Origin of the sequence: Streptomyces sp. NPDC021115, from assembly GCF_044333065.1 — a bacterium.
GTDB lineage: Bacteria > Actinomycetota > Actinomycetes > Streptomycetales > Streptomycetaceae > Streptomyces.
In genome coordinates this window covers 725,237-782,548 of the sequence record NZ_JBIRQF010000001.1, presented here as the reverse complement: position 1 = coordinate 782,548, position 57,312 = coordinate 725,237, and the positions used below count along the sequence as shown (strand labels likewise).

At 70.7% G+C, this 57,312-nt stretch carries 49 protein-coding genes (2 of these 49 only partly in view); 25 read left to right on the top strand and 24 right to left on the bottom strand.

All coding sequences use genetic code 11. The features are described from left to right. Positions 1–366, bottom strand: partial view of a peroxiredoxin gene (locus ACH4TL_RS03535; RefSeq protein ID WP_398312812.1) — the 5' portion only. The gene continues 189 nt to the left of window position 1, outside the view; the window shows 366 of its 555 coding nt (coding positions 1–366); it begins with the start codon at positions 364–366; its stop codon lies off the left edge, out of view. A 136-nt stretch (positions 367–502) separates the two neighbouring features. Here ACH4TL_RS03535 and ACH4TL_RS03530 point away from each other — a divergent pair, with 136 nt between their 5' ends. After that, positions 503–1,459 (top strand): hydrogen peroxide-inducible genes activator, encoded by a 957-nt coding sequence (locus tag ACH4TL_RS03530; RefSeq protein WP_398312815.1) that lies wholly within the window; start codon positions 503–505, stop codon positions 1,457–1,459. A gap of 88 nt (positions 1,460–1,547) precedes the next feature. Here the strand turns inward: ACH4TL_RS03530 and ACH4TL_RS03525 are convergent, their stop codons facing one another. From ACH4TL_RS03525 to ACH4TL_RS03505, 5 genes are all read right to left on the bottom strand, one after another. After that, positions 1,548–4,037, bottom strand: a complete 2,490-nt coding sequence (locus tag ACH4TL_RS03525) for an FtsX-like permease family protein (RefSeq protein WP_398312818.1) — start codon at positions 4,035–4,037, stop codon at positions 1,548–1,550. After that, a complete protein-coding gene (locus ACH4TL_RS03520; RefSeq protein WP_398312821.1) occupies positions 4,034–4,720 on the bottom strand; it encodes an ABC transporter ATP-binding protein in 687 nt (228 codons plus the stop codon). Before ACH4TL_RS03520 ends, ACH4TL_RS03525 begins: the two co-directional genes overlap by 4 nt. Next, positions 4,717–5,241: a PadR family transcriptional regulator gene (locus tag ACH4TL_RS03515; protein WP_039937797.1), complete on the bottom strand. Its 525-nt coding sequence runs from the start codon at positions 5,239–5,241 to the stop codon at positions 4,717–4,719. The genes ACH4TL_RS03520 and ACH4TL_RS03515 overlap by 4 nt, the downstream gene beginning before the upstream one ends. Before the next feature lie 86 nt (positions 5,242–5,327). Then, positions 5,328–5,603 carry a hypothetical protein gene (locus tag ACH4TL_RS03510; RefSeq protein ID WP_398312824.1) on the bottom strand — a complete coding sequence of 92 codons (276 nt, stop codon included), beginning with the start codon at positions 5,601–5,603 and terminating at the stop codon, positions 5,328–5,330. After that, a complete protein-coding gene (locus ACH4TL_RS03505) occupies positions 5,600–6,553 on the bottom strand; it encodes an SPFH domain-containing protein (RefSeq protein ID WP_398312827.1) in 954 nt (317 codons plus the stop codon). Before ACH4TL_RS03505 ends, ACH4TL_RS03510 begins: the two co-directional genes overlap by 4 nt. 218 nt (positions 6,554–6,771) lie before the next feature. On the opposite strand from ACH4TL_RS03505, the gene ACH4TL_RS03500 reads away from it, so the two are divergent. Next, positions 6,772–9,027: a transglycosylase domain-containing protein gene (locus ACH4TL_RS03500; protein ID WP_398312830.1), complete on the top strand. Its 2,256-nt coding sequence runs from the start codon at positions 6,772–6,774 to the stop codon at positions 9,025–9,027. A gap of 69 nt (positions 9,028–9,096) precedes the next feature. Here the strand turns inward: ACH4TL_RS03500 and ACH4TL_RS03495 are convergent, their stop codons facing one another. The 6 genes from ACH4TL_RS03495 to ACH4TL_RS03470 form a co-directional block, all read right to left on the bottom strand. Further along, entirely contained in the window at positions 9,097–11,445 is a 2,349-nt protein-coding gene (locus ACH4TL_RS03495) for a SpoIIE family protein phosphatase (RefSeq protein WP_398312833.1), read from the bottom strand. A gap of 60 nt (positions 11,446–11,505) precedes the next feature. Then, entirely contained in the window at positions 11,506–12,225 is a 720-nt protein-coding gene (locus ACH4TL_RS03490) for a methyltransferase domain-containing protein (RefSeq protein ID WP_398312836.1), read from the bottom strand. A gap of 134 nt (positions 12,226–12,359) precedes the next feature. Beyond that, a complete protein-coding gene (locus ACH4TL_RS03485; protein ID WP_398312839.1) occupies positions 12,360–13,070 on the bottom strand; it encodes a DUF402 domain-containing protein in 711 nt (236 codons plus the stop codon). 68 nt (positions 13,071–13,138) lie between these two features. Then, positions 13,139–14,530, bottom strand: coding sequence for a class II fumarate hydratase (locus tag ACH4TL_RS03480; RefSeq protein ID WP_398312842.1), 1,392 nt, complete (start codon positions 14,528–14,530; stop codon positions 13,139–13,141). A gap of 78 nt (positions 14,531–14,608) precedes the next feature. After that, a complete protein-coding gene (locus ACH4TL_RS03475) occupies positions 14,609–16,822 on the bottom strand; it encodes a bifunctional polysaccharide deacetylase/glycosyltransferase family 2 protein (protein ID WP_398312845.1) in 2,214 nt (737 codons plus the stop codon). Continuing rightward, positions 16,819–17,724, bottom strand: coding sequence for a hypothetical protein (locus ACH4TL_RS03470; RefSeq protein WP_398312848.1), 906 nt, complete (start codon positions 17,722–17,724; stop codon positions 16,819–16,821). Before ACH4TL_RS03470 ends, ACH4TL_RS03475 begins: the two co-directional genes overlap by 4 nt. A 178-nt stretch (positions 17,725–17,902) precedes the next feature. Here ACH4TL_RS03470 and ACH4TL_RS03465 point away from each other — a divergent pair, with 178 nt between their 5' ends. Then, positions 17,903–18,991, top strand: a complete 1,089-nt coding sequence (locus tag ACH4TL_RS03465; RefSeq protein WP_398312851.1) for a chitinase — start codon at positions 17,903–17,905, stop codon at positions 18,989–18,991. Positions 18,992–19,056: 65 nt separating this feature from the next. On the opposite strand, the gene ACH4TL_RS03460 is transcribed toward ACH4TL_RS03465, so the two are convergent. Beyond that, positions 19,057–20,742 carry a fumarate hydratase gene (locus tag ACH4TL_RS03460; RefSeq protein ID WP_398312854.1) on the bottom strand — a complete coding sequence of 562 codons (1,686 nt, stop codon included), beginning with the start codon at positions 20,740–20,742 and terminating at the stop codon, positions 19,057–19,059. A gap of 181 nt (positions 20,743–20,923) precedes the next feature. Between ACH4TL_RS03460 and ACH4TL_RS03455 the strand changes: the two genes are divergently transcribed. Both ACH4TL_RS03455 and ACH4TL_RS03450 read left to right on the top strand, forming a co-directional pair. Then, entirely contained in the window at positions 20,924–21,619 is a 696-nt protein-coding gene (locus tag ACH4TL_RS03455) for a DUF1707 domain-containing protein (RefSeq protein WP_398313694.1), read from the top strand. A 178-nt stretch (positions 21,620–21,797) separates the two neighbouring features. Then, complete coding sequence (locus ACH4TL_RS03450) at positions 21,798–22,154, top strand: WhiB family transcriptional regulator (protein WP_398294367.1); 357 nt, start codon at positions 21,798–21,800, stop codon at positions 22,152–22,154. 103 nt (positions 22,155–22,257) lie between these two features. Here the strand turns inward: ACH4TL_RS03450 and glpX are convergent, their stop codons facing one another. Then, positions 22,258–23,289: a class II fructose-bisphosphatase gene (gene glpX / locus ACH4TL_RS03445; RefSeq protein ID WP_361477787.1), complete on the bottom strand. Its 1,032-nt coding sequence runs from the start codon at positions 23,287–23,289 to the stop codon at positions 22,258–22,260. Between the two features lie 168 nt (positions 23,290–23,457). On the opposite strand from glpX, the gene ACH4TL_RS03440 reads away from it, so the two are divergent. Next, positions 23,458–24,012, top strand: coding sequence for a DUF4245 domain-containing protein (locus tag ACH4TL_RS03440; protein WP_398313696.1), 555 nt, complete (start codon positions 23,458–23,460; stop codon positions 24,010–24,012). A 75-nt stretch (positions 24,013–24,087) separates the two neighbouring features. Here the strand turns inward: ACH4TL_RS03440 and ACH4TL_RS03435 are convergent, their stop codons facing one another. The 3 genes from ACH4TL_RS03435 to xseA form a co-directional block, all read right to left on the bottom strand. Beyond that, positions 24,088–24,678, bottom strand: a complete 591-nt coding sequence (locus ACH4TL_RS03435) for a malonic semialdehyde reductase (RefSeq protein ID WP_398312858.1) — start codon at positions 24,676–24,678, stop codon at positions 24,088–24,090. 263 nt (positions 24,679–24,941) lie between these two features. Further along, on the bottom strand, positions 24,942–25,217 hold the full coding sequence (locus ACH4TL_RS03430) for an exodeoxyribonuclease VII small subunit (protein WP_398312861.1): 276 nt from the start codon (positions 25,215–25,217) through the stop codon (positions 24,942–24,944). A 10-nt stretch (positions 25,218–25,227) separates the two neighbouring features. After that, complete coding sequence (gene xseA / locus ACH4TL_RS03425; RefSeq protein WP_398312864.1) at positions 25,228–26,448, bottom strand: exodeoxyribonuclease VII large subunit; 1,221 nt, start codon at positions 26,446–26,448, stop codon at positions 25,228–25,230. A 53-nt stretch (positions 26,449–26,501) separates the two neighbouring features. Between xseA and ACH4TL_RS03420 the strand changes: the two genes are divergently transcribed. Both ACH4TL_RS03420 and ppgK read left to right on the top strand, forming a co-directional pair. Beyond that, on the top strand, positions 26,502–27,524 hold the full coding sequence (locus ACH4TL_RS03420) for a 4-hydroxy-3-methylbut-2-enyl diphosphate reductase (RefSeq protein ID WP_398312867.1): 1,023 nt from the start codon (positions 26,502–26,504) through the stop codon (positions 27,522–27,524). After that, positions 27,521–28,312, top strand: coding sequence for a polyphosphate--glucose phosphotransferase (gene ppgK, locus ACH4TL_RS03415; RefSeq protein WP_398312870.1), 792 nt, complete (start codon positions 27,521–27,523; stop codon positions 28,310–28,312). Before ACH4TL_RS03420 ends, ppgK begins: the two co-directional genes overlap by 4 nt. Here ppgK and ACH4TL_RS03410 read toward each other — a convergent pair. Next, on the bottom strand, positions 28,206–28,868 hold the full coding sequence (locus tag ACH4TL_RS03410) for a DUF6542 domain-containing protein (RefSeq protein WP_398312872.1): 663 nt from the start codon (positions 28,866–28,868) through the stop codon (positions 28,206–28,208). The two genes, ppgK and ACH4TL_RS03410, sit on opposite strands and share 107 nt — an antisense overlap. 221 nt (positions 28,869–29,089) lie before the next feature. Between ACH4TL_RS03410 and ychF the strand changes: the two genes are divergently transcribed. The 3 genes from ychF to ACH4TL_RS03395 all read left to right on the top strand — a co-directional run bounded on the left by ychF (position 29,090) and on the right by ACH4TL_RS03395 (position 31,736). Further along, complete coding sequence (gene ychF / locus ACH4TL_RS03405; protein WP_398312875.1) at positions 29,090–30,178, top strand: redox-regulated ATPase YchF; 1,089 nt, start codon at positions 29,090–29,092, stop codon at positions 30,176–30,178. 171 nt (positions 30,179–30,349) lie between these two features. Then, the gene (locus ACH4TL_RS03400; RefSeq protein ID WP_398425138.1) at positions 30,350–30,688 is read left to right on the top strand and encodes an MFS transporter; all 339 of its coding nucleotides are present in this window, start codon (positions 30,350–30,352) and stop codon (positions 30,686–30,688) included. A 10-nt stretch (positions 30,689–30,698) separates the two neighbouring features. Beyond that, on the top strand, positions 30,699–31,736 hold the full coding sequence (locus tag ACH4TL_RS03395; RefSeq protein ID WP_398312881.1) for an asparaginase: 1,038 nt from the start codon (positions 30,699–30,701) through the stop codon (positions 31,734–31,736). A gap of 3 nt (positions 31,737–31,739) precedes the next feature. Here ACH4TL_RS03395 and ACH4TL_RS03390 read toward each other — a convergent pair whose 3' ends face one another. Then, the gene (locus ACH4TL_RS03390) at positions 31,740–33,167 is read right to left on the bottom strand and encodes an arylsulfotransferase family protein (RefSeq protein ID WP_398312884.1); all 1,428 of its coding nucleotides are present in this window, start codon (positions 33,165–33,167) and stop codon (positions 31,740–31,742) included. Here ACH4TL_RS03390 and ACH4TL_RS03385 point away from each other — a divergent pair. Further along, complete coding sequence (locus tag ACH4TL_RS03385; RefSeq protein WP_398312887.1) at positions 33,166–33,297, top strand: hypothetical protein; 132 nt, start codon at positions 33,166–33,168, stop codon at positions 33,295–33,297. The two genes, ACH4TL_RS03390 and ACH4TL_RS03385, sit on opposite strands and share 2 nt — an antisense overlap. A gap of 429 nt (positions 33,298–33,726) precedes the next feature. On the opposite strand, the gene ACH4TL_RS03380 is transcribed toward ACH4TL_RS03385, so the two are convergent. Beyond that, a complete protein-coding gene (locus tag ACH4TL_RS03380; RefSeq protein ID WP_398312890.1) occupies positions 33,727–35,163 on the bottom strand; it encodes a M1 family metallopeptidase in 1,437 nt (478 codons plus the stop codon). Positions 35,164–35,346: 183 nt separating this feature from the next. Between ACH4TL_RS03380 and ACH4TL_RS03375 the strand changes: the two genes are divergently transcribed. From ACH4TL_RS03375 to ACH4TL_RS03345, 7 genes are all read left to right on the top strand, one after another. Next, positions 35,347–36,099, top strand: coding sequence for a GntR family transcriptional regulator (locus tag ACH4TL_RS03375; RefSeq protein ID WP_398312893.1), 753 nt, complete (start codon positions 35,347–35,349; stop codon positions 36,097–36,099). Between the two features lie 148 nt (positions 36,100–36,247). After that, positions 36,248–37,951 carry a purine-cytosine permease family protein gene (locus ACH4TL_RS03370; protein WP_398312896.1) on the top strand — a complete coding sequence of 568 codons (1,704 nt, stop codon included), beginning with the start codon at positions 36,248–36,250 and terminating at the stop codon, positions 37,949–37,951. A gap of 465 nt (positions 37,952–38,416) precedes the next feature. Continuing rightward, a complete protein-coding gene (locus tag ACH4TL_RS03365; RefSeq protein WP_398312899.1) occupies positions 38,417–40,069 on the top strand; it encodes an APC family permease in 1,653 nt (550 codons plus the stop codon). Between the two features lie 148 nt (positions 40,070–40,217). Continuing rightward, positions 40,218–40,403, top strand: a complete 186-nt coding sequence (locus ACH4TL_RS03360) for an SPOR domain-containing protein (protein ID WP_398312902.1) — start codon at positions 40,218–40,220, stop codon at positions 40,401–40,403. 141 nt (positions 40,404–40,544) lie between these two features. Next, complete coding sequence (locus ACH4TL_RS03355; RefSeq protein WP_398312905.1) at positions 40,545–40,964, top strand: (deoxy)nucleoside triphosphate pyrophosphohydrolase; 420 nt, start codon at positions 40,545–40,547, stop codon at positions 40,962–40,964. A 126-nt stretch (positions 40,965–41,090) separates the two neighbouring features. Then, a complete protein-coding gene (locus tag ACH4TL_RS03350) occupies positions 41,091–41,528 on the top strand; it encodes an ATP-binding protein (protein ID WP_398312908.1) in 438 nt (145 codons plus the stop codon). A 169-nt stretch (positions 41,529–41,697) separates the two neighbouring features. Next, on the top strand, positions 41,698–44,445 hold the full coding sequence (locus ACH4TL_RS03345; protein ID WP_398312911.1) for a SpoIIE family protein phosphatase: 2,748 nt from the start codon (positions 41,698–41,700) through the stop codon (positions 44,443–44,445). 39 nt (positions 44,446–44,484) lie between these two features. Here ACH4TL_RS03345 and ACH4TL_RS03340 read toward each other — a convergent pair whose 3' ends face one another. The 4 genes from ACH4TL_RS03340 to ACH4TL_RS03325 all read right to left on the bottom strand — a co-directional run bounded on the left by ACH4TL_RS03340 (position 44,485) and on the right by ACH4TL_RS03325 (position 48,481). Then, entirely contained in the window at positions 44,485–45,255 is a 771-nt protein-coding gene (locus ACH4TL_RS03340) for a succinate dehydrogenase/fumarate reductase iron-sulfur subunit (RefSeq protein WP_398312913.1), read from the bottom strand. After that, positions 45,252–47,249: a fumarate reductase/succinate dehydrogenase flavoprotein subunit gene (locus ACH4TL_RS03335; protein WP_398312916.1), complete on the bottom strand. Its 1,998-nt coding sequence runs from the start codon at positions 47,247–47,249 to the stop codon at positions 45,252–45,254. Before ACH4TL_RS03335 ends, ACH4TL_RS03340 begins: the two co-directional genes overlap by 4 nt. Before the next feature lie 17 nt (positions 47,250–47,266). Beyond that, positions 47,267–48,112, bottom strand: a complete 846-nt coding sequence (locus tag ACH4TL_RS03330) for a hypothetical protein (RefSeq protein WP_398312919.1) — start codon at positions 48,110–48,112, stop codon at positions 47,267–47,269. Positions 48,113–48,193: 81 nt separating this feature from the next. Further along, positions 48,194–48,481 (bottom strand): hypothetical protein, encoded by a 288-nt coding sequence (locus tag ACH4TL_RS03325; RefSeq protein WP_398294429.1) that lies wholly within the window; start codon positions 48,479–48,481, stop codon positions 48,194–48,196. A 297-nt stretch (positions 48,482–48,778) separates the two neighbouring features. Here ACH4TL_RS03325 and ACH4TL_RS03320 point away from each other — a divergent pair, with 297 nt between their 5' ends. From ACH4TL_RS03320 to ACH4TL_RS03295, 6 genes are all read left to right on the top strand, one after another. After that, on the top strand, positions 48,779–50,767 hold the full coding sequence (locus ACH4TL_RS03320) for an ABC transporter family substrate-binding protein (protein WP_398312922.1): 1,989 nt from the start codon (positions 48,779–48,781) through the stop codon (positions 50,765–50,767). Between the two features lie 173 nt (positions 50,768–50,940). Then, positions 50,941–52,806, top strand: a complete 1,866-nt coding sequence (gene typA, locus ACH4TL_RS03315; protein WP_398312925.1) for a translational GTPase TypA — start codon at positions 50,941–50,943, stop codon at positions 52,804–52,806. A gap of 580 nt (positions 52,807–53,386) precedes the next feature. Beyond that, positions 53,387–55,015, top strand: coding sequence for an ABC transporter substrate-binding protein (locus ACH4TL_RS03310; RefSeq protein WP_398312928.1), 1,629 nt, complete (start codon positions 53,387–53,389; stop codon positions 55,013–55,015). A gap of 90 nt (positions 55,016–55,105) precedes the next feature. Further along, positions 55,106–56,032, top strand: coding sequence for an ABC transporter permease (locus ACH4TL_RS03305; protein WP_398312931.1), 927 nt, complete (start codon positions 55,106–55,108; stop codon positions 56,030–56,032). Next, positions 56,025–56,969, top strand: coding sequence for an ABC transporter permease (locus ACH4TL_RS03300; protein ID WP_398312934.1), 945 nt, complete (start codon positions 56,025–56,027; stop codon positions 56,967–56,969). The genes ACH4TL_RS03305 and ACH4TL_RS03300 overlap by 8 nt, the downstream gene beginning before the upstream one ends. A gap of 11 nt (positions 56,970–56,980) precedes the next feature. Continuing rightward, positions 56,981–57,312: the 5' end (the start) of an ABC transporter ATP-binding protein gene (locus tag ACH4TL_RS03295; protein WP_398312937.1), read on the top strand. The gene runs 724 nt beyond the window's last position; the window shows 332 of its 1,056 coding nt (coding positions 1–332); the start codon lies at positions 56,981–56,983; its stop codon lies beyond the right edge, outside the window.

Sequence of the window (57,312 nt, the reverse complement as noted above, 5' to 3'; positions counted from 1 at the left end):
CTGGGCGAAGCCGTCCTCGCCCTCGATGCCCAGGTCGCGCATCAGCTCGTGCTTGGAGTCCGCCAGCATCGGGAAGGGCAGGTCACGCAGGTCGTCGTGGTCCTTGCGCCAGGCGTGGTGGACGAACTCGGAGTCGCCCGAGAAGCCCAGGATCTGGGCGTCACGGTCGGCGAACTCCTCGTTCAGCTTGCCGAAGGCCGCGATCTCGGTCGGGCACACGAAGGTGAAGTCCTTGGGCCATGCGAAAACGATCTTCCACTTGCCCTCGTAGGTCTTGTGGTTGATCTGCTCGAACTCCTGGCCCTTCTCCAGCGAGACACAGGCGGTCAGGTCGAACTCGGGGAACTTGTCACCGACAGTGAGCACGTTTCTCCTTGCAGCTTTCGCGTGGGAGGGACCCTTTGTGGGGGTTTCCCGGGGTTGGACGATCACCACCCTGGCACATCCGGCATTGATCAGTGAAATAGCTACACTCGCTGTGGTTGATTGGAGGTGGCTATCAGTGGCCGCGACAGCGACACCGGCAGGAAAGCCGCGGCAGCCGAGCTTGTCCCAGCTCAAGGCGTTCGCCGCGGTCGCCGAGCATCTGCATTTCCGGGATGCGGCGTCCGCCATCGGGATGAGCCAGCCCGCCCTCTCGGGAGCCGTGGCCGCCCTGGAGGACACGCTGGGAGTTCAGCTTCTTGAGCGTACGACGCGCAAGGTGCTGCTCAGCCCGGCGGGCGAGCGGCTGGCCGCGCGAGCACGCTCCGTGCTCGCGGAGGTCGGCGCGCTGCTGGAGGAGGCCGAGGCGGCGCGGGCGCCGTTCACCGGGGTGCTGCGGCTCGGGGTGATCCCGACCGTGGCGCCGTATCTGCTGCCGACCGTGCTGCGGCTGGTGCGCGAGCAGTATCCGCGGCTCGACCTCCAGGTGCACGAGGAGCAGACCGCGTCGCTACTGGACGGGCTCGCCCACGGGCGGCTCGACCTGCTGCTGCTCGCGGTCCCGCTCGGCGCCCCCGGGGTGGTCGAGCTGCCGCTGTTCGATGAGGACTTCGTGCTGGTCACACCGCGGGACCACTGGCTCGGCGGGCGTACGGACATACCCCGCGAGGCGCTGGGCGAGCTGGATCTGCTGCTGCTCGACGAAGGCCACTGCCTGCGCGACCAGGCCCTGGAGGTCTGCCGCGAGGCGGGCCGCACCGAGGGCGCCCCGGTGACCACGACCGCCGCCGGGCTCTCCACGCTGGTGCAACTCGTCGGCGGCGGCCTCGGGGTGACGCTGCTGCCGCGTACCGCGCTGCGCGTCGAGACCGGCCGCAACGACGGGTTGGCCACCGGCGACTTCGCCGACCCGGCCCCCACCCGCCGCATCGCCCTGGCCATGCGCGCCGGGGCCGCGCGGGCGGAGGAGTTCGAGGCCCTGGCCACCACGCTCCGCGAGGCGGCGCGGAAGCTGCCGGTGCGGGTGGTGCGCTGACGCGCCGCCGCGGCGGGGGTTCCCTCCCCGCCGCGACGGCGCGCTGTCCCGCGTAGGGGCCGTACGAGGCGTACGACCCGTAACGGAGCTACTCGGTGCGCAGGCCCTCCGGGCGCATCATGCGCCACAGCGGCGGGAGGCTGGCCAGGGTCACCAGCAGGATGACGCCCGCGCCGATGCCGGTCATCGCGGCGAGTCCGGCCCAGTCCACGACGATTGCCTGATCGACCATCTTCAGCAGCAGGACGCCCAGGCCCAGTCCGCCCGCGATCGACAGCGCGAGACCCAGCACCACCGGGACCGCGGTCTGCCACAGGACGGACCAGCTCAGCGTGGTGCGCCGGGTGCCGAAGGCGACCAGGACCGAGAGCAGCCGCTTGCGGTCCCGCAGTTGCTCCAGCGTCGTCACGATCATGCTGGCCCCGATGAGCAGCAGCGTCGCGGTGGCGCCGATGAACAGGACGTTGCGGATCGTCGCGAACTCGGACGACTGCGAGGTGCTGCGGAGCTGTACCACGTCCAGTGCCGGGCCGATTCCCGCGCTGGCGTTGCGCACGTACTCGGTGGCGTCCGGCACCTTCGGGTCCAGCCGGATCATCGCCTGGGCCTGCGCGTCCGGCAGGTCCGCGATGTCCAAGGCGCCGGGGGTGGCGAGGATGCCGCCGGCCGTGGCGCCGGTCGGATCCGTCCGGGGGTGCACCTTCTTGGCCGAACCGGGGATCGTCCACAGCTTCTTCTGGTCGGGCGAGGGCAGTCCGTCGTCGCGGAAGCTCAGATTGACCTGTGCGCCCGGCTTCACGAAGGCGTCCTCGGGGGCCACGTAACTGTCGTCGCCGTTGATGACGAACACGTCGCCGTCCCGGCAGCTGGTGATGCTGGCCACCTCGCGCAGCGCGGGGCAGTCGGCGACGGTGAGGGAGTCGGTCGGGATGTCGGCCGGGTCCTTCTTCTTGCTGCGCGCGTCGGAGACGTTGTCCAGGGTGATGCCGAGCACGCTCCGCACGCCCTTGGTCGCGCGGAGCCGCGCGAAGGCGTCGTTGGCCTGGGCGCCGTTGTCCACCTTGGCGTTCAGGATCAGCTCGGCGCGATTCGGGTCCTGGCCGGTCTCCTCGGTGTTCTGGGCCTCCACGCTCGCGAAGAGCATCTGGAGCGCGATGGCCCCGGCGACCGCCACCGTGATGCCGCTGACCGCGCGCGCCGCGGTACCGCTGCTGAGCTGGAGCCGGCGGGTGGCGAGCTGCCAGGGCACCGGGCCCTTGCCGAAGCGTTCCACCACGGCCTCGACCAGCCAGGGCAGCATCGCGGTGAGGCCGATGAGCAGCAGTACGGCACCGGCCGCGGCCTGGTACGTCTGGAGGTCGCCGCCCCTGCTGCCCGCTCCGAAGCCGCCCGCGAGCGGCGCCAGCAGCCCGACCCCGAGGACCGGCAGCGCCAGCCGCCACCACAGCCGCCGCCGCTTGGGGGTGGCGTTCCGTACGACGCCGAGCGGCTCGATGGCGATGGCGCGCAGGGCGACGAGCGTGACGGTGACGGCCGACGCGGGCACGATCAACGCGATCGCCAGCGCGAGCGGGAAGGTGGGCGTGATGTCGGAGGTGTAGAAGCTGAGGTCCCCCATCGACGCACCGCTGACGGATTCCCGCAGCAGCAGGAAGAGCGCGGCGCCGACCGCGAGTCCGAGGACCGAGCCGAAGAGCGACTCACCGGCGGCGATCCGCCGGGTCATATGGGTGTCGGCGCCGACCAGCCGCAGCGCGGCCAGCCGTCGGTCGCGCCGCTCGCCGCCGAAGCGGGCCGCGGTGGCGATGAAGATGAGCACCGGCAGCAGCAGCACCACACAGCCCACGACGACCAGCAGCACCAGCGCGGGGTCCAACTCGTCGCCGCTCTTGTCCTGGGCACCCCAGCGGTCGAGGCGGTAGTCGGAGATGACGTGGTCGAACTGCTTCTGGGTGATTCCCGCGTAGTAGCGGAGTTCGCCGGGCCCGGACAGCCCGTTGTCGCCGATCACACCGACGGTGCGGTACGGGAAGCGGTCCCGGAGCAGCTTGCCCCCGTCGGAGTCGAGCAGCTTCTTCAGCGCGGGCGAGACCCACATCTCACCTGCGGCCGGAACGCCGCTGATCCCCGGGGGATGGGGCGGGCGGTCGCCGTCGGGCGACATCACCATGCCCTGGATGTCCTCGTCGCGGAAGTCGGTGTTCGCCTGGGCGACGCGGACCGTGTCGGGTCCGGCCTTCGGCTCCTCCCCGAAGCCGAAGGCGGCCATGGCGTTGGTCCGCTCGTTGCGCGCGGAGTCCATGGTGGGCACGGAGGCGGCGAACAGCAGCAGCGTGACGCCGAGGCCGACGCCGACCGCCGTCATGATCGTCCGGGCCCAGCTCTCCCGTCCGCCGTTCACCGCGAACCGGGCGCCCATGGCGAGGTCAGCGGCCCACCGGGCGACGCTGACGCGCCGCGGCGGCTCGGGGGCGGACGGCCGGGGCGAGGGCGGTACGGCCGTCAGGGTCGCGCCGCCTTTGGCGCCGTCGCCGGTGTCGTCGTGCGGGCCGGTGGGGCCCTCGTGCGGGCCGCTCACCGGACGCCCGCCATGTCCCGCGCCTTGCCGTCGCGCACGACGACCTCGCGGTCGGAGTACGCGGCGACCCGCGCCTCATGGGTGACCAGGACGACGGCCGTACGGGTCTCCCGGGCCGCCTCGGTCAGCAGCTCCATCACCCGCTCGCCGTTGAGGGAGTCCAGCGCACCGGTCGGCTCGTCCGCGAACAGCACCCGCGGGCCGGTGACCAGCGAACGGGCGACCGCGACGCGCTGCCCCTGACCGCCGGAGACCTCGCCGGGCCGCTTGGCCGCCACATCGGCGACCTCCAGCCGGTCCATCCAGGACACCGCCCGGGCCTCGGCCTCCTTTCGCTTGACGCCGTTGAGCCGCAGCGGCAGCGCGACGTTCTCCACGCAGGTCAGCTCGGGGACGAGCTGGCCGAACTGGAAGACGAAGCCGAACTCCCCGCGGCGCAGCCTGCTGCGCTCGGCGTCCGACAGGGCGGACAGCTCGCGCCCGCTGTAGTGGACCGCGCCGGAGTCCGGCCGGACGATTCCGGCCAGGCAGTGCAGCAGGGTCGACTTGCCGGAGCCGGAGGGGCCCATGACGGCGACGACCTCGCCGGGGTGGATGGAGAAGTCCGCGCCGTCCAGCGCGGGCGTGGGGCCGTACGACTTGTGCAGGCCGTCGGCAATCAGCAGGGAACCGGCCGGAGTCATGAACGCACCGCCTTGGCGAGTGGGCTGAGGCGGGCCGCGGTGAGCTCAAGCCAGCGCAGATCGGCCTCGAGGTGGAAGAGGGCGTGGTCGCAGATGAGCTGGTCGCTGAGGTCGCCGCCGCGCTTGCGCTGGGTCAGCTCGCGCATCAGCCGCAGATGTTCCGCGCGCTGGACGTCGAGCAGATCGGCGGCGTCGCGCCCGGTGAGCAGGGCGAGGACGACCTTGGTGTAGAGGACCGACTGGAGGTAGGGCTCGGGCTTCTCGGGCTGAGCGAGCCACTGCTCCACATCGGTGATGCCCGCGTCGGTGATCGCGTAGCGCTTGCGCTCGGGACCGCCCGCGTGCTCGACGCCGTCGACCTCGACGAGGCCGTTCTTCAGGAGCCGGGACATGGTCGAGTAGACCTGCCCGTAGTGGAGCGGGCGGTCGTGCCCGAACTTCTCGTCGAAGGCGCGCTTGAGGTCGTAGCCGTGTCGTGGACCGGACTCCAGAAGTCCGAGCAGGGTGTGGCCGATTGACATGCGCAGCACTCTACACCACGCGTATACATGGCGTGTATAGCTGCGGTGCAGAGTGCGTTTTAGCTGGTCAGAGCCTTACGGTGCGGTCAGGTCCCCGATTCGCCGTCTTCGCTGCTGTCTTCGGCTGCCGCGCGCGGTGGGCGGCCGCGGCGCGGGATCGGCCGGGCCGCTCCGGGCAGTCGGCCCGCGTCCGCCAGCGCCTTGCGCAGCAGGAACTCGATCTGCGCGTTGGCGCTGCGCAGCTCCTCGCCCGCCCAGCGGGCGAGGGCGTCGTAGACCGCCGGGTCGAGCCGCAGCAGCGTCTGCTTGCGCTGCCGCCGCGGCTGCCGGCCGGCCGTTCCCTCTTCTTCTTGCTCCGTCACTGGTAGAGCGTGCCGGTGTTGAGGACGGGCTGCGGGGCGCGGTCCCCGCACAGCACCACCATCAGATTGCTGACCATCGCGGCCTTGCGCTCCTCGTCCAGCTCGACGATGTCCTCCTCGGTGATGCGGGCCAGCGCCGCCTCGACCATGCCGACCGCGCCGTCCACGATCTGCCGCCGCGCGGCGACCACGGCGCCCGCCTGCTGCCGCTGGAGCATCGCGGAGGCGATCTCCGGGGCGTACGCGAGGTGGGTGAAGCGCGACTCGATGATGCGGACCCCGGCCGCCTCGACCCGGGCGTGCAGTTCGATCGCGAGCTTCTCGGTGATCTCCTCGGCGTTGCCGCGCAGCGACAGGCCGTCCTCGTCGTGGGCGTCGTACGGGTACTCGATGGCGATGTGGCGCACGGCGGCCTCGGTCTGGGTGGCGACGAACTCCAGGAAGTCGTCCACCTCGAACATCGCCTGCGCGGTGTCCTCGACCTTCCAGACCACGACCGCGGCCAGCTCGATCGGGTTGCCGTAGGCGTCGTTGACCTTGAGCACCGCGGTCTCGTGGTTGCGCACCCGGGTGGAGATCTTCTCCCGGCTGGTCAGCGGGTTCACCCAGCGCAGCCCGTCGGTGCGGATGGTGCCGCGGTAGCGGCCGAAGAGCTGGACGACCCGGGCCTCGCCCGGCGCGACCATGTTCAGCCCGCACATCGTGATGATCGCGGTGAGGATCACCACGATCCCGGCGACGATCAGCGTGGTGGACGCGGCGCCCTTGTGTCCGGCGGCGACCGCGGCCCCGGCGAGGATCAGCCCGACCCCGGCGGCCAGCCCGACCAGGCCCAGCAGCAGGGCGAGGCCACCGCTGATGTTCTTGGCGGCCCGCTCCCGTATCTGCGGCTCGGGGATGGCCGGTATGCCGGCGGTGGGGGTGGTGGTGTCGGTGGCGGTGTCGGTCATGGGGTCCCCGTTCCTGTCGGAAGCTGTCTAGCAAAGTGATAACACATTTCCCTTCCCGTGCAACCTCCGGTGGCACTGGGCCGTCAGTTCCCGTAAAGGACGTGCTCTTTGTCACGTACGGAAAAAGCTTGATCGATGAGTATTTGCCGGTTGTAGCGGTGTTAGCTTCATGAGCTGGCTTGGGTGCGGGGGGCTGATGGACTGGAGCGGCGGGAGAGATGGGTAGAGCGGACGATCGGCGGGCGCGGCAGAAGGGCGCACGCAGGGCCAAGAAGGCCGCCAAGCAGGGGGGTATACGCCGGTTCTTCACCTGGAAGATGGTGTTGGGCTACTTCGTCGGGCTGGGTGCCCTGGGGGTCGGGGCGTTCGCCATCCTGTACTTCAGCGTGAAGGTTCCCCCGGCCAACGCTGCGGCGAAGGCGGAAGCCAACATCTACAAGTACAGCGACGGCTCGATCATGGCGAAGGAGGGCTCGGTCAACCGCGAGTCGGTGCCGCTCTCCGAGATCCCCAAGAAGGTGCAGCACACCTTCGTCGCCGCCGAGAACAAGGACTTCTACACCGACTCCGGTGTGTCCTTCTCCGGCACCGCGCGCGGCCTGATCAACACCGCCCTCGGCCGCGGCAAGCAGGGTGGCTCGACCATCACCCAGCAGTTCGTCAAGAACTACTACCTGAGCCAGGAGCAGACGGTCAGCCGCAAGCTCAAGGAGCTGGTGATCTCCCTCAAGGTGGACCAGGACAAGTCCAAGGACTACATCCTCCAGGGCTACATCAACACCAGCTACTACGGCCGCGGCGCCTACGGCATCCAGGCCGCCGCCCGCGCGTACTACAACAAGGACGCGGAGGGCCTGTCGGTTCAGCAGGGCGCCTACCTCGCGGCACTGCTCCAGGCCCCCAGCCAGTACGACTATTCAACGGCGGGTCCCAACGGCAAGAAGCTGGTCGTGGCCCGCTGGAACTACATCCTCAACAACATGGTCGAGAAGGACTGGCTGTCCAAGAGCGAGCGCGACGGGCTGAAGTTCGAGAAGCCCATCGCGCCCCGCCCCATCCCGGGGCTCGAGGGCCAGACCGGCTACGTGATCCTTGAAGCCAAGAAGGAGCTGAACAAGGCGGGGATCAGCGAGAGCGAGTTCGAGGCCGGGGGCTGGACGGTCACCCTCAACATCGACAAGAAGAAGCAGAAGGCGCTGGAGAAGGCCGTCCAGACCGAGCTGACCGACAAGCTGGACCCCAAGAAGCGCCAGGTCGACAAGGACGCCCAGGTCGGCGCGGTCTCGGTGGACCCCAAGACCGGTGGCATCGTGGCGATGTACGGCGGCGCGGGCTACACCGAGCACTACACCAACAACGCGACCCGCTCGGACTACCAGCCCGCCTCCACCTTCAAGCCGCTCATCCTGGCCTCGGCCTACGAGAACGGCTCGACGACGCAGGACGGCACACCGATCTCGGCCAAGACCCTCTACGACGGCACCAGCAGGCGGCCGGTCAAGGGCAGCGACACCGCGTTCGCCCCGCCGAACGAGGACAACAAGTCCTACGGCGCGATCAACGTCCAGAAGGCGATGAACAAGTCCGTCAACTCCGTCTTCGCTCAGATGGCGGTGGACGTGGGCCTGAGCAAGGTCAAGAACACCGCCACGGACCTCGGCATGAACGGCGACGTGAAGAACGGCTTCGACGTGCGCCCCGCGATGTCGCTGGGCGTGATGGGTGCCAGCCCCGAGCAGATGGCCGGGGTCTACGCGACCCTCGACAACCACGGCAAGAAGGTCACCCCGGCGTTCGTGAAGTCGGCCCAGAAGGGCGAGGACCAGCAGGCCGACCTGCCGGACCCGACCAACGGCCAGGCGATCAGCCGTGGCGCGGCCGACTCCGTCACCCAGGTGCTGACCGGTGTGGTCGACGACGACGACGGCACGGGCCAGGCCGTGCGCACCAAGGGCCAGGAGATGGCGGGCAAGACCGGCACCTCGGACGACAACAAGTCCGCCTGGTTCACCGGCTACACCCCGGACCTGGTCACCTCGGTCGGCATGTTCGGCGAGAGGGAGGGCAAGGGCACACAGGTCTCGCTCAAGGGCACGGCCGGCGGCGGCCGGGTCAACGGTGGTGACTTCCCGGCCAGGATCTGGTCCGCGTACATGGGCAGCACCCTGAACAGCTCGTCGACCACGAAGTTCGACCTGGACACCGAGCTGAACAACGTCGCGTCGCCCCCGCCGACGACGGAGACCGAGGAGGCGCCGACCACGACCGCGCCGCCCACGGAGGAAGAGAGCCCGACCCCGAGCGACACCCCGACGGCGGACGACTCGCCCACCGCTCCCAGCTCGCCCCCGACCCCGTCGACCCCTCCGTCCACCCCGGCCTCGCCGCCCGCGACGCTGCCCACTTCGCCGATCACCCCGCCGGGCAACGACAACGGCGGTGGCGACGGCGACCAGGGACAGAACCTGGGCTGACCGGCCCGGCCGCCCGGCCGATCCCCCTGAGCCGCCCGGCGCCTTCCTCCACGGAAGGCGCCGGGCGGCTCAGTTCGGCATCGCCAGTTCGAACCAGACGACCTTGCCCGTGGACAGCCGGGTCGCGCCCCACCGCCGCGCCATCCGGTTGACCAGGTACAGTCCGCGCCCGCCCTCGTCGGAGGGGCGGGCCTGGCGGAGCCGCGGCAGCTGCGGCACGTCGTCGCCGACCTCGCAGCGGAGCACGTCGGTGCGGAGCAGCCGCAGGGTGATGGGCCGCTCCGCGTACCGTACGGCGTTGGTCACCACCTCGCTGACCAGCAGCTCCACCGCGTCCGTCAGATCCTCCAGGTCCCAGCGGGCCAGCGCCCGGCGGGCCAGGCGGCGGGCCTGCCCCGCGGTCTGGGCCTTGGGGTCCAGGAACCAGTACGCGACGTCGCTGGGCGCGATGCCCTCGAAGCGGGCGGCGAGCAGCGCCACGTCGTCGTCGCGGTCGCCGGGGCCGAGCATGTCCAGCACCTCGTCGCACAGCGGCTCCAGCGGCGGCGGGTTGGGTCCGGTGAGCCGGGCGGTGGCGGTCAGCCGCTCGCGCAGCTGCTCGATCCCGGTCCACACGTCGCGCATCCGCGACTCGACCAGGCCGTCGGTGTAGAGCATGAGGGTGGCCCCGGCGGGCGCGTCCAGCTCGACCGCCTCGAAGTCGACGCCGCCGACCCCGATCGGCGCGCCCGGCGGCACCCGCAGCACCTCGGCGCGGCCGCCGCGGTGCAGCAGCAGGGGCGGCGGATGGCCCGCGTTGGCGACGACGATGCGGTGCGCGACCGGGTCGTAGACCGCGTACAGGCAGGTGGCCATGCGGTCGGTGCCGAGCCGCTGGGCCTGCTCGTCGAGGTGGTGCAGCACCTCCTGCGGCGGCAGGTCGAGCCCGGCCAGGGTCTGCGCGGTGGTGCGCAGCTGGCCCATGATCGCGGCCGAGGTCATGGAGTGGCCCATGACGTCGCCGACCACCAGCGCCACCCGGTTGCCGGGCAGCGGGATCGCGTCGTACCAGTCGCCGCCGACCCGCGCGGTCTCGGCCGCGGGCAGATAGCGGCTGGCCAGCCGGACGCCGGTGGGCTGGGGCAGCGAGTCCGGCAGCATGGTGCGCTGGAGCTCGTCCGCGATGTAGACCTCGCGCCCGTACAGCACCGCCTTGTCCACGCCGAGCGCGGTGTGGGTGGCGAGCTGCGCGGCGACCAGCAGATCGTCCGGTTCGAACGGCGGCCGGTCAGGGCGGCGTACGAAGACGGCCGCGCCGATGACCCGGCGGCGGCCGCGCAGCGGGGCCAGCACGGTGCGCTGACCGGTCGCCACCGTCGGCCCGTCGCCGAGGAGTTCGGGCAGCGCGGCGCGGGCGGCCTGCGAGTCGCCGAACACCGGCCGCACCCCGCGCAGCACCTCGGCCAGCGGACCGCCCGCCTCCACCTCGCACAGCTCGGCCGCGGGGCCGCCGCCCACGGCGGGCGCCAGGTCGGGCTGCGAGGACATCAGCGGCAGCCGTCCGCTCTCGGTGTCCGGGTCCAGCGGGATCCGGTCGGTGCGGCGCAGCCGCAGCACGACCGGGCCGACCGGGCGCTCGTCGCCGACCGGCAGCGGATCGCGCAGATAGACCAGGATCGCGTCGGCGAAGGTGGGCACGGTGGCCCGGCACAGGCCGAGCACGATCTCGTCGAGGTCGATGCCGCGCGCGATGCGCCGCGTCGCCGCCCCGACGAACCGCAGCCGGTCCCCGCTGCGGTCCCGCAGCGCGGCGGAGCCGTCGGCGCCGGGCGCGTTCGAGGGCGGTACGGCGGGCATCCCGCCCTCCGGCGTGGTGTACCCGACCTCACTGGCGGCCGCGACGTCGTCAGACGCCGTGGCCTCGCCCGCGGGCGCGTCCGGCCGCGCCGGGGCCGGGTGTTCGCCCGCCGCGGTGCTGGGGGCGTCGTCCCGGGCCCCGGGTCGGCGCGCCGCGCCTCTGGCGGCATTGCGGTCCGCGTCCCACACAGGCTCGCCCTCCGGTGTGCCGTGCTCCGGCTGCTCGCTGTGCGCCGTGGTCCTGGCCTTCGTCCCGCCACCGGCGCGCTGTGCCCCTGTGCCGCCGCGCGGCGCGGCCTTCGCCGCACGGCCGCCGCGGCGCTGTGGCCGTGTTTCCCCTTCGGCCAGGGCTCCGTCCGGCTCCGGGGCCGGGGCGTCGCCTGGGCCTGCGGAGGCCGCCGGGCCGTCCGCGGGGAAGGCGGGACGTGGCCGGCCGCCGCCCGGCTCCTGACCGGGGGCGGCCGTCTGCCGCACGGCGGTCCGCGGGTCCGGGACCGCGCCGTGTGCGTCCTCGGGCGCGCCCGAGGCGGCGGCAGGGGTGGCAGCCTGTCGCCTGTTGTGGGAGGTGGGGTGCTCCGTCACGCGTGGGTTTCCATCCGTCCGGGGCCGTGCGCCCCCGTCTCGTCGGGGGCGCACCGAGTGTCAGGCACGTCGTCGGCAGTTCAGATAGAGCTGGATCTCGGGTGGTACGTCCGTGCTGGCCGGGGCGTACGCGTGCGAGTCCTCCCCGACGATCTCGAAGCCCGCATCCGTCACGACCTGTCGAAGTTCGTCCCGCAGATAACCCGATACCCGGACCGAGTTGCCGAGGAACGGAATGGCGAAGTCGTCGACGTCCGCCTCGACCATGGCGAGTCCCAGCAGTCCGCCGGGTCTCAGCACGCCGTGCAGGGCGCGCAGCGCGTACGGGATCTCCGGGCGGGGCAGCAGCAGCAGCGCGAAGTACGCGGCGATACCGTCGAACGGGCCGAGTTCCCGGGAGCCCCCGGGGCCGTACCGGCCGCCGATCCTCAGGTCGACGATGTCCACCTGGCAGAAGTCGGCGCCCGGCACATTGTCCCGGGCCAGCTTCAGCATCCCCGGGGAGATGTCGATGCCGGTCACCCGGTGTCCGGCATCGGTCAGCTGACGGGCCGTGGGCAGCCCCGTACCGCAGCCGACGTCGAGCACGCGGGACCCGGGCGGCAGTGTGTCGGCCAGCCATTGGCCCGCCGTGACCTGGCCTTCCTTATGGGGGAAGGCGTCGTCGTAGCGGTCCCCGATGGCGTCGAACGCCTCCGCCTGACCGCTGCGGTCGAGCGCCAGGCGGTCGAAGTCCTCGTAGCCCGCGTAGCCGTCGCCGTAGTCGTCCTCACCGCTCACGACTCCCGCCCCTCCTGTGACATTGCGTCAGATCGTGCGCATCGTCCGTGAGTTGCGCCTATGTCTTGTTTCCCGCATGTGCAGTGTTCCGGACGACGATCCTACGTTTGAAACACGGGGACACAGCAAGAGGTTCAGGACCTCGAGTGCGCCGACGTGCGCCCCCTGCGGCCGGTGTCCCCGCGATCCCAGTCCGCCGGGAGGACGGGGACCGTCCACGACGGGTCCGGACGCCACTCCTCCCACCCCTCCCGGAACGGCGCGCCCCAGGACTCGATTACCCGCACGGCGGCCCGGCCCGCCGCCCGTACCCGCTCGGCCTGCTCATCGGGCATCAGACCGGCCCGCTGCGCCTGCGCGAACTCGTCCTCGTCCTTCCATTCCCAGCTGCGGTCCGGGTAGACCGCGATGTCCAGGAAGTGGTCCTCGGAGTCCACCCCGCCGCTCCAGCGGGCCAGCGGCTCCTCCAGGTTCACGTACCAGTTCTTGAACCGCCAGTCGCGCTCCCAGAACAGCCACACCGACCAGGGCTCGCCCGGCCGGGCCAGCTTGAGCACCCCGGTGCCGAACCACTGCGACAGCGCGGTGGTGCGCGGCTTGGTGTAGCGCGTGGACAGCGGCTCGCGGTGCACTTGCGTACCGTCCGCGAGCTGCGGTTTCACACACGCCGTACCGGGCGCCAGCCAGACGGCCAGCAGCTCCGGGGTGTCCCGGACGACGGTCACCGGACGGCAGATGTGGATGGCGTCGGAGGCATTGGCGCGATAACGCCAGAGGATGTGGTCCCCCGGCGCCCATCGGGCGCCGCCCGCCATGCCCGTCGTCTCCACGATGTCCGCTGTCATGAGCAGATCTTAGGTGCGACGGGGCCGCCGTGCCGTGACCTATGCCGCACGCACAGTACAACAGGGGCTTACGGATGCGTCATGCGCAGCACGTCCAGCGCCTCGTCCAGCTGCTCCCGGGTCAGCAGACCGCGCTCCACATAGCCCGACTCCAGCACCACCTCGCGGATGGTCTTCCGCTCGGCCAGGGACTTCTTGGCGACCTTCGCCGCCTCCTCGTAGCCGAGGTAGCGGTTGAGCGGGGTGACGACGGACGGGGAGGACTCCGCGTACTCCCTGGCCCGCTCCGCGTTCGCGGTGATCCCGTCGATCGTACGGTCCGCCAGCAGCCGGGAGGCGCTGGTCAGCAGGCGGATCGACTCCAGCAGATTCTTGGCGATCACCGGGAGCATCACGTTCAGCTCGAAGTTCCCGGCGGCCCCGGCCGTGGCGACGGTCGTGTCGTTGCCGGTGACCTGGGCCGCGACCATCAGGACGGCCTCGGGGATCACCGGGTTCACCTTCCCCGGCATGATCGACGAACCGGGCTGGAGGTCGGGCAGCGCGATCTCAGCGAGGCCGGTGCGCGGGCCGGACGCCATCCAGCGCAGATCGTTGGCGATCTTGGTGAGGCCGACCGCGATGGTCCGCAGCTGACCGGACGTCTCCACCAGCCCGTCCCGCGCACCCTGCGCCTCGAAGTGGTTCCGGGCCTCGGTCAGCGGCAGCCCGGTGGCCCGGGCCAGCTCGGCGATGACCGCGGCCGGGAACCCGGGCGGGGTGTTGATGCCGGTGCCCACGGCGGTGCCGCCCAGTGGCAGTTCCGCCAGCCGGGGGAGCGCGGCGCGCAGCCGCTCCACCCCGTACCGCACCTGCGCCGCGTAGCCGCCGAACTCCTGGCCCAGCGTCACGGGCGTGGCGTCCATCAGATGGGTGCGCCCCGCCTTGACCACCTCGGCGAACTCCTCCGCCTTGCGCTCCAGCGCCTCCGCCAGGTGGTCCAGCGCCGGGATCAGGTCGGCGGTGACGGCGGCGGTGGCGGCGACGTGGATGGAGGACGGGAAGACGTCGTTGGACGACTGGCTGGCGTTCACATGGTCGTTGGGGTGCACAGGGCGGCCCAGCCGTTCGCTCGCGAGCGTGGCCAGCACCTCGTTGGTGTTCATGTTGGACGAGGTGCCGGAGCCGGTCTGGAAGACGTCCACCGGGAAGTGGTCGTCCCAGCGGCCCTCGGCGACCTCGGCGGCCGCCTCCGCGATCGCCGCCGCCAGGTCCTCCTCCACCACGCCCAGCTCGGCGTTGACCACGGCCGCCGCGGCCTTGATCCGGGCCAGCGCCTCGATGTGGGCCCGCTCCAGGCGCTGCCCGCTGATGGGGAAGTTCTCCACCGCGCGCTGGGTCTGTGCCCGCCACTTGGCGTGCGCGGGCACCTTCACCTCACCCATGGAGTCGTGCTCGGTCCGGTAGCTCTCTTCGGTCATCAGGACACCTCCATGCAGCACAGCGCTGCCCTGCCACGCCGTCTTCCCGCACCGCCGGGGACACGGCGGTGAGGTGGGTCACCGTACGGCCTCCGGCGTGCGCGGGGCCTCCACCTCGCCGGTGCGCTTGAGCTTCTGCCAGGGCAGCAGGGCGCCGGTGGCCGCCGTCACGCACGAGTGCAGCAGCACCAGATACATCAGCTGGCGGTAGACGATCTGCTGAAGCGGCAGTACGGCCAGCGCCCGGTACCGCTCACCGTCCAGCCGGAAGGCGTACGCCGCGCCCAGCAGCTGCGCCAGCAGCAGCGCGCCCCACGCGGCGAGCGACCGCACCGGGTCCACGAAGATCACCCCGTACAGCGTGAACAGGTCGATCAGCGGCGCGAACAGCGGCGTGACGATCTGGAAGAGCACCACCAGCGGCAGCCCCACCCGGCCGAACCGCCCCGACGGACCCCGGTCGATCAGCGAGCGGCGGTGCTTCCACAGCGCCTGCATCGTGCCGTAGCTCCAGCGGTAGCGCTGCTTCCACAGCTGGCCCAGGGTGCCCGGCGCCTCGGTCCAGGCGCGGGCGTGCTCCTGGTACACCACCTGCCACCCGGCCCGGTGCAGCGCGATGGTGATGTCGGTGTCCTCGGCCAGGGTGTCGGCGCTCATGCCCCCGGCGTCCAGCAGCGCGCGGCGGCGGAAGGCGCCGATCGCGCCGGGGATGGTCGGCATGCAGCGCAGCAGGTCGTACATGCGCCGGTCGAGGTTGAAGCCCATCACGTACTCGATGTGCTGCCAGGCGCCGATCAGCCGACGGCGGTTGCCGACCTTGGCGTTGCCCGCGACCGCGCCGACCCGGGAGTCGGCGAAGGGGCGGACCAGCTCGCGGACGGTGGTGGGCTCGAAGACGGTGTCGCCGTCCATCATCACGATCAGCTCGTGGCGGGCGGCGGCGATGCCGTTGTTGAGCGCGGCGGGCTTGCCCGCGTTCGGCTGGCGCAGCACCCGGACGTGTCGCAGCCCCAGCGCCTCCACGATCTCCGCGGTGCCGTCTGTCGAGCCGTCGTCCACGACCAGGATCTCGATCGGATGGGTGGAGGCGGCCAGCGAGTCGAGGGTGTGGGCGATGCACTCCTTCTCGTTGTACGCGGGCACCACGACGCTCACCGGCGCGGTCACTTCCTGCACCAGGGTGTAGCGGCGCCGGTTCCGGGAGCGGCGGTGCCACCAGGCAAGCCCCACCATCAGCAGCAGCCGCCCGCACACCGCGAGACCCACGACCCCCAGCATCCCGATGAGCACCGGCAGCGCGTGCTGGGTGGCCTGCGCGGCCCAGATCAGCGTCCGGCCCTCCCACACCCGCACGGCGGGGGCCGGATGGTTGGCGCTCTGGGCGTCGAGCGCGCCGGTGATGGTGGTGAACGAGTAGCCGCGCGCCGCCATCCGGTCGATGTAGCGGCCCAGGGCCGCAACGGTCCGTGCCCGGTTGCCGCCCGCGTCATGGAAGAGCACGGACGCGCCCTTCGTGCCGCGGGGCGTGGCGTTCTGGACGATCTCCTTGACCGGCGGCCGCCGCCAGTCCTCGCTGTCGGTGTCCACGAACGCGCTGACGTACCCCTTGGCGCCCACGTGCTGCTGCACCGGCCAGGTGCGGTCGTCGAGCGCGGACACCTCCGAGGCGTACGGCGCGCGGAACAGCGAGCTGGTGACGCCCGCCGCGCCCGCCAGGGCCAGCTGCGACTGGGCCAGTTCGCGGTTCAACCGCTGCTTGTCCTGGTAGGACAGGTCGACATGGGAGAAGGTGTGCACGCCGATCTCATGTCCGGCGGCCACCATCCGGCGCACCAGGCCCGGGTGACGGACCACCATCTGCCCCAGCACGAAGAACGTCCCCGGCACGCGGTGCTCGCGCAGCACGGCCAGGATCTCCGGGGTCCAGCGCGGGTCGGGGCCGTCGTCGAAGGTCAGCGCGATGGTCTTGTCGGGAATGGAGTGCTCGGTCGCCCGCCCCTTCCGGTCGAAGGTGAGGACCGGCCCGCCGTCGCGCAGCCGCTCGGGGACGCTGCGGTACGAATGCGCCGCGTGCACCCGGGCGTCGTTGCCGATCTCGGCGTACAGATAGCCGTCCAGCAGCAGGGCGCAGACCAGCGCGAGCAGCGTGGCCAGCGCGAAGGCGATCCGGGTGGGGGTGCGCAGCCGAAGGCGCCCCCGGAGGCGCTTGCGTGGCTTCGGTGTTCTGCTTCCGGGTCTCGGGAGTCCGCGGCCGCGTGGCCGCGGCAGGTTCAGCGGTCTGCCGCCGCTCATGAGGCCCGGCCGCGGAACGGCGCGAGCGACGACCAGTCGATCCCGCCGGGCGCGGCCGGTCCCCACACCGGGGGCTCGGGGTCGTTCACCGGGGGCTTGGCCTGGCCCGGGCCGGGGCTCAGGGGGCGCGCGGGGCCCGGTTCGGCGGGCTTCGCGGGGCCGGCGGCCGGGGGCTTCTTCACCGGGCCGGGCGCCGGGTCCACCGGCTTCCGCGGCGGCTTGTGGGGCGCCGGACGCGCGGGTGACGAGGCGGACTTGTGGGACCGCGGGTGCTGCGGCGCGTGGCCGGTCCTGTGGTGCGCGGACCGCCGGTGCCGCGGGGCGTGGTGCTTGGCCGGACGGCGGTGGGAGCGCGTGGCGTGCGTGGCGCGCCTCGGCCGCGCGTCGCGCGCCGCGGACGCGCGGTGCGGCTGGGGCGGCGCCGGGCGGGCGAGCGCGGTGGGTCTGCGGGCGCTCGCGGGGCGTACGTCAGCGGGGGAGTGCGGACGGGGGCCGTCCGGATGGTCCTGGTCGTACCGGCCGTACGGGGCGTACCGGCCGTACGGGGCGTGCTGGCCGTACGGGTCGTGCTGGCCGTACCCTCCGTCAGACAGGTGCTCATGTGCTGCGGACGGCCCGCCGGAATGCCCCTCCGGTGCGCCCTTCGGCTCCCGGCCGAACGCCTCGGTGGTGACGGGGTGCCCCGGGATCAGCATCTCGGGAGCGATGGCCGTACCGCCCGCGAAGCCCAGCCCGAGGACGGCCGAATAGCCGAAGCAGACGGCCCCCGCGAGCGCTCCCGCGTGCCGCACCAGCCTGCGGCGGCGCCCGGAGAGGTCCACGAACACGGGCCCCTTCCTGGCCACGTCGGAGCGGACGGGACGCGAGAGCGCACGCTCGGCCACATCTGACTGAGGATCCATGGGGCAGAGGCTAGTCCAGGAAATACGACATACAACCTATGTGTCAAACATGCGGTGTGTCATAGTTCATGACTTTCGATGGGATATGCGAGGTTGGCGGGGAGGTCGGGCCGGGGCCAGCCCTCCGGTCCTCGTCGAGCGGAAGGAAGAGCGCGTGCGATTGAGGGCCAGCCCCCGCATGAGCGGAATCGCCATGGCCGGAGCCGTGCTCTGCGCCACCGTCGCCGTCTGGGCGGGCAGCGAGGAGCCGACCGTGACGCACCACGCGGCCTCGCACGCCGCGGCCCCCCGCCCGTCGCCGCCCCCCGTCGCCTTCGTGCCGTACGTGAGCGCCTGGGCCGGATCGCGTTACGACATGCCCGCCGCGGTGGCGCGCGGCGTCAATGAATTCACCCTGGGCTTCGTCGTATCGGGAGACGGCTGCGCCCCGGCCTGGGACAGCGGCATCCCGTTCGACGACCAGTCGCTGACGTCCCGTATCGAGGCCACCCGGCGGGCCGGTGGCGACGTACGGATCTCCTTCGGCGGCGCCGACGGCACGGAACTGGCCACGGCCTGCGAGGACACCTCGCAACTCGTCGCCGCGTACACGGAGGTGATCGAGCGCTACGGGATCCTCCGGGTCGACTTCGACATCGAGGGCGACGCCCTCGCCGACGCCGCCGCCACCGCCCGCCGGGCCCAGGCCATCGCCCTGGTCCAGCGCGCCCACAAGGGGTTGAACGTCTCCTTCACGCTGCCCGCCATGCCCGACGGGCTGACGCCAGGGGCCCTCGCCCAGCTCACCGCGGCCCGGCAGCAGGGCGTCACCGTCTCGTCGGTCAACGTCATGGCGATGAACTACAGCGGCGACCACACGGGGAACATGGGCCGTTACGCCGTCCAGGCGGCCACCGCCGCCCAGGAGAAGGTCCGCCGGGTGCTCGGGCTGTCCGACGCCGCCGCGTGGAAGACCCTCGCCGTGACCCCGATGATCGGGGTCAACGACGTGACCGGCGAGGTCTTCACGCTGGAGGACGCCGCCGGACTCGCCCGCTTCGCGGCCCGCAAGGGCATCGGGCGGCTGTCGATGTGGTCGGCGGAACGGGACCGCCCGTGCACGCCGCGGGACACCGCCGCCGAGAACGGCGGCGACGAGGGCAGCGGGGACGACGGCAGCGGCGACACCGGCGCCGCGGCCCCCGAGTCCCCGGCCACCGCCCCCAGCATCTCGTGCAGCGGCATCCAGCAGCGCCCGGGCGCCTTCGAAGCGGCCCTGTCCGGCTGACAGCCGACGGCCCCGGCCCGCCCGTTGCGAACGGGCGGGCCGGGGCCGTCAGAAGCGCCGTAGGGTCACGCGCCGGGCCGGACCGGGATGCTGCTCACGAACGGCTGGGCCGGGCCGGGATCGGTGAAGAAGTCGTTCCCCTTGTCGTCCACCACGATGAACGCCGGGAAGTCCTCCACCTCGATCTTCCAGACCGCCTCCATGCCCAGCTCCTCGTACTCCAGGACCTCGACCTTCTTGATGCAGTCCTGCGCGAGCCGCGCCGCCGGGCCGCCGATCGAGCCCAGGTAGAAGCCGCCGTACGCGTCGCACGCCTGGGTGACCTGCTTGGAGCGGTTGCCCTTGGCCAGCATCACCATCGAGCCGCCCGCCGCCTGGAACTGCTCGACGTACGCGTCCATCCGGCCCGCCGTCGTCGGGCCGAACGAGCCGGAGGCGTAGCCCTCGGGCGTCTTGGCCGGCCCCGCGTAGTAGACGGCGTGATCGCGCAGGTACTGCGGCATCTCCTCGCCCGCGTCCAGCCGCTCCTTGATCTTCGCGTGCGCGATGTCGCGGGCGACGACCAGCGGGCCGGTGAGGGAGAGCCGCGTCTTGACCGGGTGCTTGGTCAGCTCGGCCCGGATCTCGTCCATCGGCCGGTTCAGGTCGATCCGTACGACGTCGCTCTCGTCCAGGTGCTCGTCCGTCGTCTCGGGGAGGAAGCGCGCCGGGTCGGTCTCCAGCTGCTCCAGGAAGACGCCCTCCGGGGTGATCTTCGCGAGCGCCTGGCGGTCGGCCGAGCAGGAGACGGCGATGGCGACCGGGCAGGACGCGCCGTGCCGCGGCAGCCGGACGACCCGTACGTCGTGGCAGAAGTACTTGCCGCCGAACTGCGCGCCGATCCCGATCTTCTGCGTCAGCTCGAAGACCTTCTCCTCCAGCTCCTTGTCCCGGAAGCCGTGACCGGTCGGGGAGCCCTCGGCGGGCAGCTCGTCCAGGTAGTGCGCGGAGGCGTACTTCGCGGTCTTCAGCGCGTACTCGGCGCTGGTGCCGCCGACCACGATCGCCAGGTGGTACGGCGGGCAGGCGGAGGTGCCGAGCGAGCGGATCTTCTCCTCCAGGAACTTCATCATCGATGCCTCGTTCAGCACCGCCTTCGTCTCCTGGTAGAGGAAGGACTTGTTCGCCGAGCCGCCGCCCTTGGCCATGAAGAGGAACTTGTAGGCGTCGCCGTCGGTCGCGTACAGCTCGATCTGCGCGGGCAGGTTGGAGCCGGTGTTCTTCTCGTCCCACATGGTCAGCGGTGCCATCTGGGAGTAGCGCAGGTTGAGCTTGGTGTACGCGTCGTAGACGCCGCGCGACAGGGCCTCCTCGTCGCCGCCTTGCGTCAGCACGTTCTGGCCGCGCTTGCCCATGACGATGGCGGTGCCGGTGTCCTGGCACATCGGGAGCACCCCGGCCGCCGCGATGTTGGCGTTCTTCAGCAGGTCCAGCGCCACGAAGCGGTCGTTCGGGCTGGCCTCGGGGTCGTCGAGGATGCGGCGCAGCTGGGCGAGGTGATCGGGGCGCAGGTAGTGCGAAATGTCGTGCATCGCCTCGGCCGCGAGCGTGCGCAGCGCCTCCGGCTCGACCTTGAGGAAGGTGCGCCCGTCGGCCTCGAAGGTGCTCACGCCCTCGGAGGTCACCAGACGGTACGTCGTCCGGTCTTCTCCCAGGGGCAGCAGGTCCGAATAGGCGAACGCCGGGTGGGCTGGGTGGGAAGCGGCGGGCATCGCGGCCATTCCTTACTCGACGGGGGCTACGGCTGACTTCGTCGACAGCGCGTGCATAAGCGTAGAACGGGGTGGGGGTGCGGCGGCTTGTGAGGTAAGGCTCAGTGGAGCCCGCCGCGTATCGGGGTCGTCGTATATCGCGTACCGCACCCCTAGTCGCGATCTATCGCGAGTGGGTACGCTGACGGACGTGGATGAGCAGCAGTCGCAGCAGCCGGTCCCCCTGACCAAAACCGCCCCCGCCCCGGCAATGGCCCCGGCAAGGGCGTCGGCGCCCGTCACGGCGGCGGAGATCCGCGCGTCCGACGCGGACCGCGACCGGATCGCGGACATCCTGCGGGAGGCCCTCGCCGAGGGGCGGCTGGAACCGGAGGAGCACGCCGAGCGGATCGACGCGGTCTACCGCGCCAAGACCCGCGGCGAGCTGGAGCCCCTGGTCCGGGACGTGCCCGCGGGCCCGGCCCGCACCGCGGCGGGGCTGTCATCCGCTGCGGCGGCGTCCGGCCCCGCGGGCAGCCCGGAGAACCTGATCGCGATCTTCGGCGGTGCCGTGCGCAAGGGCCGCTGGCGGCCCCGCCGCCGTACCCACGCCTTCGCGGTCTTCGGCGGCGTCGAGATCGACCTCACCGAGGCGGTCTTCGAGCAGCGGGAGATCGTCATCCAGGCGTGGGCCGTGTTCGGCGGGGTGGAGATCAGGGTCCCGGAGAACGTCTCGCTGCACGGTTCGGGCTCCGGCGTATTCGGCGGCGTGGACATCGCGGAACACGAGGCTCCGGACCCCGAAGCGCCGGTGATCCAGGTCAGCGGATTCGCGCTCTTCGGCGGGATCGACGCCAAGCCGAAGCGCGGGAAACGTGTGAAGAACCTGAGGTCATAAGGGCTGAACAGCCGCTGTGCATACGGAATTTCCGGGCGGGACAACCGTGTGCATAAGCGTGCGCACAGCGGGTAAGGCTTGGTGCATCGTCTCTCGTACGGCTGATGGGGGTGCACAGGGGGCCGTGCGGCGGGAGACGGGCAAGGGTGAATACCGGAGCCGTCGTCAGGAGTAGACCGTGCTGCAACCGCATCAGCCCCTGCTGGACGCCGCCGTGCCCCCGCAGCGCAGCCCAGCGCGGGAACAGGCAGGCCCCTGGCACTCGGAGGCGGTGTGCCGCCGGGATGAGGCCGGGCTGTTCTTCGCCCCCTCCAAGGAGCCCACGGCTGCGAGGCTGTCGCGGGAAGAGGCCGCCAAGCGCGTCTGTGCGCGCTGCCCGGTCATGGTCGAGTGCCGGGAGCACGCGCTGCTCCAGCCCGAGCCGTACGGGGTGTGGGGAGGGCTGACCGCGGCCGAGCGCCGCGTGGTGCTGGCCCGCCGTCGCCGCCGAGAGGCGGAGCTCCAGCGCGCCGTGCGCGTCGCCGCCGCCGGGTGAACTCTTCGGGTCACGGGCCGGCCCCGCCGGGTGGCGGAGTCCGGCCCGTGCCGTGCGTACGCTCCGGGGCGCGCGATATAGCGCGGGCCGCTGGCGCGCGCCGCTAGCGCGGGCGCTCGAAGTCGACCGAGGCGTAGGCGCGCAGCTTGGACAGCCGGTGGGTGGAGTCGATCTGCCGGATCGTCCCCGACTTCGACCGCATCACCAGCGACTGGGTGGTGGCGGTCTCCGCGCGGTACCGCACCCCGCGCAGCAGATCGCCGTCGGTGATGCCGGTGGCGACGAAGAACACATTGTCGCCGCTGACCAGGTCGTCGGTCTGGAGGACCTGGTCGAGGTCATGGCCCGCGTCGACGGCCCGCTGCCGCTCCTCGTCGTCCTTCGGCCACAGCTTGGCCTGGATCGTGCCGCCGAGGCACTTGATCGCACAGGCCGCGATGATGCCCTCCGGGGTGCCGCCGACGCCCAGCAGCAGATCGGCGCCGGTGCCCTCGCGCACCGCCATGATCGCACCGGCCACGTCGCCGTCGGAGATGAACTTGATCCGGGCGCCCGCCTCCCGGATCTCCTTGACCAGCCCCTCGTGGCGGGGGCGGTCCAGCACCACCACGGTGACGTCCTCGGGGCTGGACTTCTTCGCCTTCGCGATCCGCCGGATGTTCACCCCGGGCGGCGCGGTGATGTCGACGAACTCGGCGGCCTCGGGGCCGGTGACCAGCTTGTCCATGTAGAACACGGCCGACGGGTCGAACATGGTGCCCCGCTCGGCGACGGCGAGCACGGAGACGGCGTTGGCCATGCCCTTGGCGGTCAGCGTGGTGCCGTCCACCGGGTCCACGGCCACGTCGCACTCCGGGCCGGTCCCGTCGCCGACGCGCTCTCCGTTGAAGAGCATCGGCGCCTCGTCCTTCTCGCCCTCGCCGATGACGACGACGCCGTTCATCGAGACGGTGTGGACGAGGGAACGCATGGCCTTCACGGCGGCGCCGTCCGCGCCGTTCTTGTCACCGCGGCCGACCCAGCGGCCGGAGGCCATGGCGCCCGCCTCGGTGACCCTGACCAGCTCGAGGGCGAGGTTGCGGTCGGGAGCCGCGGGACTGACCTCGAGCTGGGACGGCAGATGATGCTCGGTCATCGGAGCGCACCTTTCTGTACGGCGACGAACCGGAAAAAGTGAGGGTGCTCATGACCTTATCCGCTCATTGCGAAGGTGAGCAGGGGACCCCACGCATGAGCACGGCCCTGTCACGGCCCTGTTGCCGGGTCTCGCGAGGCCATGAGGGACGATGGGGGCGTGGCAGGTATGCGTGGCAAAGAGACGGTGCGGGACATGGTCCTGTCGCTGACGGTGATTGGTGTCGTCGCGGCGGCCATCTACGTCTTCGGCATTCCGCACGACGACAGTGACAAGGGCAAGGGCGTCAGGACGGTCGACTACCGGGTGGAGGTGGACACCGCCCGGCGCGCGGCGCCGTACCCGGTCGCCGCCCCCGAGAAGGGCAGCCTCCCCGAGGGCTGGCGCGCGACCTCGGTGACGTACCAGCCCGGGGCCACCGAGGACAAGGGCGCGGCCTGGCATCTGGGCTTCCTCGACCAGCACGAGGAGTACATCGCGATCGAGCAGAGCGACGGCAAGCCCGTCCCCTTCATCGACGAGGTCACCCAGCAGGCGCGGGAGACGAAGGCCAAGGAGAAGATCGGCGGCCATGAGTGGGTGCGTTACGAGGGCGACAAGTACGACGCCCTGGTGCGCCGTGAACCGGGTGTGACGACGGTCGTCACCGGCACCGCCTCGTACGGGCAGCTCGCGAAGATGGCCGCGGCGCTCAAGACCGAGAAGGCGGCCGACAAGGGCTGACCGGACAGCAGGGCGCCCCTACGGCTCACGAGCCGTAGGGGCGCCCTGCTGTCCGGTGTCCGGTCCCGGGACGCATCAGACGGTGGTGACGACCTGCCCGTAGTCCAGACGCGGGCTGCGCGGCTTCGAGGCGCCCTCGCCCGGCTTGCCGATGTTGACGACCATCAGCGGGGTGTGGTCGTCGTCCAGGAACTCCTTCTGCACCCCGGCCGGGTCGTAACCGGTCATCGGACCGGCGGCCAGACCGGCGGCGCGGACGCCCACGATGAAGTAACCGGCCTGCAGCGAGGCATTGAGCGCGGCGGCCTGCTCACGGGTGCCGCGCTCGCTGAAGAAGATGTCCTTGATCTGCGGAGCGTGCGGGAAGAGCGCGGGCAGCTCCTCGTGGAACTCGTTGTCCGCGGCGAGGATCGCGACCAGCGGCGCGGAGGCCGTCTTGGCCTGGTTGCCCTCGGCCATGTGCGGAACCAGACGCTCACGCGCCTCGGCGGAGCGAACCAGGACGATGCGCAGCGGCGACTGGTTGAACGCCGTGGGGGCGTACTTCACCAGGTCGTAGATGGCCTGCACCTGCTCCTCGGAGACGGGCTCGTCGGTAAAGGTATTGGCGGTGTGGGCCTCACGGAAGAGCAGATCCTGGGCGGCCGGGTCGAGTGCGAGCGTCATGGCAAACCTCCTGGTCACGGTGGTGATATCGATGTACGCAGGCTCCACTGTACGAGATTTAGGTTAATGTTCAACTAAAATCGGAGCACCGTGCGCCGAATCACAGCCGCCAGCTCGACTCAGCCCCCTGGGGCACCTCCCGGCGGTAGCTGGGGGAATTGGAGGAGCGGGGCCCGGGGGCGGAGCCCCCACCCGGGGCCCGGGGACGGAGCCCCCGGTTCGGGAAGGGGCGGGGTGGGGAAAGGCCCGCCGCCCCGCCCCGATCAGCCGTCGCCCTCGCCGTCGCCGTCCACCCCGCCATCCCCCGCCCCCGCAGCCAGCGCCGCGTCAAGCCGAGCCCGAGCCCCCTCCAACCAGCGACGGCACACCGCGGCCAGCTCCTCGCCCCGCTCCCACAGGGCCAGCGACTCCTCCAGGCTGGTGCCGCCCGCCTCCAGCCGCCGCACGACCTCGACCAGCTCGTCCCGCGCCTGCTCGTACCCGAGCGTCGCCTCGGCCGCCCCGGCGCGCTCGCCGGTCTTCTCGTCCGTCTTCGCCATGCCACCCACCCTATTCAGCGGGTCCGACAGCGGCCCGCACCGTGAACTCACCCTCCGCGACCCGCGCCCGCAGCTCCTCGTCCGCCGACACCTCGGCCGCCGCCCGCACCACCGACCCGTCCGCGTGCTGGAGCACCGCATAGCCGCGCCGCAGCGTCGCGGCGGGGGAGAGGGCCACCACCCGGGCCTGGGTGTGGGCCAGCTCCGAGTCCGCGCGGTCGAGCAGATGCCCCAGACAGCGCCGGGCCCGGTCCAGCACGGACGCGATCTGCTCCTCGCGCTCGTCCACCATCCGGTGCGGCTGCCGCAGGCACGGCCGGGCGAGCGCGGCCTCAAGGCCCCGCTCCTCGCGGTCCAGCAGCCCGTTCACACTGCGCAGCGCGCGCTCCCGCAGATGCTGGATGCGCACCAGCTCCTCGCCCACATCCGGCACGGTCTTCTTCGCGGCGTCGGTGGGCGTGGACGCGCGCAGGTCCGCGACCAGGTCCAGCAGGGGCGAATCCGGCTCGTGCCCGATCGCGGAGACCACCGGCGTGGCGCACGCGGCGACGGTCCGTACGAGCTGCTCGTCCGAGAACGGCAGCAGATCCTCCACGCTGCCGCCGCCCCGCGCGACCACGATCACGTCGACCTCCGGCAGCGCGTCCAGCTCCTGGACCGCCTCGATCACCTGCGGCACCGCGTGCGTGCCCTGCACGGCGACGTTGCGCACCTCGAAGCGGACGGCGGGCCAGCGCAGCCGGGCGTTCTCCAGCACGTCGCGCTCGGCGGCCGACGCCCGCCCGCAGACCAGCCCTATCAGCTGCGGCAGGAACGGCAGCGGCTTCTTGCGCTCGGCGGCGAACAGCCCCTCCGCCGCCAGCGACTTCTTCAACTGCTCCAGCCGCGCCAGCAGTTCACCGACGCCCACCGGCCGGATCTCGGCGGCCCGCAGGGACAGCTGCCCGCGTGGCGCGTACCACTCCGGCTTGGCGTGCACGACGACCCGGGCGCCTTCCGACACCGTGTCCGCGATCTTGTCGAAGACGGCGCGAAAGCAGGTGACCGTGAGCGAGATGTCGTAGCTGGGGTCGCGCAGTGTCAGGAAGACCACCCCGGCGCCCGGCCGCCGCGACAGCTGGGTGATCTGCCCCTCGACCCACACCGCCCCGAGCCGGTCGATCCACCCCCCGATCAGCCGGGACACCTCGCCGACTGGGATCGGCGCTTCCGCGGACGTGTTGACAGCCATGCCCGCGAGCGTATCGGCCACCACCGACAGAGCCCGTCGTCATCGCCCCTACCATGGGGGACATGACTGCAACCTCCGCCCGCCGGGTCCTGCTCGCTGCCCCGCGTGGCTACTGCGCGGGCGTCGACCGTGCCGTGATCGCCGTCGAAAAGGCCCTGGAGCAGTACGGCGCGCCGATTTACGTGCGCAAGGAGATCGTCCACAACAAGTACGTCGTCCAGACCCTGGAGAAGAAGGGCGCGATCTTCGTCGAGGAGACGGAGGAGGTGCCCGAGGGCTCCATCGTGATCTTCTCGGCGCACGGCGTCGCGCCGGTCGTCCACGAGGAGGCCGCGGACCGCAAGCTGGCCACCATCGACGCGACCTGCCCGCTGGTCACCAAGGTCCACAAGGAGGCCGTCCGGTTCGCCAAGGAGGACTACGACATCCTCCTGATCGGTCACGAGGGCCATGAGGAGGTCATCGGCACCAGCGGCGAGGCGCCGGACCACGTCACCCTGGTCGACGGCCCGGACGACGTGAAGAACGTCGAGGTCCGCGACGAGTCCAAGGTCGTCTGGCTGTCCCAGACCACCCTCTCGGTCGACGAGACCATGGAGACCGTGGACGCGCTCCAGGACCGCTTCCCGCAGCTCATCAGCCCGCCCAGCGACGACATCTGCTACGCCACCCAGAACCGCCAGACCGCGATCAAGCAGGTCGCGGCCGAATCCGACCTGGTCATCGTCGTCGGCTCCAAGAACTCCTCCAACTCGGTGCGGCTGGTCGAGGTCGCCATCGGCGCCGGTGCCAAGGACGGCCACCTGGTCGACTACGCGAGCGAGATCGACGAGGCGTGGCTGGAGGGCGTGTCGACGGTCGGCGTGACTTCGGGCGCCTCCGTGCCGGACGTGCTGGTCGAGGGCGTCCTGGAGTGGCTGGCCGAGCGCGGTTACGGGGACGTGGAGGTCGTGCAGCCCATGCAGGAGACCATGACCTTCTCGCTGCCCAAGGAACTGCGCCGGGACCTGCGCGCCGAGGCCGCTGCGGCCGCCGGAACGGCCGCGGCCACCGGAACGGACGGCGCGCAGCCGTGACCGATGGAGGCGGCACCGCCGCACGAGTCTTCGGCGTGGACATCGGCGGCTCCGGGATCAAGGGCGCGCCGGTGGACCTGGACCGCGGCGACCTGGCCGAGGAGCGCCACAAGGTGCTCACCCCGCACCCGTCCACGCCCGAGGCGGTCGTGGACGGGGTGGTGGAGGTCGCCGGGCACTTCGGCTGGGCCGACCGCCCGGTCGGGGTGACCTTCCCTGGCGTGGTCACGAACGGTAGGACCCTTACCGCCGCGAACGTCGACAAGAGCTGGATCGGCACCGATCTGGCCGGGGTGCTCGGCGAGCGGCTGGGCGTGCCGGTCACCGTGCTCAACGACGCGGACGCGGCCGGGGTCGCCGAGATGACCTTCGGCGCGGGCCGCGGCCGTCAGGGCACCGTGATCGTGCTCACCCTGGGCACCGGCATCGGCAGCGCGGTCTTCACCGGCGGCCGGCTGGTGCCCAACACCGAGCTGGGCCATCTGGAGCTGGACGGCCACGAGGCGGAGAAGCGCGCTTCCACCAAGGTCCGTGAGGACCACGACCTGAGCTGGCCGCACTGGGCGCACCGGGTGCAGAAGTACCTGGCGCACCTGGAGATGCTGTTCTCGCCCGAGCTGTTCGTGATCGGCGGCGGGGTGAGCCGGAAGGCGCACAAGTTCCTGCCGCTGATCGAGGACATCAGGGCCGAGATCGTCCCGGCGCAGCTTCAGAACAATGCCGGGATCGTGGGTGCCGCGATGGCCGCGGCTGCCGCTGCTGACGACGTCGGCGCTGCCGCCCCATGAGGGCGATCCTGCGAACGAGGACGATCACCGCGGTCAGCAGCGTACCGGCGTAGAGCCAGCCCGCGTTCAGCGACAGCGCGGTGAACACGCCCAGCGCCTGGCCCGCGAACCCCGGGCTGCCGTCGTTGATCGGCAGCAGCCCGGCGGTGAAGGCGATCGGCACCCCGATCGCCCCCGGGAACAGGTCGGCGGGCCGCACCCACATCCCGCAGCCGGCGCACGCGAGCAGGAAGAACACCCCGTACGCGGTGGGCGACCCGGAGAACAGCAGCGCGTCCAGGCAGCCGAAGGCGAACATCGCTAGCGCGGTCAGCAGTCCCGCGCCTAACGCGGTGAGCCGGGCGCTGGGCAGGGTGAACGCCAGCGCGCCCGCCGCGCCCGCCAGCCCGCCGCGGCCGCCGCGCGCCGCCGGACGGGCGCCGCGCGCCGCGCCGCCCGGGCCCGGTCCCCCGCTCCTGCTCGGTCCCCCGCTCCGGCCCGGGTACGTGTCGTCCGCCGCCGGGCGGGGCGAGGGGGCGGCCGCCCGGCGGGGCGTACGTGTCCTGTAGTGCTCCACCAGACCAACGTAGGTGGGCGGAGGGCTGGAATCCGGACTGGGACACGCCCTTCGCGGGACCTTGGCGGTCTGTTCGACTGATTGTCAGCCCGGGAGGGTGACGGTCCGCCCGGACGGGTGACCGGAGGCGGGCCCGTAGACTGGTGGACCGGCCCCCGTGGGGGCCGTGTCCCTGTCCTCGCATTCGATCCCGCTACGGGAAGCTACGGGAAGTCGCCAACGTGTCGCTCACGATCGGAATCGTCGGTCTGCCGAATGTCGGCAAGTCGACCCTGTTCAACGCCCTGACCAAGAACGACGTGCTGGCGGCCAACTACCCGTTCGCCACCATCGAGCCCAACGTCGGCGTCGTGGGCGTCCCCGACCCCCGCCTCGACAAGCTCGCCGAGCTGTTCGGCTCGGCCCGCAAGCTCCCCGCCACCGTCGACTTCGTCGACATCGCCGGGATCGTCAAGGGCGCCTCGGAGGGCGAGGGCCTGGGCAACAAGTTCCTGGCGAACATCCGCGAGTCCGACGCCATCTGCCAGGTCATCCGCGCCTTCAAGGACGAGAACGTCGTCCACGTCGACGGAAAGATCTCGCCCAAGAGCGACATCGAGACGATCAACACCGAGCTGATCCTGGCCGACCTCCAGACCATCGAGAAGGTGCTGCCCCGCCTGGTCAAGGAGTCCCGGATCCAGAAGGACAAGCAGGCCCAGGTCAAGGCCGTCGAGGAGGCCAAGGCCATCCTCGAAGAGGGCCGCACCCTCTTCTCCGCGGGCATCGTCCAGGGCAGCGACCGCGCCGCCCTCCTCCACGACCTGCACCTGCTCACCACCAAGCCGTTCCTCTACGTCTTCAACGTCGACGAGGACGAGCTGACCGACGACTCCTTCAAGGCCGAGCAGCGCTCCCTCGTCGCCCCCGCCGAGGCGATCTTCCTCAACGCCAAGCTCGAAGCGGACCTCGCCGAACTGGACGACGAGGAGGCCCTCGAACTCCTCCAGTCCGTGGGCCAGACCGAACCCGGCCTCGCCACCCTCGCCCACGTCGGCTTCAACACCCTCGGCCTCCAGACCTACCTCACGGCCGGCCCCAAGGAATCCCGCGCCTGGACCATCAAGAAGGGCGCCACGGCCCCCGAGGCGGCCGGTGTCATCCACACCGACTTCCAGAAGGGCTTCATCAAGGCCGAGGTCATCTCCTTCGACGACCTGGTCGAGACCGGCTCCGTAGCCGACGCCCGCTCGGCGGGCAAGGCGCGCATGGAGGGCAAGGACTACGTGATGCGCGACGGCGACGTGGTGGAGTTCCGCTTCAACGTCTGACCTCCGCCGGGTCGCTGACCCGCACTGGCGTCCGAAGGCTGCGCATCGCGGCCCCAGGAGACCGGTTCCTGCGTTACAGGCCCTTCGGCAGCCCCCTCATCCACGGTGATAGCCGCAATCACCGCCGACGGAGGAGGAGCCAGATGAAGACCGGCCTCACTGATGCAGCCGATGCGGAACGCGGCGTCGCAAGCCCCTGCCCCAGCCGTCGGCAGGGGCTGCGCACGATCGTCGGCACCGGGGCGGGCAACGCGCGAGTGGTACGACTGGAACGTCTACGCGCTCTTCGCGCCCTTCGTCGCCGAGCAGTTCTTCGACCCGGAGGACTCGTTCTCCGGGCTGCTCGCGACGCTCGCGGTGTTCGCCGTGGGGTTCGTGATGCGTCCGCTCGGCGGCCTTCTGTTCGGCTGGTTCGGCGACCGGCATGGGCGGCGGGCGGCGCTGATGCTGTCGATCGTCCTGGGTGCCGTCGTCCGCCACGCGCTGCCCGATGTCTCGCGCCACAGCTGAGAGGAACGCCATGTCACTGACCGGCCGGAAGGTCGCCGTCTTCGCCCTCGGCGGCACCATCGCCACCACCGCGGATCCCCTGACCGGCGAGGTGGCGCCCGCCCTGTCAGCGGAGCAGCTTCTGCACTCCGTGAAGGGAATCGACGCCCTGGGAGTCGAGCTGCGCGTCCACGACTTCCGCCGTCTGCCCAGCGCCTCACTGTCGCCGACGGACCTCGACGCGCTCCACGCCGAGATCGGAGCGGAGCTGGACTCCGGGCGGGTGGACGGCGTGGTGGTCGTCCAGGGAACGGACACCATGGAGGAGACGGCCTTCTACCTCGACCTGCTGCACCGGGGCGAGGAGCCGATCGTCTTCACCGGGGCGATGCGCGACGCGACCAAGGCCGGCCCCGACGGACCGGCCAACCTGTACGCCGCCGTCATCGCGGCCGCCGGACCGTGGCTGCGGGGGGCGGGCTGCGTCGTCGTCCTCGGCGACGAGGTGCACGCCGCGCGAACGGTCGAGAAGAGCCACACGACCAGCACCGCCGCCTTCACCTCACCCGGTTCCGGCCCGCTCGGACTGGTGGCCGAGGGACGAGTGAGGCTGCATCAGCGACTGCCCCACCGGACCATCGGCCCCGCCGGCCCCGCCGAACCGGCCGACGGAACGGCGGGTCCGCGCCCGGTGCGGGTCGCGCTGCACACCGTGGCCTTCGGAGACGACGGCACCCAACTCGACCTGCTGGACGGCCAGTGCGACGGACTCGTCATCGCGGCCCTGGGTGCCGGGCACGTTCCCGAATGGCTGGTCCCCCGCCTCCGCCGCCTCGCCGACCGGATCCCCGTCGTCCTCACCTCCCGCATCGGCAACGGCCCCGTACTCACCGGCACCTACAGCTACCCCGGCTCCGAGCAGGACCTCCTCGCGGGCGGACTGATCGCCGGGGGTGACCTCAGCCCCTACAAGGCCCGCCTGCTCCTCCTCCGTCTCCTCTCCACCGGCTGCCACGACCGCACCCGCGTCGCCCGGACCTTCGCCGCCATCGCCGAGCGCGGCGAGTAGGGCTCACCGCGCACCGCGGTCGATCCTCACCACCTTGGACGCCCTCAGGACCTTGCCCGCCGCGTCCAGGGCCTTCACCTGGAAGTAGGGTCCCTGGGCGGGCGTGGTGACGGCCGTCTCGAAGCCGGTCCGCCGGGCGTGCCCGACGACCACCGACAGGGACCGGGGGTCCGGGCCCGCGAGCACCCGCCACGCTCTCGTCTGCGTCGATCCGTTCCAGGAGGCGTAGACGGTGCTGTGCCTCCCGGCGGTCCGCGCCGCCACACTCGGCCGGTAGTAGGGGGTGCCGACCCAGGCGTTGCGGAAGGCGCGGTACGAGATGTTCGAGCCCGGCATCTGGGCGTCGTAGAGCAGGCTGCGCGAGGGGTCGTGCTCCGAGTTCCCCGCTCCCGCGTACTCGGAATAGTACGAAGTCTGGCCCCACCCGAGGAATTCGTTGCCGTTGGGCAGCGCCTGGGTGTTGCCCTGCGATGCCGCGAACAACGGCGGCTGATGGTAATAGGCGCGCGCGACCTTCGCCCTGTGGCGGCGGAAGTCGAGGTCGAGGATCAGGCCGTGCGACTTCTGTTCGGGCGCGCCACCCGGTTGATTGCAGCATCCGTCGTCGAACATGCTGATCCGGTTCCCCGGCCGGAATCTCGCATCGTGCTGCCAGTAGAAGCGAGCGTTCCGGCCGAAGGTGAAGTCACTCTTCTTGCCACCGAGCTGCCAGCGGACCTTCCCCGTACTTCTGGAGATGTCGTAGACCGCCCACATGTTGCGCGACGAAATCAGCAGCCGACCGCCCGGACCCTCGTCGATCGAGTTCAGATGGTAGGCGTCCCACACTCCGCCGGACGATGACGTGTCGGAGGCCGATACGTGGGAATCGGCAGGGTCGATGTGCTGCAGCGCGTCCCAGGAGAAGAGGAGTCTTCCCGTGGCGAGGTCGACCTCCTGGATCTGGCTGTCCAGGATCTTTCCGTGTTTCGGTCCCCCGTAGGGGGTGAGGTCCAGGGGAACCGGTTTGGAGGCGAGGAACAGGGCGGTCCCCCTGCGGGTCAGCAGGAATTCATGCTCGTCCGGAGAGAATCCGTGATGCGCGAAAACCGTCCTGAGCAGGCGATAGTGGGAGTCGTAGATGTAGTAGCATCCGCCCGGTTCCGGGGCGCCGGACGGCAGATTCGTATAGGTCGGCGGAATGGCGATGGACCCCTGCCACCAGGTCAGCACCGGCTGCGTCTTCCCGGTTCGCGGATTGCGGTAGGTCTGCACCTTGAAGTCCGCGTTCTGGAGATGCGCGGAGGAGAGCGGGCGGAACCAGACCGGGTTTCCCGGATTGTCGACCATCAGCGCCCCCGTCTGGCCGACGACCGTGCCCGTGCTGTAGGGCGCGACAAAGATTTTCCCCGGTGCCGTTCCCGGCTTGTGCCGGGTCACGGTGACCCGCATGGGATGGAGGCGTGGCGCCGATACGAAGTTCCACACGTCCTTTCCCGAGGTGATCGGTGCCGGGGTGGTCGCACCGCGCGCCCTGCTGGAACTCCCGGCCGGCGGCGCGGGTTCCGTCGCGCACAGGTGAGGAGTGGTCCCCCGTGAACCCGCCGCGGGCGCCGGAGGACAACTCGCGCCGAGGAACGCCAGGGCCACCGCGCCCACCGACACGGCGCGAGTGACCTCCTTTCTCGTACGGAGAGCCCACATCGTCTGCGCTGCCATTGCCGATCTCCCTCGTGCCCGGGCGCCCCTGCCGGAATGGGGCGCGATCGTCCGACGTGAGCTTCCGCTCTGAGGCGACGGTAGGCAGCGCGGCCGGACCGGATCCGCTGGACGCCACTCCGGTGGGCCGTTCGGACGCCCACCGCACCCGGGCGGACGCGGCGGAGCCGCCCGAATGGCCCACCGGCCCGGATCCCGGCGCGCGCCGCCATACCCCGGTGCCCACCGTCTTTCAGAAAGTGCCGAGAGGCGGGTCAGGGACATGAATTGGTGGTTCTGCTCACCGCGGGGCTCACCGTGCACGCGGGGAGATATGACGGGCCCACGGGCGCGACGGGCAATGGAACCTCGGGGGCTTGCCCTTGGCGTACAGCCAGGTGGTGAAGAGCTTGCCGAGGTCCTTGCCGGACAGGCGCTCGGACAGGGCGATGAACTGCTTCGTGTCGGCGTTGCCGTGGCGGTGGTCGCGCAGCCAGGTGCGCAAGGTGCGGAAGAAGGTGGGGTCGCCGACGGAGCGGCGGAGTTGGTGGAGGGCCATCGCGCCGCGGCCGTAGACGGGTGGGTCGGAGACGCGGCCGGCGGAGGGAGGGGCGGCGGGTGGGAAGGCCCAGATGCCGTCGCTCTCGTCGTCCGTGCCGTCGTAGAAGTCGTCGAAGGTCTGCTGGGCGGTGCGGCCGTGGTGCTGTTCGGTCCAGAGCCATTCGGCGTAGGTGGCGAAGCCCTCGTTGAGCCACATGTCCTTCCAGGTGCGCGGCGTGACCGAGTTGCCGAACCACTGGTGGGCGAGTTCGTGGACGATCAGGCGCTGGTCAGGGGCGGCGGCGAAGAAGGGTTTGGTCTGGGTTTCCAGGGCGTAGCCGAGGTCGGGGAGGTGGCCGACGATGGCGCCGGTGGAGGCGAAGGGGTAGGGGCCGAAGGTGCGGCGCTCCCAGGCGGTGATCTTGGTGATCTGGTCGGGGACGTCGCGGGAGGCGTCTGCCTCGGCCGGGTCCACGGCGACGTACTGGGGGAGACCGGCCGCGGTGGTGGTGTGGATGTCGAAGCGGCCGATGGCGACGGTGGCCAGGTAGCCGGCCATGGGTTCGCGGGTGCGCCAGTGGTGGGTGGTGCGGCCGTCGTGGGTGGCGCGGCGGGTGAGTTCGCCGTTGGAGACGGCCGTGTAGCCGCGCGGGACGGTGACGGAGATGTCGTACGCGGCCTTGTCGGAGGGGTGGTTGTTGCCGGGGAACCAGGTCATGGAGCCGGTCGGTTCGCCGAGTCCGACGGCGCCGTCGGCGGTCCGGAGCCAGCCCTCCTTCGAGCCGTCCGGGTCGGTGAGGGTCTTCGGCTCGCCGTCGTAGACGACGGTGGCCGTGAAGCTGCGGCCCTTGGGGAGGGCGGTGGCGGGGGTGAGGATCAGCTCGGTGCCGTCGCGGGCGGCGCGGGCGCGGTGGCCGCCCACGGTGGTGTCGCGGACGCGCAGTCCGGCCAGGTCCAGGTGGAAGGAGCTGAGCGCCTGGGTGGCGCGGGCGGTGATCCGGGCGGTGCCGCGCAGCCGGTGGGTGGCGGGCGTGTAGTCGAGGGCGAGGCGGTAGCGGGTCACGTCGTAGCCGCCGTTGCCGAGCTCCGGGAAGAGGGGGTCGGCCGCGCCCGGTGCGCCGGGGGTCGCGGTCTTCTGCGCTCCGGTGCAGGAGGCGGAGAGCAGAAGGAGCAGGGCGCCCAGCAGGAGGGGTACGGGGCGTCGGGGCACGGGTCTCCTCGGTGGGCGGTCAGCGGGCTGATGATCGTCATCAAAGCGGGTGAACCGGATGGCTGTCGAGATAAACGTCTCCGAACTGGAGTTCACCACTTCTAGTGAAGCTTTGGCCGTCAGTTGCTATCGACAACCGACGGTTGTCAAGCTGTTGCTGACTGTCAACCACTGGGAGTGCACGTGGCCTTTGGTGACCAGCCCGCATACCTCCGTGTCGCCGACGACCTCCGGAAGAAGATCGTCGCGGGCGATCTGCCACCGCATGCCCGCCTCCCCTCCCAGGCGCGGATCCGCGAGGAGTACGGGGTCTCCGACACCGTCGCCCTCGAAGCCCGCAAGGTGCTGATGGCCGAGGGCCTGGTCGAGGGCCGCTCCGGGTCGGGCACGTATGTGCGGGAGCAGCCCGTTCCGCGCCGTCTGATGCGCACCGGCTATCACCCGCGCGGCGAGTCCAGTCCGTTCCGGCAGGAGCAGGGGGACGACCGGGTCAGCGGCACCTGGGAGTCGGGGAGCGAGCAGGAGGAGGCGAGCCCGGAGATCGCCGAGCGGCTGCGGGTCGAGCCGGGGGAGCGCGTCATGCGCACCCGGTATCTGTTCCGGGCGGCGGGCGAGCCGGTGATGCTCTCCACGTCCTGGGAGCCGCTCGCCGTCACCGGCCGCACCCCCGTGCTGCTGCCAGAGGAGGGGCCGCTGGCCGGGCGCGGGGTGGTCGACCGGATGGCGGCCGTCGACGTCGTGGTGGACAACGTGGCGGAGGAGGTCGGCGCGCGCCCTGGCCTCGCGGAGGAGGTGCTGGCGCTCGGCGGGGTGCCCGGCCATGTGGTGCTGGTGATCTCCCGTACGTACTTCGCCGGTGGCCGCCCGGTGGAGACGGCGGACGTGGTGACGCTGGCCGAGCGCTACCGGGTCGCGTATCACCTGCCGGTGAAGTGAGGCCGGTTCGCGGCGGCGTTTACCGCGAGTTGACGTCCGGCCCGCTGCCGTAACGGGCCGGCAACGCCCGCTCGCGGGCTGCCGACATGTGACCGCCCTAGCTTCCTCAGGCGTACCGCTCACGCGCCGAACGACAGGGGAAGCCGCCATGACGGACACGGTCACACCCGAGCAGACGCAGACACAGGCGGGGGCGCCGCGACGCAGTTACGCCAGGCTCGCCGCCGACGAGAGCCGCGAGGACTATTCGCTGCGTTACGCGCCGCACTCCTACCGCCGCTGGTCGCCGACCATGGTCGCGTCGACGGCGCTCGGCGGCATCGCGTATCTCGCCGACTTCGCGATCGGCGCGTCCATCGTCTTCACGTACGGCTTCACCAGCGGGCTCGCCTCGATCCTCACCGCGGCGGCGATCATCTTCCTGACCGGTATTCCGATCGCGCGTGCCTGTGCGACCTACGGGCTGGACATGGATCTGATCACCCGCGGTGCGGGATTCGGCTACTTCGGATCGACGCTGACCTCGCTCATCTACGCGAGCTTCACCTTCATCTTCTTCGCGCTGGAGGGCTCGATCATGGCGCAGGCCATGCATCAGGCCCTCGGTATCCCGCTCCCGATCGGCTATCTGATCACCACGCTGATCGTCATCCCGATCGTCTTCCGGGGGATGGGCGCGCTCGCCAAGGTGCAGGCGTGGACGCAGCCGCTGTGGCTGGTGGGGCTGGTGCTGCCGTTCGTGGTGCTGGCCTTCGAGCGGCCGGACGCCTGGGGCTCGTTCGCCTCCTTCGGCGGTACGGAAGGGGCGGGGGCCGGGTTCGACTGGATCGGGTACGGGCTCGGTACCGGGGTGGCGCTCTCGCTGATCGCCCAGATCGGGGAGCAGGCCGACTACCTGCGCTTCATGCCCGCCAGGACCGAGCAGAACCGGCGGCGCTGGAATCTGGCGGTGCTGGCCGCCGGGCCGGGCTGGGTGGTGATCGGCGCGGCCAAGCAGCTCGGCGGGGCGTTCCTGGCGTACGTGGCGCTCGGCGCGGTCGGGACGGCCCATGCGCTGGAGCCGATCGCCCCGCAGATCGAGGCGCTGAAGCCGTGGCTCGGTTCGGTCGCGCTGCCCGCCGCCGCGCTGTTCGTCGTGGTCTCCCAGATCAAGATCAATGTGACCAACGCCTACAGCGGCTCGCTGTCCTGGTCCAACTTCTTCTCCCGGGTGACCCATCGTCACCCGGGCCGGGTCTGGTACATCTTCCTCAACCTCGCCATCGCGCTGGCGCTGATGGAGATGAACATGTTCGCGGCGCTCAACAAGCTGCTGGGCTTCTACTCCAACGTCGGCATCGCCTGGATCGCGGCGGTCACCGCCGATCTGGTGATCAACAAGCCGCTGGGGCTGAGCCCGAAGTACATCGAGTTCAAGCGCGCGTATCTGTACGCGGTGAACCCGGCGGGGTTCGGCGCGATGGTGATCGCCTCGACGGTCTCGATCGTCGCCTTCTTCGGGGCGTTCGGGGAGGTGGCCGAGGCGTTCTCGACCTTCATCGCCTGCGGTCTGGCGCTGGTGCTCAGCCCGCTGCTGGCCTGGCTGACCCGGGGGCGCTACTACCTGGCCCGGCCGAACCCGGTGAACGGGCCGGGGGTGGAGGTGCCGGACATCACCGCCGCCCACACCTGCGCGGAGTGCGAGACGGCGTACGAGCTGCCGGACATCGCCGACTGCCCGGTGCGGGCCGGTGCGGTGTGCTCGCTGTGCTGCTCGCTGGACGCCGAGTGCGGTGACGCCTGCCGCAAGGGCCCGCGCGGCGCGGCGCCGGTGCTGCTGCCGGTGCCGACGGTGCGCGCCGGCGACGCGTAAGAGCGACGAGTAAGGCGGTAACACGGGTAAAGGGCCAGTAATTTATTCGGCTGGTCTTTCTTTGGCTCGCGGCCAACTTGAGCTCGATTTGAGCTTGTTGGTTCGTGGTGGCGCCTTCTTCCCCGTCCTTCGCTATTCAAAACCCCTTTATTTCAGTGGTGATATCGCGGCGGAATGACGGCCCCGGTGAGGGGGGCGGGTGCCGGCCGGTCCGTACCGCCTGGCCAGCGCGGCTTCGTGTGACGTCGAATGCCGTGGCGGGTCCGTAGAGGTTTTGCGAAGACCCTTCCGGTAGTGGGGCGAATGCGCTCAGCAAGGCTCTCGCCCGAAAACGGTGTTGCGTAGATCACATGCCCTGCACGGTGGCTCAGATCGGCCTCAAACCCGTAAAGCGCACCCTTATTTCGCTTGTACGATGGCGCGCGTTTGCAACAGGTCTGGGGGGCGAAAGGAGCGTGAGGGGCGTTGACCACGGAGCAGGGTTCCCACTCGCATTACAAACGGTCACTCGGCACGGTGGCCCTCACCGCGGTGGGCCTCGGGTCGATCATCGGCTCCGGCTGGCTGTTCGGTGCCGCGCGGGCCGCCGCGCTGGCGGGACCGGCCGCCATCTTCGCCTGGGTGATCGGTGCGGCGGTCGCCCTGACCATCGCCCTGACGTACTCCGAACTCGGTTCGATGTTCCCCAAGGCCGGCGGCATGGTGCGGTACGGCCAGTACTCGCACGGCTCGCTGGCCGGGTACCTGGCCGCCTGGGCCAACTGGATCGCGATCGTCTCCGTCATCCCCGGTGAGGCGACCGCGTCCGTCCAGTACATGAGCTCCTGGGACTTCGGCTGGGCCAAGGAGCTGTACGACGGGAAGGAGCTGACCGGCAGCGGTGTCGCACTCGCGTCCGTGCTGCTCGTCTTCTACTTCTTCCTCAACTGGTTCGCGATCACGCTCTTCGCGAAGACCAACACCGCGATCACCGTCTTCAAGGTCGTCGTGCCCTCGCTGACCGCGGGCGCCCTGCTGCTGTCGCACTTCGACACCGGCAACGTCACCGGCAACGGCGGCTTCACGCCGAACGGCTGGAACTCGGTGTTCACCGCCGTCGCCGTCTCCGGCATCGTCTGGGCCTATAACGGGTTCCAGTCGCCGCTGAACATGGCGGGCGAGGCCCGCAACCCGGGCAAGTCGCTGCCCAAGGCCGTCATCAGCTCCATCCTCATCGCGCTGGTGATCTACGTTGCCCTCCAGATCGCGTTCCTGACCGCCGTCCCGGCGGCGGACCTCGCGCACGGCGGCTGGGCCAAGCTCTCGTACAACTCCCCGCTCGCCGACCTCTCCCTCGCCTGGGGGCTGAACTGGCTGGCGCTGCTGCTGTACGCGGACGCCTTCGTCTCCCCGTCCGGCACCGGCATGATCTACGCGGCCACCACCTCCCGCATGGTCCAGGGCGTCCAGGAGAACGGCCACCTGCCCGGCGTGTTCGGCAAGGTCGACCCCAAGACCGGCATTCCGCGCCCGGCGCTGGTGCTGAACCTGGTGATCGCCTTCGCGTTCCTCGCGGTCTTCCGCGGCTGGGGCTCGCTGGCCGAGATCGTCTCGGTGGCGACCGTCATCTCGTACATCACCGGACCGGTCGCCGTGATGTCGCTGCGGCGGCTCTCCCCGGACCTGCCGCGCCCGGTGAAGCTGCGCGCGATGCCGGTCATCGCGCCGATCGCGATGGTCTTCGGCTCGCTCGTCCTCTACTGGGCCCGCTGGCCGCTCACCGGCAAGGTCATCTTCATCATGGCGATCGGCCTGCCGATCTGGGCCTGGTACGAGCTGCGCAAGCCGTGGGCCGAGCTGAAGCCGCACCTGGCGGCCGGTGCCTGGATGGTGACCTACCTGCTGGTCATGGCCGGAGTGTCGTGGGCCGGTGGCAAGGAGTTCGGCGGCCGCGGCTATCTGCCCGAGGGCTGGGACATCCTGGTCGTCACCCTCATCGCCCTCGGTTTCTACGCCTGGGGCGTGCGCAGCGCATGGCGCAATCCCTCGCTGCTGGAGGCCGAGCGCGAGCTGGCCGACACCACGGCCGAGGACCTGACCGGCGAAGCGGACCGGGAGACGGTCTCCACGCGCAAGTGAGCATGTGGCCGGATGCGTGCCTCGTTGTGAGAACACGTATCCGCTGCGTGAAGGTAGGGCGTAGGCTCGGGCATATGCGGAACGGGATTTCCTTAACGGTGTCGCCCAGACGCGTGCCCGGGTGCGCCACAACGGAGGGGGCGGAGAGATGAGTGACGGCAACACCGTGCTGCCATGGCTCGTCATCCGCCAGGACGACAACGGCAACCGCTATCGCGTCGGCCGCTACGCCACGCGTACGGAGGCCCAGGAGGTCGCCGACCGGCTCGACGGCCAGGGGCCGCAACAGCTCTACGTCGTCGAGCGGACCGCCGCGACCGGGCAGGCCGGCTGACGCCGCCCGTACGTCCACCACGTGACCCGTACGTCCACCACGTATAGAGGCCTTGCCACCGGCGGGCCGGAGTCTCCCGTTCGTCCGGGCGGGAGAATCCGGCCCGCCGGGCTCTGTGCGGGCACCCCCTAGAGTGCGGGCATGACGGTGCGTGTGGTGGTGGGCGGAGCGGTGTTCGACCGGGGGCGGCTGCTGGCCGCGCGGCGCAGCGCCCCGCCCGAGCTGGCCGGGCGCTGGGAGCTGCCCGGCGGCAAGGCCGAGCCCGGGGAGACCCCGCGGCAGGCGCTGGTGCGCGAGCTGCGCGAGGAACTGGGCGTCGAGGTCGAGCCGCTGGAGCCGCTGCCCGGTGAATGGCCGCTGGGGCCCGGCTATGTCCTGCGGGTGTGGACCGCCGTGCTGCGCTCCGGCGAGCCGCGGCCGCTGGAGGACCACGACGAGCTGCGCTGGCTCACCCCGGACCGGGTGGACGAGGTCGACTGGCTGGATGAGGACCGGCCCGCGGTCGCGGAGGCGGTCCGGCGGCTGCGCGCCGCGGAACACCTCCATCCGCGCGCCCACTGAACCCCTTTGAGCTCTTTCGGTCCCACGGGGGCGGCCCGGGACGGTACTCGGGGCAGGAATTCGGGTATGTACTGATGAACCCATCTGAATCCCTACATTCCGGCGGGGCTGTGCAGCGGCTGGGAAGTGATCGGCGTGAGCGAGAGCGCAGAGACGGCCGCCGGGCCCACGCCCGGTTTCGCCGAGTGGGTCTTCCCCGCCGAGCCGGGCTCCGTGCGCGCCGCCCGCTGGCTGGTCCGGCGGTCGCTGGAGGAGTGGGGGCTGTCGGCGCTGGGCGATGTGACGGCGCTGCTGGTGAGCGAGCTGGTCACCAACGCACTGCGATACGCGAGTGGTCCGATCGGGCTGCGTATGTACGCTCGTCGCGAAACCGGCGAGCCGCATTCCGTGCTGGTGGTCGAGGTCTCCGACCCGCTGGCCGACCCGCCGCACGCGCGGACGGCCTCCCCGGAGGACGAGAGCGGCCGGGGTCTGGAGCTGATCGAGAGGGCCGCACTGCGTTGGGGCGCCCGGCGGGGCCGGTCCGGAAAAACGGTGTGGTTCGAGCTGCCGCTCCCCGGTTAGGAGTGAGGGGGAGCGCTGATCTTGAGCGCTTCATCAAAAGCCGGGACGGAAACGGATTGCGGGCTGAGATAGTGCTGTGATCGTGAAGACCGTACTCCGGATGGCCGTGGTGCTGGATACTCGGCTATCTGAAGCCGGTCGGAGCACCTGAGCCGGAGGGGACGGGCGCATGAGCGAGAAGCCAGCGGGGGCGGACACCCCCGAGGGGACGGTTGGTTCGCAGGTGTCGCCGGTGTCGCAAATGTCATCGATGCCGGAACCGGCATCCAGGTCGGCATCAGGACCGGCGGCCAGGCCGGCGTCGGGATCGGTGCCGGGACAGCTTTCGAGCTGGGCGTCGGGCTCGGTCTCCGATGTGTGGCAGAGCAGTCCGCCCGGTTCGATCTACGACTACATCCGTGTCGCCTCCTTCTCGCTCGGGTCCGACGGCCGCATCGCACAGTGGAGCGAACGCGCCACCGAGCTGCTGGGGCTGACGGCGGACCAGGCAGTCGGCAAGGACCCGGTGGACGCCTTCGTGCCGGCCGAGCTGCGGGAGACCGGCCACCGCAAGGTCGCCGACATCCTGGACGGCCGGGAGTGGACCGGCATGGTCCCGTACCGCAGCCCCCAGGCGCCCGGCGGAGTGAGCATCGCCGAGGTGTATGTGATGCCGAGCCAGGACGAGCACGGGGAGCGCACCGCGCTCTGTATCGCCGTCGATGTGGGCGCCCTGCGCGGACTGGAAACCGATCTTGCCGCCTCACAGGCCGTTTTCGGTCAATCTCCGCTTGGTTTCTTTCTCTTCGGTACAGATTTGCGCATGCTCCGGGTCAATGACCGCTTCGCGACGGTTTTCGGCCGCCCCGTCGAGGAGTACCGCGGCGCGACCGCGCACGATCTGCTGCCCCGGGGCGAGGCCGACCGGCTCGCCGCCGCGCTGCGCCAAGTCCTGGACAGCGGGAACTCCCTGACGGACATGCCGATCATGGGCCCGGTCCCCGGCAGCCACGACCGCCGCCGCTGGTCGGTGTCGCTGTACCGGCTGCACAGCGGATCGGGCCGACCCATAGGCGTCGCCGGGCTCGCCACCGACGTCACCGGCCGCCGCCGCGCCGAGCAGGAGGCCGCGGGCGTACGCCGCAATCTGGCGCTGCTGAACGAGGCCGGGGCCCGCATAGGCACCTCGCTGGACCTGGAGACCACCGCCCGCGAACTCCTGGACGTGGCCGTCCCGCAGTTCTGCGACCTGGCCTCCGTCGACCTCTACCAGGGGCTGCTGTCCGGCGACGAGACCCCGCCGGGGCTGGCCGACGGCAGCGCCGAACTGCGCCGCGTCGCCTTCGCCAGCGCCGTCTCGGACGGCCCCGTCGCCTTCGGCGACATCTACCGCACCGACGACAGCGGCCAGGGCGAGCTGCCCAAGCCGATCGACGTCGGCGAGGTGCACCGCTACCCGTTCCACTCGCTGTGCGCCCACGCCCTGCGCACCGCCCAGGTCCGGGTCGTCACCGGCCGCGACAGCGGCGAGGGCCTGGAGCTGGGCGCGATGCTCCAGTCCACCCTGCTGGTGCCGATGGTCGCCCGTGACACCGTCGTCGGCCTCGCCCAGTTCTCCCGTACGAAGGGCAGCGAACCCTTCGGCGAGCGGGACCGGGCGCTCGCCGTCGAACTGGCCGCCCGCGCCGCCGTCTCGATCGACAACGCCAGGCTCTACCGCAGAGAACACGAGCGCGCGCTGATACTCCAGCGCAGCCTGCTCCCGCCCGGCGACCCGGAGGCCGCCGGGCTCGACATCGCCTGCCGCTATCTGCCGGGCAACGCGGCCACCGAGGTCGGCGGCGACTGGTTCGACGTCATCGAACTGCCCGGGCACCGCACCGCGCTGGTAGTCGGCGATGTGATGGGCCGCGGCCTGCGGGCCGCCGTCGCCATGGGCGAGCTGCGCACCGCCGTGCGCACCCTCGCCCTGCTGGACCTGGAGCCCGCCGAGGTGCTGTCCGCGCTGGACGAGATCGCCCGGGGGCTCGGCTCGCCCGGCGGCTCGCCCAGCAGCGCCCGGGCCGCGGGGCGGTCCGACGGCTCGTCCGACCTGTCCGAGGTCTACCTCGCCACCTGCGTCTACGCCGTCTACGACCCGGTCACCCGGCGCTGCACCTTCGCCAACGCGGGCCATCTGCCGCCCGCCCTGGTCGAACCGGGGGAGGGCGCGCTGCTGATGGAGGTGCCGCCGGGGATGCCGCTCGGCGTCGGCGGCGAGCCCTTCGAGGAGATCGAGGTCGAGCTGCCGGACGGCGCGCTGCTGGCCCTCTACACCGACGGCCTCGTGGAGTCCCGCGACCAGCCGCTCGACGAGGGGCTTCAGGAGCTGCGTACCGCCCTGTCCACGCACGAGGGCGCCGACCGCCCCGACAGTTCGCTGGAGGACGTCTGCGACCACGTCCTCAGCAGCCTCGACACCCACCACGGCGAAGACGACATCGCCCTGCTCATGGCCCGGGTGCAGGGCCTGCCGGCCGGCTCGGTCGGCGACTGGAAGCTGCCCACCGACCCGCAGTCGGTCGGGCGGGCCAGGGAGCTCGCCCGGGAGCAGCTGGAGTCCTGGGGCATGGACGGCCTGGTCGACACCACCGAGCTGCTGGTCAGCGAGCTGGTGACCAACGCGCTGCGGTACGGCGAGGGCGAGATACGGCTGCGGCTGCTGCTGGACCGGACGCTGGTGTGCGAGGTCTGGGACGGCAACCTGGTCCAGCCGCGGCGGCGGCGCGCCCGCGACACCGACGAGGGCGGCCGCGGGCTTCAGCTGGTCGGCCTGCTCAGCGCGGGCTGGGGCAGCCGCCGCACCCCGCACGGCAAGACGGTCTGGTTCGAGCTGGCCCTCCCGGACGGCGAGTCCTCGGGCCCGGACTCGGTCGAGGCGCTGCTCAGCCTCTGGTGAGCCGTGGGCCCGCGGCACCGCGGGCCCACGACCGGACGGTTACTGCTCCCGGCGGCGGATCTTGTTGCCCAGCCAGACCAGCGGGTCGTACTTGCGGTCCACGGCCCGCTCCTTGAGCGGGATCAGCGCATTGTCGGTGATCTTGATGCCCTCGGGGCAGACCTCGGTGCAGCACTTGGTGATGTTGCAGTAGCCGAGCCCGTGCTCGTCCTGGGCGGTCCGCTTGCGGTCGATCCCGGCCTCGCCCGCCGCGTCCAGCGGATGCATGTCGAGCTCCGACACCCGCATCAGGAAGCGCGGGCCCGCGAAGGCTTCCTTGTTCTGCTCGAAGTCGCGCAGTACGTGACACGTGTCCTGGCACAGGAAGCACTCGATGCACTTGCGGAACTCCTGCGAGCGCCCCACGTCCTCCTGCTGCATCCGGTACTCGCCCGGGCCCAGCCCCTCCGGCGGGACGAAGGACGGCACCTCCCGGGCCTTGGCGTAGTTGAAGGAGACGTCCGTGACCAGGTCGCGGACGACGGGGAAGGCCCGCAGCGGGGTCAGGGTGATTGTCTCGTCGCGGCCGAAAACCGACATCCGCGTCATGCACAGCAGCCGCGGCCGTCCGTTGATCTCGGCGCTGCACGAGCCGCATTTGCCCGCCTTGCAGTTCCAGCGGACCGCCAGGTCCGGTGCCTGGGTCGCCTGGAGGCGGTGGACGATGTCCAAAACGACTTCGCCCTCATTGACCTCGACGCGGAAGTCCCGCAGACCGCCGCCTTCCACATCGCCCCGCCACACCCGGAAGTGGGCCTCGTACGCGCTCACTGGGTCAGCTCCTCGTCCGTCAGGTACTTCACCAGCTCGTCCTTTTCGAACAGGTTCAGCAGGTCGGGCCGGATGGGCGGCATCTCGCGCCGCTCCAGCCGGATCTGACCGCGCCCGGGGTCGGGCGGTGCGGCGAGCCCGGCGGAGGGGTCGGTCAGGCGGCAGACCAGGTTGATCCGGCGCCATGCGCGGTCCATCTCGGGACAGTCGTCGCGGGTGTGCCCGCCGCGGCTCTCGGTGCGCTCCAGCGCCGCGCGCGCCACGCACTCGCTGACCAGCAGCATGTTGCGCAGGTCGATGGCCAGGTGCCAGCCGGGGTTGAACTGCCGGTGGCCCTCGACCCCGGCCCGCCGCGCCCGGACCCGCAGGCCCGCCAGCCGCCGCAGCGCGTCCTCCATCTCGCCTTCCCGCCTGATGATGCCCACCAGGTCGTTCATGGTCTGCTGGAGCTCCTGGTGCAGCGTGTACGGATTCTCGGCGGGACCCGCGGGCCCGGCGGGACCGGCCGGGCCGCCGGACGGCTCCTCGCCCGCGGACGGCATCAGGCCGTCCTCGGCGCTGAAAGGCCGCAGCGCCTCGGCCGCCGCCAGGTCCAGCTGGGCGTCGTCGGGCACCGGGCGGTCGCCGGACGCGGCGGTCTCCTGGGCGTACCGGGCCGCGTGGAGCCCGGCGCGGCGGCCGAAGACCAGCAGGTCGGAGAGGGAGTTGCCGCCGAGCCGGTTGGAGCCGTGCATGCCGCCGGCGACCTCGCCCGCGGCGAAGAGTCCTGGCACGCCGTTCGCGGCCGCGGTGTCCGGGTCGACGTCCACGCCGCCCATCACGTAGTGGCAGGTGGGGCCGACCTCCATGGGCTCGGCCGTGATGTCGACGTCGGCCAGCTCCTTGAACTGGTGGTGCATGGACGGCAGCCGCCGCTTGATCACCTCGGCGGGCATCCGGGTGGAGACGTCGAGGAAGACGCCGCCGTGCGGGGAGCCGCGGCCCGCCTTGACCTCGGCGTTGATGGCGCGGGCCACCTCGTCGCGGGGGAGCAGCTCGGGCGGGCGGCGGTTGTGGTCCGGGTCCTCGTACCAGCGGTCGCCCTCGTCCTCGGACTGGGCGTACTTCTCCTTGAAGACGTCCGGAATGTAGTCGAACATGAAGCGCTTGCCTTCGCTGTTGCGCAGCACCCCGCCGTCCCCGCGCACCGACTCGGTGACCAGGATGCCCTTGACGGAGGGCGGCCAGACCATGCCGGTCGGGTGGAACTGCACGAACTCCATGTTGATCAGCGGGGCCCCGGCGAGCAGGGCCAGGGCGTGGCCGTCGCCGGTGTACTCCCAGGAGTTGGAGGTCACCTTGAAGGACTTGCCGATGCCGCCGGTGGCCAGCACCACGGCCGGGGCCTCGATCGCGAAGAAGCGGCCGGACTCACGTTCGTAGCCGAAGACCCCGGCGACCCGCTCGCCCGCCGCGTCCTTGACGATGCGGGTGACCGTGCACTCCTGGAAGACCTTGAGCCGCGCCTCGTAGTCGCCGGTCTCGGCCTTGTCCTCCTGCTGGAGGGAGACGATCTTCTGCTGGAGGGTGCGGATCAGCTCCAGCCCTGTACGGTCGCCGACGTGGGCGAGCCGCGGGTACTCATGGCCGCCGAAGTTCCGCTGCGAGATCCTGCCGTCCGGGGTGCGGTCGAAGAGCGCGCCCCAGGTCTCCAGCTCCCAGACCCGGTCCGGGGCCTCCTGGGCGTGCAGCTCGGCCATCCGCCAGTGGTTGAGGAACTTGCCGCCGCGCATGGTGTCGCGGAAGTGCACCTGCCAGTTGTCGCCCGCGTTGACGTTGCCCATGCTGGCGGCGATGCCGCCCTCGGCCATCACCGTATGGGCCTTGCCGAACAGCGACTTGCAGATGACGGCGCAGCGCATGCCCGCCTCGCGTGCCTCGATCGCGGCCCGCAGCCCGGCGCCCCCGGCGCCGATCACGACCACGTCCCAGGCCTGACGTTCGACTTGCGTCATCGTTGAAGGCACCTCTCCTAGAAGAACCGGGGGTCGTCGAACGCGCCGCTCGCCAGCAGGTACACATAGAAGTCGGCGACGGCGACGCTGATCAGCGACGCCCAGGCCAGCTGCATGTGGCGCGCGTTGAGCGAGCTGACCCAGCCCCAGAGCCGGTAGCGCACCGGATGCCGGGAGAAGTGCTTGAGCCGACCGCCGACGATGTGCCGGCAGGAGTGGCAGGAGAGGGTGTACGCCCAGATCAGCGCGATGTTGGCGAGCAGCACCAGGGTGCCGAGGCCCATGTGGCCCCACCGGCCGTGCTCGTCGCGGAAGGCGAGGACGGTGTCATAGGTGAGGATTCCCGCGACGATCACCGCGAAGTAGAAGAAGTAGCGGTGGATGTTCTGGAGGATGAGCGGGAAGCGGGTCTCGCCGGTGTAGTTGGCGCGCGGCTCGGCGACCGCGCAGGCCGGGGGTGAGGCCCAGAAGCCCCGGTAGTACGCCTTGCGGTAGTAGTAGCAGGTCAGCCGGAAGCCGAGCGGGAAGATCAGGATCAGCAGGGCGGGGGACAGGCCCCACCACGCGCCGAAGATCTCCCAGTTCGCGCCGCCCTTCATGGGGACGCAGTTCTGCGCGATACACGGCGAGTAGAACGGGGAGACGTACGGCTCGGCGTAGTAGTCGTCACCGGCGAAGGCCCGCCAGGTGGAGTACACGATGAACGCGAACAGCCCGGCGGCGGTGACCGCGGGCGCCAGCCACCAGCGGTCGGTCCGCAGATGGCGGGCGGGGATGGCGGCGCGGGACGGGTCGCGCACGCCGCTGGTAGCCGCTTCCCGCTCGGAGGGCGTGGCGGCTTGGGGGTCGGTGCCAGTGGCCAAGGGAAACTCCGCTGTGGAGTGGTGTGGGGGACGGTCGGGCGTGGACCGGTGGGACCGGGTACGCGCCGGGCGGGCCCCTGGTTATGGAGCGTGACGGTCGCGCGCGCCGAGACCCTCGTCGTCGACGTCGGACCACAGCGCGCTGTTGTAGGGCGCGTCGGGGACCGGGACCATCTCGGGGCGCGGCCGCTCCGCGCCGGGGGCCGTATCGCGCAGCAGGGCGAGACTCTCGCGCAGATGGTCCGCGTCGGTGCGGACGCGGCGTATCTCCAGTCCGCCGGCGCCGACCCGGTCTTCCAGCCGGGTGACGGAGCGGACCAGGTCGTCGAGACAGCGTTGGACGGCCGTCAAGTCGTCATTCAAGGACATGACTTGCCCTCACTTCCGCGGTTGCGGTTGGCGGCGCTCATGCGACAGCGAGTGTTACGCGTCACAGTCCTGGTTGGGAAGGGATCTGCCGCGATTCGCGGGATCACCGGCGTGATCGCGCCGCCGTGCGCCGGGGTGCGCGCCGGTCGTATTGATCCGGTCGGGTGATCCTGTCCCCTCCATGGCCGTCCCGAGGTGCTGTCTCATGATCCGTCGCTTTGAGTAAGGAGTATATGCGACAGGCGTCAAAACGTGCGAAATGCGCTCAATATCGGCACACCCCGGAGGTCACGAGCCATGTCCATCGACAAGCGACGCTGCGCCATGCTGCTCGCCGCGGGAGTGCTGCTGCCGCTGCCCGTCCTCACCGGGTGCAGCTCGGGCGATGACGACGACGGCCCGCCGTCGCCCGCCGCCCGGGACATCGCCCCGGCCTCCCGTGTCCAGACCGCCCCCGGCGGCACGCTGCGCTGGGCGCTCGACGCCCGGCCCGCGACCTTCAACGCCTTCCAGTCCTCCGCCGACGACGGCACCGAGCGGATCGCCGGGGCCGTGCTGCCCGCGCTGCACACCCTCGACGCCCGCGGCCGCCCGCAGCTCAACACCGACTACCTGGAGTCGGCCGAGGTGGTCTCGCGCGAGCCCAAGCAGGTCGTGGTCTACAGGCTCAACCCCAAGGCGGTGTGGAGCGACGGCCGCCCGCTCGGCGCGGAGGACTTCTCCGCCCAGTGGAAGGCGCTGCGCGGTACGGAGAACGCGTACTGGACCGCGCGCAACGCCGGATACGACCGCATCGCCAGGATCCAGCCCGGCGAGAAGGCCCACGAGGTCAAGGTCACCTTCGCCAAGCCGTACACCGACTGGCGTTCGCTGTTCACGCCGCTGTACCCGAAGAGCGTGATGAGCAACCCGGCCGTCTTCAACGCCGGGGCCGCCAAGGGGCTCGCCGTCAGCTCAGGACCCTTCATGGTGCGCAAGGTCGGGGACACCTCCGTCACCCTCGTACGGAACCCCAGGTGGTGGGGCGACCGGGCCCGGCTGAACCGGCTGGTCTTCGACGCCGTCCCGGCCGGCAAGCGGGCCGCCGCCCTGGTCGACGGGAGCGTCGACATGGCCGAGGTCGACCGGTCGACGGCGCGCCGCATCCAGGCCGCCGAGCCCGCAGGGAAGCGGGCCGCCGGGGCCAAGCTGCACCCCTCGGGCAAGGCGGGCGCGCCCAAGCAGGAGACCCAGGCGCCGGACGCCACGGGCGCCACGGACGCCACGCGCGACCGCACCGAGCCGGACCGCGCCGAGGGCGGGAAGGCCCAGGGGGCCGAGCGGTCCACGACCGTGGCGCTGCGCCGCTACAGCCTGCGCACGGCGCTGGACCCCGCGTACACCCAGCTCGCCATCAACGGCACCAAGGGCCCGCTCGCCGATGAGCGGGTCCGCCGCGCGGTGGCCCGCGCGATCGACCGGCAGGCGCTCGCCAAGTCGGTGCTGAAGCCGTTCGGGCTGCCCACGGAGCCGCTCGGCAACCATCTGCTGATGTCCGAGCAGAAGGGGTACAAGGACCACAGCGGCGCCCTCGGCAGCCCCGACGCGCAGGCCGCGCAGTCCCTGCTCGCCGACGCGGGCTGGCGCCCCGGCGGCTCGTCCGCCCGCCAGAAGTCGGTCGACGGCAAGACGGACGACCGCGGACGGCAGCAGCCGAGCCCCGCCTCGCCCGCCGCGGGCGACGCGGGCAGGGCCGGGCGCTCCCACCCGGCCGTCGTGCAGAAGAAGGGCCGCCCGCTGGTGCTGCGCTTCGTCGTCCCGGCCGACTCCGGCGACGCCTCGGTGCGCGCCGTCGGGACGCGCATCAGCCGGATGCTGGAGGAGATCGGTGTCCGGACCGAGATCACCAAGGTGAAGAGCGACGCCTTCTTCAAGGACCACATCGCCAACGGCAAGTACGACCTGGCCCTCTACTCCTGGCCCGCCTCCGCCTACCCGGCGACCGACGGCCGCCCGATCTACGCCAAGCCGCAGCCCGCAGCGGACGGCTCGCTGGTGGTCGAGCAGAACTACACCCGGGTCGGTACGGACCAGATCGACCAGCTCTTCGACCAGGCGCTCTCCGAGCTGGACGGCGGCGCCTCGCGCGCCCTGGTCGGCCGGGCGGACGCCCGGATCTGGGCGGCGGCCGGATCGATCCCGCTCTACCAGCCCCCGCAGCTGGTCGCGGTCCGCAAGACGGTGAGCAACGCCGGAGCGTTCGGCTTCGCCACCCCCCGCTACCAGGACATCGGCTTCCGCAAGTAAGGCACGAAGCGGCCGCGAGGGCGTGCCGGGACGGCGTGGGGACGGGTGGCGGCACCCGTCCCCACGCCGTCCCCTTACCATGGGGTGGAGCCGTGGCGTAAGCAGCCCGGCGGAAAGGCGCGCCGGATGAAGGAGCGCGCTGCCACCCACGAAACCGGGAGAAGCGCGCTCGTATGCCCACGCGCCACGATATTCGTAACGTCGCCATCGTCGCCCACGTCGACCACGGCAAGACGACCCTCGTCGACGCCATGCTCAAGCAGGCCGGTGCGTTCGCCGCGCATCAGCAGGTGGACGACCGGGTGATGGACTCCAACGACCTGGAGCGCGAGAAGGGCATCACCATTCTCGCGAAGAACACCGCCGTGAAGTACCACCCGGCGGACGGCAGCGACCCTGTCACCATCAACATCATCGACACCCCCGGCCACGCCGACTTCGGCGGCGAGGTCGAGCGCGGCCTGTCCATGGTCGACGCCGTGGTGCTGCTGGTCGACGCCTCCGAGGGCCCGCTGCCGCAGACCCGCTTCGTGCTGCGCAAGGCGCTCCAGGCCAAGCTGCCGGTCATCCTGTGCATCAACAAGACGGACCGCCCGGACTCCCGGATCGACGACGTCGTCAACGAGACGTACGACCTGTTCCTGGACCTGGACGCGACCGAGGAGCAGATCGAGTTCCCGATCGTCTACGCCTGCGCGCGGGACGGCATCGCCTCGCTGACCAAGCCGGAGGACGGCACCGTCCCGGCCGACAGCGACAGCCTCTGGCCGTTCTTCGTCACCCTGCTGGAGACCGTCCCGGCGCCGGAGTACGACGCGGCCGCCCCGCTCCAGGCTCATGTCACCAACCTGGACGCGGACAACTTCCTCGGCCGCATCGCGCTGCTCCGCGTCGAGCAGGGCGAGCTGAAGAAGGGCCAGACCGTCGCGTGGATCAAGCGTGACGGCTCGATCTCCAACGTCCGCATCACCGAGCTGATGATGACCGAGGCGCTGACCCGCAAGCCCGCCGAGGTGGCCGGGCCCGGGGACATCTGCGCGGTCGCCGGTATCCCCGACATCATGATCGGCGAGACCCTGGCCGACCCGGAGAACCCGATCGCGCTCCCGCTGATCACCGTCGACGAGCCCGCGATCTCGATGACCATCGGCACCAACACCTCGCCGCTGGTCGGCAAGGGCGGCAAGGGCCACAAGGTCACCGCCCGGCTGGTCAAGGACCGCCTCGAGAAGGAGCTGATCGGCAACGTCTCGCTGCGCGTGCTGCCGACCGAGCGCCCCGACGCCTGGGAGGTGCAGGGCCGCGGTGAGCTGGCGCTGGCGATCCTGGTCGAGACGATGCGCCGGGAGGGCTTCGAGCTGACCGTCGGCAAGCCCGAGGTCGTCACCAAGGAGGTCGACGGCAAGCTCCACGAGCCGATCGAGCGCCTGACCATCGACGCGCCGGAGGAGCACCTCGGCGCCATCACCCAGCTGATGGCGACCCGCAAGGGGCGCATGGAGACCATGACCAACCACGGCTCCGGCTGGATCCGCATGGAGTGGATCGTGCCGTCCCGCGGCCTCATCGGCTTCCGCACCGAGTTCCTGACCCAGACCCGCGGCACCGGTATCGCGCACTCCATCTTCGAGGGCCACGAGCCCTGGTTCGGCGAGCTGCGCACCCGAAACAGCGGCTCCCTGGTCGCCGACCGCTCCGGCGCGGTGACCGCGTTCGCGATGACCAACCTCCAGGAGCGCGGCGTGCTGTTCACCTCGCCCGGCACCGAGGTGTACGAGGGCATGATCGTCGGCGAGAACTCGCGCGCCGACGACATGGACGTGAACATCACCAAGGAGAAGAAGCTCACCAACATGCGGTCCTCGACCGCGGACGTGACCGAGTCCCTGGTGCCGCCGCGGCTGCTGTCGCTGGAGCAGTCCCTGGAGTTCTGCCGCGACGACGAGTGCGTCGAGGTCACCCCGGAGACGGTCCGCATCCGCAAGGTCGTACTGGACCAGAAGGAGCGCGGCCGCGCCGCGTCGCGCGCCAAGCGCTGACGTTCCCTTTTCAGGCTCGGTTCGCCCCCAGCTACCGCTGGGAGGTGCCCCCGCCGGGGCGCAAAGCCGGTGTCGACGGTCGACGTGCTCGGTCGCTCGTTCCTCGCTCCCTGCGCGCGTCTCCCTTTCGACACCGGCGCGCCCCTTTGGCTCACTCGCGCCTCGATACGCCCCCGGCAGCCCGGGCTTCCGCTTCCTGAGCGGGGCCCGGGCTGCTGTCGTGTCAGGAAGCTGCCCGTCAAGCGGTTATCCGGCGAGTGGCGTCCGGATATCGGTGCCAGCGCTCCGCATGATGTGTTAACAGTCCGTTTCGCGTGTGTCTGTCTGCGGCAGTTTTGTCCGGATTTCGAAGCTCCGCGCGTAGATGATGTGACCAAAGCGAGACCCATAAGGTGTGGTTTACGGGGCTGGCGTGCTCAATCATGGGGTCCATTGAGCTCGGGTCAACGGGTCGCACGCTGTGGGGAGCGGGGGCCTACGAGCACATCTGGGGGGTCCGGTCCCTTTCGCTGTCAGGGGTGTCAGCGCATACCCGGACACCCCTCTCGTAGCAGCAGAGGACTCCGGAGGAGGCAAACCCATGCGTGGTGCCCAGAGCGCCAAGTGGGTCGCGATGGCCGCGGTTGTGGCACTGGCCGCGACCGCTTGTGGTGGCGGCAGTGACAGCGGTGACGACGACAATGCGGCCGTCAATCCGAACGGTGTGTACACCTATCAGGATGTCGAGCCGCAGAACCCGCTGATCCCGACCAACACCAACGAGGTCGGCGGCGGCTACATCCTGAAGAACCTCTTCCGGGGCCTGGTCGACTACGACGTCAAGGGCAACCTGCGCAACCAGGTCGCCCAGAGCGTCGACTCGTCGGACAACCAGCACTTCACCGTGAAGCTGAAGAAGGGCTGGAAGTTCCACAACGGCGAGCCGGTGACGGCCAGCTCCTTCGTGGACGCGTGGAACTGGGGTGCCAACGCCAAGAACGCGCAGCTGAACGCCTCCTGGTTCGCCGACATCAAGGGCTTCGACGAGGTCCACCCGGAGAAGGGTGACCCGAAGGCCGACAAGATGTCGGGCCTGAAGGTCGTGAACGACAACGAGTTCACCATCGACCTGTCGCACCCGGTCTCCACCTTCAAGGACCGGCTCTTCTACGACGCCTTCTTCCCGCTGCCCAAGGCCTTCTACAAGGACCCGAAGAAGTTCGGCGAGGCCCCCATCGGCAACGGCCCCTACGAGGTCGACGGCAAGTGGGAGCACAAGGTCCAGTTCAAGGTGAAGAAGTACGCCGGCTACCAGGGTGTGGACAAGCCCAAGAACGGCGGCATCGTCTTCAAGTTCTACAACAAGGACGAGAGCGCCTACAACGACCTGGTCTCCGACAAGCTGGACATCATGTACCAGGTCCCGCCGTCGTCGATCAACGTCTACAAGACCGACCTGGGCGACCGCTCGGCCGACCAGATGTTCGGCGGCAACACCACCATCGCCTTCCCGATGTACGACAAGGACTGGGCGAAGCCGGAGAAGGCCAAGGTCCGCCAGGGTCTGTCCATGGCGATCGACCGCGACACCATCACCAAGACCGCCCTGAAGGGCTCGAAGGACCCGGCCGACGGCTGGACCCCGAAGGTCGTCGACGGCTACCAGCCCAACGCCTGTGGTGAGTACTGCAAGTTCGACCCGAAGAAGGCGAAGCAGTTCATCAAGGAGGGCGGCGGCGTCCCCGGCGGCAAGATGTCCATCTCCTACAACGCCGACGGCGGTAACAAGGAGTGGGCCGAGGCGGTCTGCAACGACATCAAGCAGAACGCCGGCGTCCCGTGCGAGGCCGAGCCGCGCGCGACCTTCCAGCAGCTGCGCACCGAGATCACCGACAAGAAGATGAAGAGCGCGTTCCGGATGGCCTGGGTCCAGGACTTCCCGAACATCTCCAACTTCATCTCGGAGCAGTACCGCACCGGCGCGGGCGCCAATGACTCCGGCTTCAGCGACAAGAAGCTCGACAAGCTGATGGAGCAGGCCGACTCGGCCAAGACCATCGAGGAGTCCAACAAGCTCTACGCCCAGGCCGAGGCGAAGCTCAAGGACACGATGCCCTCCATCCCGCTCTTCTTCGACCACACCAACGGCGGTCACTCCAAGAACGTCCAGAACGTCAAGTTCGACACGTTCCGCCAGGCGATCTGGACCGACGTCGAGGTCAAGAAGTAGTCGTACGGCTTGCAGTGACGCACATCCAGTGACCGCCCGTCCCCTTGACGACGGGCGGTCACCGGGTGCGTCGGCGACAGGAGGACACCCATGGGGCGCTACGTCGCGAGGCGACTGCTCCAGATGATCCCGGTCTTCATCGGGACCACACTGCTCATCTTTCTGATGGTGTATTCGCTGCCCGGCGATCCCGTCAAAGCGCTCTTCGGCCCGCGGGCATCCGACCCCGCCACGGTCGAGAGACTGCGCCATCAATTCGGCCTCGACAAGCCCCTGATGACCCAGTACTGGGACTACATCACCGGGCTGTTCAAGGGCGACTTCGGGCAGAGCTTCACCGGCCGCCCGGTCGCCGACCTGATGGCCGACGCCTTCCCGGTCACCATCCGGCTCGCGCTGCTCGCCTTCGGCATCGAGATCGTCATCGGTGTGACCCTCGGCGTGGTGACGGGCCTGATGCGGGGAAAGTTCCTGGACCGGTTCGTGCTGGTGTTCACCCTGATCGTGACCTCGATCCCGGTGTTCGTGATCGGCTTCGTCACCGTGTTCCTGTTCGGCCTCAAATGGAAGGTCATCACCCCGACCGTCCAGGACTCCATGGACATCGGCCAGCTGTTCGCCCCGGCCATGGTGCTGGGGGCGCTCTCGCTCGCCTATGTGTCCCGGCTGACCCGGACCACCGTGGTGGAGAACCTGCGCGCCGACTACATGCGCACCGCGCTCGCCAAGGGCCTGCCGCGGCGCCGGATCATCGGCGTCCATCTGATGCGCAACTCGCTCATCCCTGTCGTCACGTTCCTCGGCACCGACCTCGGCACCCTGATGGGCGGCGCGATCGTCACCGAGGGCATCTTCAACATCCAGGGCGTGGGCAACACCCTCTTCCGGGCCATCCAGACCAGTGAGGGTCCCACCGTCGTCGGCATCGTGACCGTGCTCGTGCTCGTCTACCTGGTGAGCAGCCTGGTCGTCGACCTGTTGTACGCAGTCCTGGACCCGAGGATTCGCTATGCTTAATCCAACTCAGGCTCCCGAGGCCGGCCCCGTATCGGCGGCAGCCGAAGCGCCCCTGCCGGGCGGCAGTGAGATCACCAAGGCGCGCAGCCTGGGCCAGGACGCCTGGCGCGAACTGCGCAGCAACCCCATCTTCTGGGTCTCCGCCGTGCTGCTCGTGCTCTTCCTTCTGATGGCGGCCGTGCCCAGCCTGTTCACCAGCACCGACCCGGGCCACGCCGATCTGCGCAACCACTACCTCGGCAAGCCGGAGTGGGGGCACTTCTTCCAGCCGGACTGGTTCGGCTACAACGGCCAGGGCCAGAGCGTCTACGCCCGGACGATCTACGGTGCCCGCGCCTCGGTCATCATCGGCTTCTGCGTGACCCTCGGGGTCACCCTCGTCGGCGGTGTGATCGGCATGTTCGCGGGATACTTCGGCGGCTTCCTCGACACCCTGCTCTCCCGGCTCACCGACATCTTCTTCGGCATCCCGCTGCTGCTGGGCGGCATGGTGCTGCTCCAGGCGTTCACCCACCGCACGATCTGGACCGTGGTGCTCGCCCTGGCCACGTTCGGCTGGATGCCGCTCGCCCGTGTGATGCGCGGCGCGGTCATCACCCAGAAGCAGGCCGACTTCGTGACGGCGGCCCGGGCGCTCGGCGCGGGCACCGGCCGCATCCTGCTCCGGCACATCCTGCCGAACACCCTCGCCCCGGTGATCGTCGTGGCGACCATCGCGCTCGGTGGCTTCGTCTCCGCCGAGGCGACCCTGTCCTACCTGGGCATCGGCCTCCAGTCGACGGTCTCCTGGGGCGTGGACATCTCGGACGCGCAGAACGTACTGCGGGACGCTCCGCACGTGCTGCTCGTCCCGGCCACCTTCCTGAGCCTGACGGTGCTGTCGTTCATCCTGCTCGGCGACGCGGTGCGCGACGCCTTCGACCCCAAGCTGCGCTGAGGGAGGCGTACGTGACCACCATCGAGAAGACCGGCGCGGAGCCCTCCGCGCGCGTCGAGGACGACGGCGGCCCGCTGCTGGAAGTCCGCGATCTGCACGTGGAGTTCCACACCCGGGACGGTGTCGCCAAGGCCGTCAACGGCGTCAACTACTCCGTCAGCGCGGGCGAGACGCTCGCCGTGCTCGGCGAGTCCGGCTCCGGCAAGTCCGTGACCGCGCAGGCCATCATGGGCATCCTGGACATGCCGCCCGGCAAGATCCCCCAGGGCCAGATCCTCTTCCGCGGCGAGGACATGCTCACCATGCCCGCGGAGGAGCGGCGCAAGATCCGTGGCCGCAGGAT

Bases quoted from the DNA above. Each gene is read 5' to 3' on its own strand.
- ACH4TL_RS03500 (WP_398312830.1), top strand. From the start codon at position 6,772: ATGGGTAGAGCGGACGATCGGCGGGCGCGGCAGAAGGGCGCACGCAGG.
- ACH4TL_RS03325 (WP_398294429.1), bottom strand. From the start codon at position 48,481: ATGTCCTTGAATGACGACTTGACGGCCGTCCAACGCTGTCTCGACGAC.
- ACH4TL_RS03475 (WP_398312845.1), bottom strand. From the start codon at position 16,822: ATGAGCGGCGGCAGACCGCTGAACCTGCCGCGGCCACGCGGCCGCGGA.
- ACH4TL_RS03370 (WP_398312896.1), top strand. From the start codon at position 36,248: ATGACGGACACGGTCACACCCGAGCAGACGCAGACACAGGCGGGGGCG.
- ACH4TL_RS03385 (WP_398312887.1), top strand. From the start codon at position 33,166: ATGGGATGGAGGCGTGGCGCCGATACGAAGTTCCACACGTCCTTTCCC.
- ACH4TL_RS03430 (WP_398312861.1), bottom strand. From the start codon at position 25,217: ATGGCGAAGACGGACGAGAAGACCGGCGAGCGCGCCGGGGCGGCCGAG.
- ACH4TL_RS03515 (WP_039937797.1), bottom strand. From the start codon at position 5,241: ATGTCAATCGGCCACACCCTGCTCGGACTTCTGGAGTCCGGTCCACGA.
- ACH4TL_RS03520 (WP_398312821.1), bottom strand. From the start codon at position 4,720: ATGACTCCGGCCGGTTCCCTGCTGATTGCCGACGGCCTGCACAAGTCG.
- ACH4TL_RS03485 (WP_398312839.1), bottom strand. From the start codon at position 13,070: ATGACAGCGGACATCGTGGAGACGACGGGCATGGCGGGCGGCGCCCGA.
- ACH4TL_RS03480 (WP_398312842.1), bottom strand. From the start codon at position 14,530: ATGACCGAAGAGAGCTACCGGACCGAGCACGACTCCATGGGTGAGGTG.
- ACH4TL_RS03435 (WP_398312858.1), bottom strand. From the start codon at position 24,678: ATGACGCTCGCACTCGACCCGGCCGCCCAGGATCTGCTCTTCCGTGAG.
- xseA (WP_398312864.1), bottom strand. From the start codon at position 26,448: ATGGCTGTCAACACGTCCGCGGAAGCGCCGATCCCAGTCGGCGAGGTG.
- ACH4TL_RS03355 (WP_398312905.1), top strand. From the start codon at position 40,545: ATGACGGTGCGTGTGGTGGTGGGCGGAGCGGTGTTCGACCGGGGGCGG.
- ACH4TL_RS03470 (WP_398312848.1), bottom strand. From the start codon at position 17,724: ATGGATCCTCAGTCAGATGTGGCCGAGCGTGCGCTCTCGCGTCCCGTC.
- ACH4TL_RS03305 (WP_398312931.1), top strand. From the start codon at position 55,106: ATGGGGCGCTACGTCGCGAGGCGACTGCTCCAGATGATCCCGGTCTTC.
- ACH4TL_RS03390 (WP_398312884.1), bottom strand. From the start codon at position 33,167: ATGCGGGTCACCGTGACCCGGCACAAGCCGGGAACGGCACCGGGGAAA.
- ACH4TL_RS03320 (WP_398312922.1), top strand. From the start codon at position 48,779: ATGTCCATCGACAAGCGACGCTGCGCCATGCTGCTCGCCGCGGGAGTG.
- ACH4TL_RS03420 (WP_398312867.1), top strand. From the start codon at position 26,502: ATGGGGGACATGACTGCAACCTCCGCCCGCCGGGTCCTGCTCGCTGCC.
- typA (WP_398312925.1), top strand. From the start codon at position 50,941: ATGCCCACGCGCCACGATATTCGTAACGTCGCCATCGTCGCCCACGTC.
- ACH4TL_RS03440 (WP_398313696.1), top strand. From the start codon at position 23,458: ATGCGTGGCAAAGAGACGGTGCGGGACATGGTCCTGTCGCTGACGGTG.
- ACH4TL_RS03345 (WP_398312911.1), top strand. From the start codon at position 41,698: ATGAGCGAGAAGCCAGCGGGGGCGGACACCCCCGAGGGGACGGTTGGT.
- ACH4TL_RS03395 (WP_398312881.1), top strand. From the start codon at position 30,699: ATGTCACTGACCGGCCGGAAGGTCGCCGTCTTCGCCCTCGGCGGCACC.
- ACH4TL_RS03460 (WP_398312854.1), bottom strand. From the start codon at position 20,742: ATGCCCGCCGCTTCCCACCCAGCCCACCCGGCGTTCGCCTATTCGGAC.
- ACH4TL_RS03465 (WP_398312851.1), top strand. From the start codon at position 17,903: ATGAGCGGAATCGCCATGGCCGGAGCCGTGCTCTGCGCCACCGTCGCC.
- ACH4TL_RS03400 (WP_398425138.1), top strand. From the start codon at position 30,350: ATGCGGAACGCGGCGTCGCAAGCCCCTGCCCCAGCCGTCGGCAGGGGC.
- ACH4TL_RS03310 (WP_398312928.1), top strand. From the start codon at position 53,387: ATGCGTGGTGCCCAGAGCGCCAAGTGGGTCGCGATGGCCGCGGTTGTG.
- ACH4TL_RS03360 (WP_398312902.1), top strand. From the start codon at position 40,218: ATGAGTGACGGCAACACCGTGCTGCCATGGCTCGTCATCCGCCAGGAC.
- ACH4TL_RS03335 (WP_398312916.1), bottom strand. From the start codon at position 47,249: ATGACGCAAGTCGAACGTCAGGCCTGGGACGTGGTCGTGATCGGCGCC.
- ACH4TL_RS03505 (WP_398312827.1), bottom strand. From the start codon at position 6,553: ATGACCGACACCGCCACCGACACCACCACCCCCACCGCCGGCATACCG.
- glpX (WP_361477787.1), bottom strand. From the start codon at position 23,289: ATGACCGAGCATCATCTGCCGTCCCAGCTCGAGGTCAGTCCCGCGGCT.
- ACH4TL_RS03300 (WP_398312934.1), top strand. From the start codon at position 56,025: ATGCTTAATCCAACTCAGGCTCCCGAGGCCGGCCCCGTATCGGCGGCA.